The following is a 53,386-nucleotide window of genomic DNA, read 5'->3' as shown; positions in this document are numbered from 1 at the left end:
TGCAGGCGTTTTTTTGCTATCTTCACACATGGCTGATCCTCCTTGTATGGACGGTGACTTCAGACACCACCATCTTAACAACGCGAGGCTCTCAGCCACCCTATTTCCTCGCACTCCTTGCGGCTTAAGGTAGTGCCATGACAGTCTGACCCATATTCCGATCAGAGGAAGATTCAGGATTACCAGCAGAAGATTGCCGATCCACATGCTGGCGATCATTCCCCAGAACAATTCCGGACGCTGCGTCATGACCTGCGGCCCGGGCGTGATGCCATGGATCGTCATGGCGCCGACCATCAAGGCCATGACGGCGTTGGAGGGAATACCGAGCGTGAGCAGGGGAATGAACGACGTTTGCGCACCCGCGTTATTGGCCGATTCCGGCGCGGCGACGCCTTCGATTGCCCCTTTGCCGAAGCGAGACGGGTCCTTCGCGATCTTCTTTTCCAGGGTGTAAGCGGCGAAGGACCCGAGCACCGCGCCGCCCCCCGGCAGGATACCGAGCAACGCGCCGATTCCGGTACCGCGCAGCACCGCCTTGCACGAAGCTGCAAAATCCTCGCGCGTCGGCATCAGGCTGCTGATCTCCGCCATCACGACTTCGCGTTTTGCGCGCCGCTCCAGATTGGCGATGATCTCCGAAAAACCGAACACGCCCATGGCCACCACCACGAATCCGATGCCGTCGGCGAGTTGCGGCAGACCGAAGGTAAAACGGAACAGCCCGGTATTCGTGTCCGCGCCGACGAGGCCGAGCAGCAGGCCGAGGATGATCATGGCGATGGCCTTGATCAACGATCCCCGTGCCAGCACGATGGCCGCGATCAGACCCAGAACCATCAGCGAAAAATATTCGGCCGGACCGAATTGGAATGCAATCTCGGCCAGTGGCGGGGCAAACATGGCCAGCATCAGCGTGCTGACCGTGCCCGCGAAAAACGAACCCAGCGCGGCGATTGCAAGCGCCGGACCCGCGCGTCCTTGTCGCGCCATCGCATAACCGTCGAGACAGGTGACGACCGACGATGATTCGCCGGGAATGTTGACCAGAATGGCGGTCGTTGAACCGCCGTATTGCGCAGCGTAGTAGATGCCCGCCAGCATGATCAGGGCCGAGACCGGCGGCAGCGTATAAGTTGCCGGCAAGAGCATGGCGATGGTCGCGACCGGGCCGATGCCAGGAAGCACGCCAATGAGCGTGCCGAGCAATACCCCGATGAAGCAGTACAAAATATTCTGCAGCGTCAGGGCGACGCCAAAACCGAGTTGCAGATCGGCGAGCAGTTCCATCAGAAGGGCAATAGCGTGAAGGGCAGGCCGAGGCCGTAGGCGAACACGCCCACCGACAAGCCCAGCAGCGCAATGGTGAGAACAACTACTTCGCGCCAGCGGCTTTCCGGGCTGGCGGCGGCGCCAATGACAGTCATCAGGACCGTGGCGGCTACCAGCCCGATGGTATCCACCGACGCTGCGAACGCTCCGATCGCAAGGAGCACCAGCAGCAGCGGGCGCAGGCCGATGGATTCAATCCCGTCCCCGGCGATCACCAGGCTCTTGATGCAGATCGCCGCACCGAGTATCAGCAGCAGCGTGCCCAGAACGAAGGGGAAATAGCCGGAGCCCATGTGCAGCGCCGTGCCCATCGGGTAGTCGCGGCCCACCAGGACTGCACACAAACCGAACAACAGAAATATCGTCCCGGCGAAAAAGTCACGGGGGTTGCGAATGCGGGCGTTCAATCTCCTCCCCGTTATGCTTTTATAGTGTTGCGATTCAGGGTGGAGCTATTCTTTCACATGCTTTCCCCTATTCGCAAACCGCAGGGCGCAATCGGGGCTAGGGCCGGGTACACAGCGACGCATGCAAGGCCTGCAGGATTTCTCCGCTGCGAGCGTCCTGCACAAACGCGGCAAGCGAGAGATCGGATCGTTTCCAGTCCGGGGGCAGTACCATGGCCGACTTCCAGTGCAAACTGCCGGCTGCGGCCATCGGCAGCGGTCCAGCGAGTTCACGCACCACAAAGTCGTGGTGGAGCAGTTTCCCCCGATTTTCTCCAGCCTTTATCGCGCTCTGGAGCCGGTTTTCGGTGATTGCGATGTATGTTTGCGCAGCACTCGTCAGCGCCGGCTGCGCGAGCCGCATGTCCAGTTCCAGTTCGACACCCGAAGATACCGGTCGCTGCCGCAGAAACAAGGTGGCGGCGGCCGGCAGCCGGTTGAGCTCGTTGATGCGTTCGTCGAAGCGGCTATCCGAAAACGATGTCCGATAGTCGGCGCCGTTCAGAAGTAGTTGCGGGGTATAGACGACACTCGCACGATTACGCTCCGCCTGCATGCGCTGGCGGGCACTGAATTGCGCTTTCGCCATGCGATCCGGCCAGCCGAGCTGATCCCAATAATCGACATGGAAGGCGAGCGGGATCACACGATCGGGCGTGAACCCTCTGGCGGGCAGGGCGCTTAGCCATCTATCCGCCGGCGGACAACTGTTGCAGCCTTCGGAAGTATAAAGTTCGAGCACGGTCACTCGCGTCGTCGAGCTGCGTGTTTCGCATGTTTCGCTGGCCGCCCAGGATTGCAGCGAGACCAACACGAGGACGACCGCCGGCAGGAAATGCAAATTGGAGGCGGATAGTGTTGCCATAAGCGGTTTCATGGTGTAGAGATCCCCGGCGGCAAAGGTTCTTTCAAATGGGTGGTTTTGCTATGATGCGACTTCATTCCCCCGGCGGCGCACTCCTTGAGCATCGATTTACACACCCACTCCACGTATTCCGATGGAGTGCTGACGCCTGCGGCCCTGGTCCGGCGGGCGGCATCCCGAGGCGTAAGCCTGCTCGCCCTGACTGACCACGACGAAACCGGCGGTCTTGAAGAGGCAGAGCAGGCAGCCTTCGAGGTCAATATCCTGCTGGTCCCCGGCGTCGAGATCTCGGTCGCATGGAACGGGCATACCCTCCACCTGCTTGGCCTCGACATCGATCCGCATGCACCGGAACTTGCGGACGGATTGGCCTCGATCCGCCACTCGCGCGGCGAGCGTGCGGTACGAATCGCGGCACAACTCGATGCCGTAGGCGTACCCGGCAGCCTGCCGGGCGCGGCACGACATGCCGGAAATTCCGCCGCGATCGGTCGCAGCCACTTCGCCCGCTTCCTGGTGGAACAGAAGCACGTGCGCAATACGAGCGACGCATTCCGCCGCTATCTCGGCGCAGGTCGGTGCGGCTATGTGCCGCCTTCCTGGCCTGAACTTGCTCAGGCGATCGACTGGATCCATTGCGCCGGGGGCCAGGCGGTGCTGGCGCATCCCGATCGCTATCGACTGGCGCCTCGCGTAATGCAGTCCTTGTTCGAGGTCTTTGGGCAAAGTGGCGGCGATGGGATCGAAATCAGCAGCGACGGCCGCTTCAAGGCTTCAGCACAGATACGTCCGGCGCGACAGTTTGGATTCGCGCTGTCGTCCGGGTCGGACTTCCATGCGCCGGGAAAGTACGTCGCGGATCTTGGCGATGTAACGGAAATTCCCACCGGCGTGCCGGCTCTGTGGCAGCGTCTGCGGGCAATGAGATGACGCTGGTCGCATGGCCCAGTATTTCGCGGTACATCCCGAAGATCCCCAGCAGCGACTTATTCGCCGCGCGGTCGAAATTGTGCGCAACGGCGGACTGATGGTCTATCCGACCGACTCCTGCTACGCGCTTGGCTGCCATATCGGCGACAAGGGCGCCATGGAGCGCGTGCGCCGCATCCGTCAGGTGGATGAGCATCATCACTTCACGCTGGTCTGCCGCGACCTCTCGGAGCTCGGGCAGTACGCGATCGTGGACAACATACAATACCGGTCGCTCAAGGCGTCGACGCCGGGCAGCTATACATTCATTCTCAAAGCGAGCCGGGAAGTGCCGAAACGCCTGCTGAATCCGAAGCGCAACACCATCGGCGTGCGTGTGCCCGATCATAACGTGGTGCGAGCATTGCTGGAGGAAATGGGTGAACCGATATTGAGCTCGACACTGATGCTTCCTGGCGATGAATTGCCGTTGAACGACATGAACGACATTCGAAGCCGGCTGCAACATGATGTGGACGTAGTGCTCGACGGCGGATCGTGCGGCGTGGAAATGACCACTGTCGTGGATCTGACCGGCGATATGCCGGCTATCGTCAGGCGGGGCAAGGGCAGCACCGCGCCGTTTGGAGTGCCTGCATGATGGAACTGGAGCACACCGTCCGCCTCATCGCGCTATACGCGATTCCAGGAATATTCGCGATCACCCTGCACGAAGCGGCGCACGGGTACGCGGCCAGGCATTTCGGCGATCTGACCGCGTATCAGGCCGGACGCATCACGCTCAATCCGATCCGTCACATCGATCCGATGGGCACGATCGTCATTCCGGTATTGATATTGATTGCCAGCCAGGGGAAATACGCGTTCGGATGGGCAAAACCGGTGCCGGTCAACTTCGGCCGGTTGCGAAATCCAAAACACGACATGCTGTGGGTGGCCGCCGCCGGGCCGGGAGCGAATCTGCTGATGGCGATCCTCTGGGCTTTCGTGATCAAGGCGATGCAGGGTGTTCCACCGAATTACTTCACCGAGCCGGTTCTGCTGATGGCGCGCGGCGGCATCATCGTCAACGCGGTTCTGATGGTGCTCAACTTGCTGCCATTGCCGCCGCTCGACGGCGGACGGATTGCGGTAAGTCTACTGCCACACAAACTGGCGGTCCGGTTTGCCAGGGTCGAGCCCTTCGGATTGATCATCCTGCTGGTGCTAATGCTGCTGGGTGTGCTCGGGAGGGTAATGTGGCCCTTCATCGCCGGTTTCATCGGATTGCTGGCCTCACTGTTCAACATCGGCGGGTTATTCGGCCTTAACTGAGGACTTCAATGTTCGTCGATCGCGTACTCTCCGGAATGCGACCCACCGGCAGCCTGCATCTCGGGCACTATCATGGCGTGCTGAAAAACTGGGTGAAATTGCAGCACGAATTCCAGTGCCTTTTCTTCGTGGCCGACTGGCACGCGCTGACCACGCATTACGACACGCCGGAAATCATCGGACAGAATGTGTGGGACATGCTAGTCGACTGGCTGGCCGCAGGCGTGGATCCGTCGCAGGCCACGCTGTTCATCCAGTCACAGGTACCCGAACACGCCGAATTGCACCTGCTGCTTTCCATGATCACGCCGCTCGGCTGGCTGGAACGGGTTCCGAGCTACAAGGACCAGCAGGAAAAACTCACCGACAGGGACCTCTCCACCTACGGCTTTCTCGGCTATCCCTTGCTGCAGAGCGCGGACATCCTGATCTATCGCGCCAATCGCGTACCGGTCGGCGAAGACCAGGTTCCCCATATCGAGTTCACCCGCGAAATTGCGCGTCGCTTCAATCACGTCTACGGAAGGGAGGCGGGCTTCGAGCAGAAAGCCGAAACCGCGGTGAAAAAACTGGGCGTCAAACGCGGCAAGCTTTACCGGGAATTGCGCACGCGTTACCAGGAGCAGGGAGACCAGGAAGCGCTGGCCGCGGCGAAGGCCTTGCTCGAGGAAGCGGCCAATCTGTCGATGGGAGACCGCGAGCGGCTGTTCGGTTTTCTCGAAGGCGGCGGCAAGATGATTCTCTCGGAACCGCAGGCGCTTCTCACCGAAGCTTCGAAAATGCCAGGCCTTGACGGGCAGAAGATGTCCAAGTCCTACAACAACGCCATCACGTTGCGTGAAGATGCCGACAGCGTCACCAAGAAAATCCGTACCATGCCCACGGACCCGGCGCGCGTGCGGCGATCCGATCCCGGTGATCCGGAGAAGTGCCCGGTGTGGGAATTTCACAAAGTCTACTCTGGCGATGAAACGCGGGCCTGGGTGCAAAAAGGATGCAGGAGCGCCGGCATCGGCTGTCTGGAATGCAAGCAACCGGTAATCGACGCCGTACTTAAGGAACAGGAACCGATGCGCGAGAGAGCCCAAGTTTACCTGGACGATCCGACACTGGTGCGCAACATCATTGCCGACGGATGTGATCGTGTCCACAAGCTTGCTGCGGAGACGATGCGCGACGTGCGCAACGCGATGGGGCTGAATTATTCCTGAGGATTTCAGGCCCTTTGGCGCAGCAATCTCTGCTGCTCACGCTTCCAGTCTTTTTCCTTTTCGGCCTCTCTTTTGTCATGCTGTTTCTTGCCTTTGGCGAGACCGACCTCCAGTTTGACCCGTCCGCGGGTGTAATGCAGATCGAGCGGGACGAGGGTATAGCCGGCACGCTCAACCCTGCCGATCAGTTTGCGGATTTCTTCGGCGTGCAGCAGCAGCTTGCGGGTGCGGGTGGGATCGGCGTGGATGTGGGTTGATGCCGCCGTCAACGGCGTCACATGGCAGCCGATCAGATAGATCTCGGCGTTTTTGACGACGACGTACGCTTCCTTGAGCTGAACGTGCCCTGCGCGGATCGACTTGACCTCCCAGCCTTCCAGCACCATGCCCGCCTCGAAACGTTCTTCGACGAAATAGTCATGGAAGGCCTTCCTGTTCTGAACGATGCTCATAACGGCGTGAGTTTTTGCTGCGGGTCGTGTATTTTACCAACGCTTCCGCGACTACTCAGAAATATCTAATGGCGCTGGTGGAAAAATCCGTGTTGATAGAGTACTCCGCCGCGCAGATGTACGCGCTGGTGGAGAATGTGGCGGCCTATCCCGAGTTCCTGCCGTGGTGTGGCGGCACCGAGATCCTCAAGCGCGAAGGCGACATCATCCGCGCCGCCATCACCATCGATTTTCGCGGAATCAAACAGCGCTTCTCGACCGAAAATCACGCCCACCCGCCGCAGCTGATAGAAATGAGCCTGGTCGACGGGCCATTTCGCCAACTCGACGGCAGTTGGCGCTTCAAGGCGCTGGGTGACGAGGCCTGCAAGATCGAATTTCGCCTGCACTACGAATTTTCCAGCAAGCTTCTGGAAAAAATCGTCGGACCGCTGTTCCATTTCATCGCCAGCACGTTCGTCGAAGCATTCGTCAAACGCGCACAACAACTTTATGGAAACCGATGAAGATACGGGTCGCGGTGGTTTATGCGCTCCCGGAGGCACAGGCGATCGTCGAGCTGGAGTTGCGGCAAGGAGCTACAGTCGCGGATGCGCTCGCTGCCTCGCGATTACAGGACATTCTGCCCGGCAACTCGTTCGCTGGCCTTCGCATCGGTGTCTGGGGCGCGTCCGTGTTGCCGGATACTGAACTGCGCGACCGCGACCGCGTGGAAATCTACCGGGGGCTAGTGGCGGACCCGAAGCAAGCGAGGCGCAAGCGGGCAAGACAGCAACGCGTGTCGAGAATGCGCCGCTAAAGCGTATTGCGGTATTATTTGCACCAGCTTTCGACTGATTTTTTTCCGCGCTCGATTTCCTGCTCAATCTGGGCATCGTTCAAATACTCGCGCTCGCCCTGAGCGTTGGTGCGCGTTGTCCTTCCGCCAGACTGGAGATTTTTCAACTGTGAACGGGCCTGCTCGCAATTCTGCGTCTTCTCTGCCGCTTCATCGGCCTTTTTCTTGTCTGCGGCTTCGCGCTCGGCCGCCTCGACCTGACGCTTCTTGAAGTCCGCCTCCTGCTCGATATAAGTCTTGGCCTTGGTCGCCGGTGCGCCCTTTTCAGTCGGTGCCGACGCAGCGGGCGTCGACGCCGATGGCTTGCGCGGCTTTACCGTTACCTGCTCCTTGGCATTTGCGGGAGGGGGCTGGTCGGAATAATGGACCTTCCCCTCTGCGTCGATCCACTTGTAGGTTTGCGCGGCGGCTGGCAGGGCGACGAGCCCGGTGCCAATGATCATCGCAAGCAGCAGGCCGCCAATAAGGTGATGTCGCATATTCTAAAGTTCTCCTTCTCGATCAACGGAACGGTGGATAGCTTTTTTGAGCAATCCCAAGTTCGGACTGTTTCTGCGCGATGCGCGCCTGCTCGACTGCCATCGTCGTGTCGCCTTCCTGCAGAGCGCGGCGCGCCTTGCGCAGCGCGTCCTCGGCGCTGGTCCAAAGTGCGCGCTGGGCTTCCGCCTGCCTGGCAGCCGCCTCCGCCTCGGCAATTGCGGCTTCGGCGCCAGAGGCATCCGGAGCAACCGGCGCTGCATTTGCAATGGCAGCACCGATGATCGACAGAGCGATCGAAAATACAAGCACCCAACGTTTGAAGCCGCGCATCTGTTTACCGCAGGGGAGTTGTGAGCCTGGCCGCTAACCATAGCCGCTCGCGACTCCACGGTCAACGGACAATGCCCGCGGGTTGCTGGATTTACCACTCGAAACCCGGTCTGTATAATGGCGTCTTTGTGAAGGATCAAAAGCATGAGAGTCCTGCAAAAGGCGCTCACCTTCGATGACGTTCTGCTGGTTCCTGCCCATTCGACTGTTCTGCCCCGCGACGTCAACCTGACGACGCGTCTGACCAAAAGCATCGTCCTGAACATACCGCTGATTTCCGCGGCGATGGATACGGTCACGGAGGCGCCTCTCGCCATAGCCATGGCGCAAGAAGGGGGCATAGGCATCGTCCACAAGAATATGCTGCCCAAGGTTCAGGCCGCCGAAGTCGCCAAGGTCAAGCGATTCGAAAGCGGTGTCGTAAAGGACCCGATCACGATTTCGCAGGACATGACGGTGCGTAACGTGCTTAATCTCATCCGTCAGCACCGCATTTCGGGCCTGCCCGTGGTGGACGATTCGAAGGTGGTCGGCATCGTCACCAACCGCGATCTGCGGTTCGAAAACAACCTCGATCAGCCTGTGAAGAACATCATGACGCCTCGCGCGAGACTGGTAACCGTTAAGGAAGGGGTCAGCATCGAGGAAGCGATGCGTCTGTTGCATCAGCACCGGCTCGAGCGTGTGCTGGTCGTCAACGAAAACTTCGAGCTGCGCGGGCTGATCACCGTCAAGGACATTCTGAAATCCTCCGAACACCCGTATGCCAGCAAGGATCAGCTCGGGCGCCTGCGCGTGGGTGCGGCGGTCGGGGTCGGCGAAGGCACGGAGGAGCGCGTCGGTTTCCTGGTCGAAGCCGGCGTGGATGTCATTATCGTCGATACGGCACATGGACATTCGCAAGGGGTGCTCGATCGTGTGCGCTGGATCAAGCGCACGTATCCCGCCGCGCAGGTGATTGGAGGAAACATTGCCACGGCAGGCGCGGCGAAGTCTCTGCTCGATCAGGGCGCGGATGGCGTCAAGGTCGGGATCGGACCCGGCTCGATCTGCACGACCCGCATCGTTGCAGGTGTGGGTGTTCCACAGATCACGGCGATCAGCGAAGTCGCCACGGCACTCAAGGGAACCGGCGTACCGATGATCGCCGACGGCGGCATTCGTTACTCCGGAGACATTGCCAAGGCCATCTCCGCGGGCGCTGATTCGGTGATGCTGGGTGGCCTGTTCGCCGGCACGGAGGAAGCGCCCGGTGAAATCGAATTGTTCCAAGGCCGTTCGTACAAGTCATACCGGGGCATGGGCTCGCTCGGAGCCATGCAGCAAGGTTCGAGCGACCGCTATTTCCAGGACGATGAAGACAGTGCGGACAAGCTGGTGCCGGAAGGCGTGGAGGGTCGCGTGCCCTATAAGGGCAGCGTGGTCCAGGTCATGCACCAGTTGATGGGTGGCCTGCGTTCGGCAATGGGCTATCTGGGCTGCCCCACGATCGAAGCCGTGAAGGAACGTGCCGAATTTGTGCAGATCACGGCGGCGGGCGTGCGCGAATCGCACGTGCATGACGTCCAGATCGTCAAGGAAGCGCCGAACTACCACGTGGACTGATCTGCGGGCGCAGCCAGGCAACCGCAGGTTGCCCGTCCCAGGTGTTCCCGATCATTGACCTGTTTTCCGTATAGCCTTCACTTGCGATGCACGATAAGGTTCTGATCCTCGACTTCGGCGCCCAGTACAGCCAGTTGATTGCGCGACGCGTGCGCGAAGCCGGCGTGTACTGCGAGTTGCATCCCTACGACGTCAGCGATGATTTCCTGCGCAGCTTTGCGCCGAAGGGAATCATCCTTTCCGGCGGGCCTGCCTCGGTCACCGAGGGCGGCACGCCGCGCGCCCCGCAACTGGTGTTCGAGTTTGGCGTCCCGGTTCTGGGTATTTGCTACGGCATGCAAACCATGGCGGCGCAACTCGGCGGTGCGGTGGAAAACGGACAGGTGCGCGAATTCGGTTACGCAGAAGTTCGGGCACGAGGTTATTCGAAACTGCTCGAAGGCATCGAAGACCGCCGCAATGCAGAAGGGCACGGACTGCTCGATGTCTGGATGAGCCACGGCGACAAGGTCGACGCGTTACCGCCCGGGTTCAAGGTCATCGCCGGCAACGCCGCGACGCCGATCGCCGGCATGGCTGATGAATCGCGCGGATTCTATGGCGTGCAATTCCATCCTGAAGTCACCCATACGCTGCAAGGCAAGGCGCTGATCGGGCAATTCCTGCATCGCATCTGCGGCCTCGGTTCGGACTGGAACATGCCGGACTATCTCGAAGAGGCGGTCGGACGCATCCGCTCCGATGTCGGCCAGGAAGAGGTCATCCTCGGACTCTCCGGCGGCGTCGACTCCTCGGTGGCCGCCGCGCTCATCCATCGCGCTATAGGCGCACAACTGACCTGCGTGTTCGTCGACACCGGTCTGCTGCGTCTGAACGAAGCGGCACAGGTCATGCAGACCTTTGCCAGCAATCTCGGGGTCAGGGTCATTCACGTGGATGCTTCAACGCAGTTCATGTCGGCGCTCAAAGGCGTCAGCGATCCGGAGGGAAAGCGCAAGGTCATCGGCCGCGAGTTCGTCGAGGTATTTCAGCGCGAAGCCGCCAGGCTGCCGCATGCGAAATGGCTGGCCCAAGGCACGATCTATCCGGACGTCATCGAATCGGCCGGCGCCAAGACCAAGAAGGCCCACACCATCAAATCCCACCACAACGTAGGCGGGTTGCCGGACACGCTGCATCTGAATCTGCTGGAGCCCTTGCGGGAGCTGTTCAAGGACGAAGTACGCGAACTCGGGCTGGCGCTGGGGCTGCCGCACGACATGGTGTTTCGCCATCCCTTTCCGGGGCCGGGCCTGGGTGTTCGCATCCTCGGGGAAGTGAAAAGCGAGTTCGCCGACCTGTTGCGGCGGGCCGATGCGATTTTCATCGACGAGTTGCGCGCCGCCGGCTGGTATGACAAAACGGCGCAGGCGTTCGCCGTATTCCTGCCGGTCAAGTCGGTTGGCGTGATGGGTGACGGGCGCACTTACGAGTATGTCGTGGCCCTCAGGGCGGTGCAGACCCAGGATTTCATGACCGCCCATTGGGCGGAACTGCCGTACACGCTGCTGTCCAAAGTCTCCAACCGCATCATCAACGAAGTACGGGGCGTCAATCGCGTGGTTTACGACATTTCCGGCAAGCCGCCCGCGACTATCGAGTGGGAGTGAAGACGCCTGTTTTTCACATAAGATATGATTCTTAAGTATCTGAATTAATATATGTCGGATACGGAATTTATGTCCGAAGCGCTGGCCTTGGCAATGTCGGCCAGGCAGGCAGGGGAAGTCCCGGTCGGCGCAATCGTTGTTTGTGACGGGCAGATCGTCGGCAGAGGATACAACGCGCCGATCAGTTCGCATGACCCGTCGGCGCATGCCGAAATCCAGGCTTTGCGTGCCGCCGCCCTAGCCTTGGGGAATTACCGGCTAGCGGGATGCACGTTGTATGTCACGTTGGAGCCCTGCGCGATGTGCGCGGGCGCCATCCAGCATGCCCGCATCGCGCGGGTCGTGTTCGGCGCAGCCGACCCGAAAACCGGCGCCTGCGGCAGCGTGGTAAACCTGTTTGCCGAACCGCTGTTGAACCACCACACCCGGATCGAAGGCGGCGTGCTGGCGCAGCAGTGCGGCGAACTGCTGACGAATTTCTTCCGCGAACGCCGGGCCACAGCGCAATAATCAGCGCAATGAAATCGATCCGCATCAGTATTCCGGACCAGACGTTGGAACTGAACGAAGACGGCAAATCACTCAGACGCTATCTGATTTCCACCTCGAAAAATGGCGTCGGCGAAAAAAATGGCAGCCTCTGCACGCCGCGCGGCCGTCATATCGTTCGTGCCAAAGTCGGGGCGGGCGCGCCCGTCAATGCCGTTTTCGTCAAGCGTCGTCCGACCGGGGAGATCTACGATGCCGAGCTCGGCAGCCGGTTTCCGGAGAGGGACTGGATGCTGACGCGGTTGCTGTGGCTATCGGGGTGCGAGCCCGGATTCAACCGACTGGGCGATGTCGATACCATGCGGCGCTACATCTATATCCACGGCAGTCCGGATTCCGCAGTCATGGGCAAGCCCGGTTCGATAGGCTGCATCCGCATGCGCAATCGCGACCTTCTGGAATTGTTCGATCTCGTCGAACCCGGAACTCCGGTCGAGATTACGGAATCCGTCCCTTAACACCCCCCAATCCCCTCGGTTGTGCATCGCAGCGCAATTGGGTACAGTGCCGCCGGCCCATTCGGGCATAACTAAGGAGAATTTACCGATGAGGCTGAAGGGCAAGGTGGCGATTATCACGGGATCGGCGCGTGGAATCGGACATGCCACCGCGCTGAAGTTCGCGGCAGAAGGCGCCAAAGTCGTGGTCTGTGATCTCGACCGCAAAGAGGTCGACCAGGTCGTCGCGGAAATCGTGGCCGATGGGGGTCAGGCAGTCGGTTTCACGGTGAATGTCACCGACAAAGCGAGCATCGCCGTAATGGTAAAAGGTGTGACGGACAAGTACGGCCGCATCGATGTGCTGGTCAACAACGCCGGCGTCGTCGACGACGCGATGTTCCGCAAGATGTCCGACGAACAATTCGAGCGTGTCATCGACATCAACCTCAAGGGAACCTACAACTGCGCCCGTGCCGTAGTGGACATCATGATCGCGCAGAACGCCGGCGTGATCCTGAATGCTTCCTCGGTGGTCGGCCTCTACGGTAATTTCGGCCAGACCAATTACTCCGCGAGCAAGTTCGGCGTCATCGGCATGGCCAAGACCTGGGCGCGAGAACTCGGGCGCAAGGGCATACGCGCCAACGCGGTCTGCCCGGGTTTCGTCGAAACCATGATCCTGAAATCCATTCCGGAGAAAGTCATGCAGGCGATGATCGATCGCGTGCCACTTGGACGCCTGGCGAGGCCGGAGGAGATCGCCAACACCTACGCCTTCCTCGCCTCAGACGAAGCCAGCTACATCAATGGGGCGGTTATCGAGGTCAGCGGCGGCGCTACCGTTTAACACTGCCACCGGGCTTAAAAGGCCAGAGCGGCAGATTCCGCGCGAATGAAGCCGTCAACGAAAGTATCCGTCCGCCCCGCCGACTGGTCCGTCGATCGGGAAATCCTCAAGGCACTTCGCGAAAAAGTTTTCATCCGCGAACAATTCGTGCCGGCCGACATGGAGTGGGATGAGTTCGACCCGCAGTCGCGCCACGTCGTGGCATCAGTGGACGGCATTCTGATCGGCACCGGACGACTCCTTCCCGACGGCCACATCGGACGCATGGCGGTACTGCGGGAGTGGCGCGGCCAAGGCGCCGGCAGCGCGCTGCTCACAGGCCTGATGGACATCGCGCGTACGCTCGGCATGCGGCGCGTGCTGCTGAATGCGCAAGTTCAGGCGTTGCCTTTTTATCTACGCCATGGCTTCCAGGCAGAAGGCGAAGAGTTCCTGGACGCGGGAATTCCACATCGCCGGATGTGGCGCGATCTTTAGTTCGCTGTTGAAATCGGATCCTGAGCAAGAGCGAACCGGTAACGCCTGTCTTCGATCAATTCACCCCGCTCGCCGAACGAGCGCTCGCGGAAATGAACCTCGCCGTCATGTTCTATCAGCAGGACGGTGGAGGCGCGCGTGCCATAGCCCGGCGCGCCAATGAACGCTGCGGAAAGCAGCTTTTCCCAATCCCGGCTTATTCCAGTATTCGGCAGCGCGCGCTCTTCGGCGATGCTGCGGTCCGAAAGCGCTGCCAGCATCGTCTCGATCAATCTGTCCGGCCTGGCGGCTCCGGCAATAGCTTCACGCAGGGCAAGTTTGCCGCGTTCGACTTTTGGCCAGGGTGAGTCGAGAAGATGATTGCTCAATCCGTAAACCCCTGCCGCCAGCATCATGGATCGGTCATCTTTGTTCGAGAGGTAGTGTACGCCGGCAGCGTCGCCTGCCAACAGATTGAAGCCATGGTATTCGCGGGCGTTATGTTCCATCGACGCGATGTAGGCCTGCGCCCCAGTGGAGCCGGAGAGGTAGCTGGCGACCAGCCCTCCACGCGATCGCGTACCAGGTTCGGGTGACGTGCCATCGCGGAAATTGGTGACGGCCGCCCAGCGTCCATCAGTGGCAACCCCCAACCATGTTCCGCCTTTCTCCAGGTCGCGCCCACCGAGAACGCGCGGCGCATCGGACCAGTAATCGGCCGCCGCCGTCGGACGCCGGAAAAACTCATCGCGGTTGGCAGCGACCACCAGGCGATAACGCGGATCAGCGCGATGCGCAATCAGGATCAGGCACATGAGCCTTCGAAACACTCCACGTGGCGCACGCCGCCGGTTACCAGGACGGCGGCGAAATCTGTCCCATGTACGGCCGCGGCGAGGCATTGCTCGAAGGCATCGACATCCCCCACGCCTTCGTAGACTTCCATCCAGGTCGAGGGATCATTGCGCTTCCTGAGCAGGCGGCCATCAATGCCGGTTTTGTCTTTCAATGCCGCCTGGATGTGTCGCACCAGCGTCTGCGCCTGCGCCGGTTGTGCGACGCGATAGTAGATGTAATAGGAGAGCGACAACAGCTTCAGCCTGGAACGGCCGCCCCCGGCGGCGCTGACAAATCGACTGGCTCGCCGCTTGCAATCTGCACCGCTTGGGCAGCGGCTTGTTCGGATACCACCGCTAGCAGAGCCCATCCATCGCCGGGAATCGACGCCGTATTGAGTACAGTCCCGCATTGCTGGCCCGCCGCCAGGAGCGCATCACCGGCACGAACGCCTCCGCGCGTGCGGCCGAGGCACAGCTTGCGTTTCACTTCGCCGAGATAATGGGTACGCGCAACGATTTCCTGCCCGGTGTAGCAACCTTTGTCGAAACTCACGCCGCCGATCGCATCCAGGCCGATCATCTGCGGCAGGAACTGATCCTGGGTTGCCGCCGTGATCCAAGGCACGCCGGTCTCGATCTGCACCCAGTTCCAGCATTCCGCACCAGCGGGGACGGCATGTTTTGCCAGAGCCTCCCAAAGTGCGGCCATTCCGTTCGAAGCGGCGACCACAAGAAAGTTATCACCGGGCAGTCGCACCGCAGATGCGTGCGCATGACGTCCCATCGCAAGCCGTCCTTGCGGCGGTACTCCCAGTTCCTGCTGCAACACATCTGGTGCGGCGGGGCCGGCCAGGCCCAGAGCGCGCAGGCCGCTTTCGCGCTCGATTTTCACATCAGAACGCAGTATGAACTTGCGTAACCGGTTGGCCACGGAGGCGGCGACGTCGGCCGGTGTGTACATCAGGTAACCTTGCGGCATCGACAAGAGCATGAAATTGGCCAGGAGTCGCCCCTTGGGCGTGCAATAGCCTCCGAACTGCGCCTGATCCGGAGTCACCTGGTCGAGATCGCAGGTCAGTTGTCCCTGCAGAAAGGCTTTGGCGTCGCTGCCATGAATTCGCAACAGGTCAAAATGCGTAACGGGGGTGACTGCGGCACCCAAGCGCGCGGCGGCGAATTCGCGCCGTGGATCCCCTAAGTGGGGAAGTGCCGCAGCGCCGAGGCTGACAATATTGTTCCAGTCGATCAGATCGCCCATGACGTCCTCACTCCTTTGTCACCGATTATAAGTCGGCCAACCCCATGCGCGCGTCGCCTTTGCGCCTGCGGATAGCGGCTTCGCCCCTGCTGGCCAGCGCGCTCTTGTTGGCGCATGGCGCGGCGATCGCCTGCGCCATCCTGTTTCTGCCGGGGTGGTGGATGCCCGCGCTGGCATCCGCTGCTATCGCCGGTAGTCTTGTTTTTCATATTCGCCGGGATGCGTTACAGCTTTCCGGCTATGCCGTGACCGAACTTCTTCTGAGAGACGGTGCGCGCTGCGAATTCACCTTGAGAAATGGAGAAAAGCTGGCCGGAAACATAGAAGGCTCGACCTTCGTCGCCCCGCTGTTGATCGTCATCAATGTCAGTTCGGAACAGTGGGGCAGGCGCCGGACGGCGATCCTGATGCCGGACAGCGCTCCGGCCGAGGACCTCAGGCGCATCAGGGTATGGCTCAGACATCGCGTCCGGCCGGATTCGCCCGCCTCAGGGCCCTTTTAGGACCGTGTCGCGCGGCTCCGCAAGCAGGCTCGGATAGTCCCGGCTGAAATGTAGGCCCCGGCTTTCGTGCCTCGACATTGCACTACGCACGATCAAGTCGGCCGTTGTTACGAGGTTGCGCAAGTCGAGCAGGTCGGCGGTCACCCTGAAGTTCGAGTAGTACTCTTGGATCTCCTCGGTCAGCAGACTTATCCGGTGGTGTGCCCGCTCGAGGCGCTTGTTGGTGCGGACGATGCCTACGTAGTCCCACATGAAGCGGCGCAACTCGTGCCAGTTGTGGGAGATCACGATTTCCTCGTCGGCATCGGTGACTCGGCTTTCGTCCCACTGCGGCAATGACGGGGACTGGGATTTCGGCTGCCCGAGAATGTGGGTCGCCGCGGCTTTGCCGAATACCAGGCATTCCAGCAGCGAATTGCTGGCCAGCCGGTTGGCGCCATGCAAGCCGGTATGCGTCGTTTCCCCGACCGCGTAGAGGCCGGCGAGGTCGGTGAGCCCGTCGCGATCGACCTGGATGCCCCCGCAGGTGTAATGCGCCGCCGGTACGACCGGAATGGACTGGCGGGAAATGTCGATGCCGAACTCAAGGCAGCGGGCGTAGATGTTCGGGAAATGCTCCCGCAGGAATTCCACCGGCTGATGGCTGATGTCGAGATATACGCAATCCAGGCCGCGTTTTTTCATCTCGAAGTCAATCGCCCGTGCCACCACGTCGCGCGGCGCCAGCTCCGCGCGCTGATCGTATCCGGGCATGAAGCGCGTGCCATCGGGCAGTCGCAGTATTCCGCCTTCGCCGCGCACGGCTTCCGAAATCAGGAAAGACTTGGCGTGCGGGTGATACAGGCAGGTGGGATGGAACTGGATGAATTCCATGTTCGACACCCGGCATCCGGCACGCCATCCCATGGCGATGCCATCCCCGGTGGCCGTGTCCGGATTGGTGGTATAGAGATACACCTTTCCGGCGCCGCCGGTGGCGAGTACCACTTGGTCCGCGGCGACGGTTTCCACGCGCCCGCTTTTCTCGTTAAGGCAATAGACGCCAAAGCACCGATTTTCCGGAAGACCGAGCTTGCCTGCGGTGATCAGGTCCACCGCCATGTAGTGTTCCAGAACCACGATGTTCGGATGGGCCTTGATTTTGGCTTCGAGCGTGGTCTGCACCGCGTGGCCGGTCGCATCCGCGGCATGGATTACGCGCCGGTGGCTGTGTCCGCCTTCCCGGGTCAGGTGATAACCGACGTCGCTGGTTGCGTCGCGAGTAAAGGGAACCCCCTGGCCGATCAGCCATTCGATCGCCTGGCGGCCACGCTCGACCACGTAACGGGTGACCTCGGGACTGCAGAGTCCGGCGCCGGCGATCTCCGTGTCGTGGACGTGGTCGGCGGGGCTGTCGTCCTTGGCGAGCACGGCTGCGATCCCACCCTGCGCCCAGTTTGATGCGCCGTCGAGAAGCTCGCGCTTCGTAAAAATTCCCACCTTCCGGTGATCCGCCAGGTGCAGCGCAACCGTCAGGCCGGCCAGACCGCTGCCGATGATCGCGACGTCGAAGCGCTTCATTGATTTCTCGCTGGTTGGGAGCGCGGCAGTTTACCCCAATGCTGCTGCCGTAAATCGTCATCCTGGCCGCATTTTGTCGGAGTGAACTAATGATTGGCGGCTTTGTCTCTGAGTTAGCGAATCGCGCTGCGTTTCCCGGATAGGTCTCTGCAGGTATACTTACGCGCCTTTTGAGACGTACTGCGATCAATAATCAGAATATTCGGGAAATTTGGCTAGATGGGCGACCGTGAAGTTGACCAGGCGCTGGTCGAGCGGGCGCAACGCGGAGACAAGCACGCCTTCGAGTTGCTCGTTGCGAAGTACCAGCGCAAGCTTGGACGTCTGCTTTCCCGGTTCATCCGCGATCCTGCCGAGGTGGAGGACGTTGCCCAGGAAGCATTCATCAAGGCTTACAGGGCGCTGCCTTCGTTCCGCGGAGACAGCGCCTTTTATACTTGGCTGTACAGAATCGGTATCAACACCGCCAAGAATTATCTGGTGGCGATGGGGCGCCGAGCGCCGACCACCACGGAGTTCAATAGCGAAGAGGCGGAAAATTTCGAGGACGGGGATCAGCTCCGCGATCTGAACACGCCTGAAGCGGAGCTGATGACCAAGCAAATTGCGTCCACAGTGAACCAGACGATGGAAGAGTTGCCTGAGGAATTACGGACCGCGATTACACTGCGGGAAATCGAGGGCATGAGTTACGAGGATATTGCGAGTGTGATGAATTGCCCGATCGGAACAGTCAGGTCGCGCATTTTCAGGGCACGGGAGACCATTGCGGAAAGGCTGCGCCCGTTGTTGGACACCAGCAAGGAAAAGAGGTGGTAGGCATGGAACGAATTTCTGCATTCATGGATGGCGAAGTCGAGGAGTCCGAAGTCACCGACCAGGTTAGGCGGATGAAAGAAGACCCCGGGCTCCGGGCTGTCTGGGGCACATATCACCTTATCGGCGATGCCCTGCGCGGCGAAAAGATCGGACTTTCGCAGGATTTCAACGCGAAACTGAGCGCCAAGCTGGCTGAAGAGCCAACCATCCTGGCTCCACGTAGCCGGACGCCTCTGCAAACGAGCGCTCGCCGGTTCGCCCTGCCGGTCGCTGCTTCGCTGGGCGGTGTCGCGTTGGTCGCCTGGCTGGCCGTGTTCAACAATCCCTTTGCCCCGCAGAAAGAAAGCCTGGCTCTCCAGCCGCCGGCCCCCCTGGTCGCGCAGACCCAGCTTGCCGCCAATCCGGCAAGCGGCGAGGTCAATGACTATCTTCTGGCGCACCAGCAATTTTCTTCGAGCGCGACCATGCAGGGCGTAGCTTCGTATGTGCGCACGGTTTCCGGACAAGGCATGGAAGAAAAACGCTGACCATGATGCGTCAGGCGTTATGGTTGCCGGCGCTGTTCGCGCTGGGTCTGTCAGGAGGAGTCGCCGCCGCCGATCCGTTGCAGCAATCCGAAGCGCTCGCGCTGTTGCAGAAAATAGCCGACGCGGCTCGTGAACTGAATTACACCGGCACCTCCGTCTATCAGCGCGGCGACCAGGTCGAAACCTCCCGCATCGTCCACTTCGTCGACGGGGAAAACGAATACACAAAAGTGGAAACGCTGGACGGTCCGCGCCGCGAAGTCATTTGCAATAATGATGAAGTTCTCCGCTATTACCCCGATGCGAAGATCGTCCGCAGCGACAAGCGCGATGCGCGCCGGACTTTCCCGGCATTGCTTCCTGAGCAGCTGTCGTCCCTGACCGAATACTACGAAATTCGCAAAGGAGAATCGGAGCGCATCGCTGGCCTCGATTCGCAGGCCCTAGTCCTCGATCCAAAGGACGGCATGCGTTATGGACACAAATTCTGGGCTGACATCAACTCCGGTTTGCTGCTGAAGGCCCGCATGCTGAGCGAGCGGCACAATGTCGTCGAGCAAATCCGTTTCACGCAAGTTGTCATCGGCAGCGGCGTTACACGCGAGATGGTGCAGCCGTCGTTCAATATACGTTTCCCGGAATGGCGGCTCGACCGGTTCGCCAATAGCACGATCAGCGAAGTGGAGTCGGGCTGGACGGTAAAGAATTCTCCGGCAGGCTTCCGCAAGATCCTGGAAATGCGGCGTACCAAGCAGGGTAACTCGGTGCTCGTCACCCACATGGTCTACTCGGATGGCCTGGCCGCGGTATCGGTTTTCATCGAGCCAGCCGCGACGCGCCACAGGATCAACGAGGGGCTGTCCCAGCAGGGGGCCACCAATATCTATACCCGCATCGTAGATGACCAAGTCGTGACTGTGCTCGGCGAAGCGCCCGCCGCGACCGTCATTCAAATAGCAGACTCCGTCTCGCCACGGGGCAAGTAGTTTCCGGCGCCGCGGTTTTACCGCATCATTGCCTGTGTATTGTTCCATTACCGAAGGAAGCCACTGATGTTCAGAAGACTATGTTTGTCCCTGTTGCTGTGGGTGCCGCTGCTGGGCTTGGCCCAGGTTCAGGGCCTGCCGGATTTCACCGACCTGGTCGACAAACAGGGACCCGCGGTCGTAAATGTCAGCACGACTTCGACGGCCCATGGAGGCGGGGGACAGTCGCCGGTTCCCGAAGACGATCCCTTCTATGATTTTTTCCGACGTTTCGGACCGCCCCAGCAACGCGACTACGAGACGCGCTCACTCGGTTCCGGTTTCATCGTCAGCGCCGACGGCTACATTCTGACCAACGCCCATGTCGTGGACATGGCCGATGAGGTCACGGTGAAACTCAACGATAAACGCGAGTTCAAGGCCAAAGTCATTGGTGCCGACAAACGCACCGACGTGGCAGTCATCAAGATCGAAGCAACCGGGCTGCCGGCGGTGAAAATAGGCGATCCGGAAAAACTCCGGGTAGGCGAATGGGTGCTGGCAATCGGGTCTCCGTTCGGCTTCGAAAGCACGGTCACGGCTGGCATCGTGAGCGCGAAAGGCCGCTCATTGCCGCAGGAAAATTACGTCCCGTTCATCCAGACCGATGTCGCCATCAACCCGGGCAACTCCGGCGGACCCCTGTTCAATCTCAAAGGCGAAGTTGTCGGCATCAATTCCCAGATCTACAGCCGCACGGGCGGCTTCATGGGTTTGTCCTTCGCCATACCGATCGACGTGGCAATGGATATTTCCAATCAACTCAGGACGGCCGGACGTGTCAGCCGCGGCCGCATCGGCGTCGTGATCCAGGAGGTCACCAAGGAACTGGCGGAATCGTTTGGACTGCCCAAGGCTTCGGGAGCCCTGGTCAATTCGGTGGAGAAGGGCGGACCGGCCGAGAAAGCCGGTATCGAAGCGTCGGATGTCATTCTGAAATTCGACGGCAAGAACGTCACATCGTCGGCCGATCTGCCGCGCATCGTGGCGCAAAGCCGACCCGGCTCGAAAGTGACCGCGCAGATCTGGCGCAAGGGCGCCTCTCGCGACGTCGCCATCACAGTGGGCGAAATGCCCGAGGAAAAAATGGCCCAGCGGCCCGGTCGCAAGGAGTCCAAACCAGGCAATGTCGTCGCGCGACTCGGCCTGACGCTGGGCGAACTGACTGCGGATCAACGCAAGGAACTGGGGCTGAGCGGCGGCGGGCTGCTGGTCGAGGATACCCAGGGCGCTGCGGCCAAGGCCGGCATTCGTCGCGGCGATGTCCTCATGGCGATCAACAATCAGGATGTGAAGTCGGTCGAGCAGTTGAACCAGTTGCTCGGCCAGTTTGAGAAAGCGCGTAGCGTCGCGTTGTTGATCAGGCGCGGCGATGGCGCGCTTTACGTACCGCTGCGGCTGGATGGCAACTGATCCGGGCGGGCGGATACAGCCTGCCTGCAAAACGCGAAAGCCGCTCGTGGCAGGGTAAAATCCGTTACAATTTCCGGCTTTGGAATCCCTTTGAAAGGGCACGTTCGTGCCCTTTTTTCTAATGCAGCATATCCGCAACTTTTCGATCATTGCCCATATAGATCACGGCAAATCCACTCTTGCGGACCGTTTCATCCAGCTTTGCGGAGGTCTTTCCGATCGCGAGATGGAAGAACAGGTGCTCGATTCCATGGACCTCGAGCGCGAACGCGGGATTACCATCAAGGCACAGACCGCCGCGTTGCGTTATAAGGCGCGCGACGGGCAGTTCTACCAGCTGAACCTGATCGATACGCCGGGGCACGTCGATTTTTCCTATGAAGTAAGCCGATCGCTGGCCGCCTGCGAAGGAGCGCTGCTGGTCGTGGATGCCTCCCAGGGCGTGGAAGCCCAGACCGTTGCCAATTGTTATACCGCCATCGAGCAGGGCGTCGAGGTCGTGCCGGTACTCAACAAGATCGATCTGCCCTCGGCGGATCCGGAGCGCGTCATTGCTGAAATCGAGGACATCATCGGCATCGTGGCCGACGATGCCGTGCGAGCCAGCGCCAAGACCGGCGAAGGGGTGGAGGATATTCTCGATGCGGTCATAGCGCGCATCCCGTCCCCGCGCGGCAATCCAGATGGACCGCTCAAGGCGCTGATCATCGACTCCTGGTTCGACAACTACGTCGGTGTGGTCATGCTGGTGCGCGTGGTGGATGGGGCGCTTCGCCCCAAGGACCGGATCCTGCTGATGTCCAGCAAGGCGAACTATCTGTGCGAGCAGGTAGGCGTGTTCACCCCGAAATCGCAGGCACGCAGTGAACTGCTCGCCGGAGAAGTGGGTTTCATCATCGCCGGGATCAAGGAACTCAAGGCCGCGCAGGTCGGCGACACGGTCACGCTGGCGGACAATCCGGCAGTCGAGCCTCTACCCGGCTTCAAGGAAATCAAGCCCCAGGTTTTCGCCGGGCTGTATCCGGTGGAAGCCAACCAGTACGAGGCCTTGCGCGACGCACTCGAAAAACTGCATCTCAACGATTCGTCGCTGCGTTACGAACCGGAAACCTCGCAGGCGCTCGGATTCGGCTTCCGCTGCGGCTTCCTTGGCCTTTTGCACATGGACATCGTGCAGGAACGCCTGGAGCGCGAATACGACATGGACCTCATCACCACGGCGCCGACGGTGGTGTACCAGATCCAGATGCGCGACGGTACCGTGGTGGAGATCGAGAATCCCTCGAAGCTGCCGGATCCATCCAAGATCGAGGAGATCCGTGAGCCGATCATCACGGCAACCATATTGATGCCGCAGGATTACGTCGGACCGGTCATGACCTTGTGCAACAACAAGCGCGGCGCCCAGCGCAACATGCAGTACATGGGCCGCCAGGTCATGCTCACCTATGAATTGCCGCTGAACGAAGTCGTAATGGATTTTTTCGATAAATTGAAATCCGTCAGCCGGGGTTATGCGTCGCTCGACTACGATTTCAAGGAATTTCGCGCGGCCGATCTGGTCAAGCTGGACATCCTGATCAACGGCGAGCGCGTTGACGCGTTATCGCTGATCGTGCATCGCTCCAACAGCCAGTATCGCGGCCGGGAGCTTGCTACTCGCATGCGTGAGTTGATTCCGCGCCAGATGTTCGACGTGGCAGTGCAGGCGGCCATCGGCTCGCACATCATCGCGCGCGAATCCGTGAAAGCGTTGCGCAAGAACGTGCTCGCGAAATGCTACGGCGGCGATATTTCCCGAAAAAGGAAGCTGCTCGAAAAGCAGAAGGCCGGCAAGAAGCGCATGAAGCAGATCGGCACGGTGGAAATCCCGCAAGAGGCATTCCTCGCCATTCTGCGGGTGGAAAACAAATAGGCGGCAGTCGTGGCCGCACACAAGGTGGATGACCGATGAATTTTGCCCTACTGATGCTGATCCTGTTGCTGGCAACCGGGGCTATCTGGTTGCTGGACCATTTGGTGTTTCGCGGGCGGCGCGACCGCGATGCGAAGGAACCCTGGTGGATAGAGTATCCGAAGAGCTTCTTCCCGATCATCCTGATCGTATTTCTGCTGCGTTCCTTCCTGGTGGAACCTTTCAAGATCCCGTCGGGTTCGATGATTCCGACGTTGCTGGTCGGCGACTTCATCCTGGTGAACAAATTCACCTACGGCATCAGGCTACCGGTCGTGAACAAGAAAATCATGGAAATCAGCCTGCCCCGGCGCGGCGAAGTGATGGTATTCCGCTATCCGGAGAATCCGACGCTCGACTACATCAAGCGGGTGGTCGGCCTGCCCGGCGATCGCGTGGAGTATCGCAACAAGCGCCTGACCATCAACGGCCAGCTGATTACGGTCGACACGGTGGACGACTACCAGTATGTAGATGGCGGTCTAAGCTTTGTCAACGCTGCGCGCTTCTGGGAAACACTGGGCACGCACCGGCATTCGATCATCATCAATGCGGAAGCGCCGGCCCTGCAGTTGGCGGGTGTCAAGCAGTTTCCGCAGCGCGAGAACTGCGTTTACAATGAACAGGAATTCAGTTGTTTGGTGCCGCCGGGACATTATTTCATGATGGGTGACAATCGCGATTCGAGCTCTGACAGCCGCTACTGGGGATTCGTGCCCGAGCAGAACATAGTCGGCAAGGCATTCCTGGTATGGTGGAATTTCAGCGAATTGAAGCGCATTGGCAACCGTATCAACTAGCGGGAGTGAATATGAGGCGTCAACGGGGCGTAACTTTCATCGGAATGGTATTCATCGCCGGTCTGATTGTTTTTGCAGCCATTATCGGACTCAAGCTGATACCGGCGTACATCGAGTACGCCACGGTCGTGAACATCCTGCGCGACGTAGCCCATTCGCCGGAAGCTCGAAGCGGCAATCCCAAAGATATTCAGGTCAGTTTCAGAAAGCATGCCCAAATCGATGCGATCGAAACGATCAAACCCGAGGATCTCGAAATCGAGAAAGAGGGCGACCAGGTGGTGTTGAAGGCCAACTACTCGGTCAAGATAAAACTGTTCGGGAATCTGAGTGCCTTGATCGATTTTTCTCCCAGCAGCGGGAATTGACGCCCACCCAAAAACTTTTCATCCATGCCTGACGGGCCGATCGAGCGCCGGCTGGGTTACCAGTTCGGTAATGCATCGCTGCTTCAGCAGGCGCTGACTCATCGCAGTCACGGCGCGCCGCATAACGAGCGCCTCGAATTCCTCGGCGACGGGCTGTTGAATTTCGTCATCGCCCGCATCCTGTTCCAGCATTTCACCGCGTTGCCCGAGGGTGACCTCTCCCGCTTGCGCGCCGGACTGGTGAATCAGCAAGCACTGTCCGAGTTGGCGGTTTCGCTGTCGCTGGGCGAGCATTTGCGGCTAGGCGAGGGCGAACTCAAGAGCGGAGGGTTCCGCAGACCCTCCATACTTGCGGATGCGTTCGAGGCATTGATCGGCGCCGTCTACCTGGACGGCGGATTCCCGCCGGCAGAAAAGGTTCTGATAGAACTCTATCGGCCGCTATTGGCGGCTATCGATCCCACGGTATCGGGCAAGGATCCCAAGACGCGCCTTCAGGAATATTTGCAGGGTAAACGACTTGGGTTGCCGCAGTATTCGATTGTATCCGTTGACGGCGAGGCGCATGAACAGCACTTCCGCGTGGAGTGCGCCATCCCGGAACTCTCCATCCACTCGCAGGGCGAAGGGTCGACCCGCAGGGCCGCAGAGCAGGAGGCGGCCCGAAGCGCCTACGAACTCGCCGCCGCACACAAATGAAAGGCATCGTTCATCGCACGGGACGCATTGCCATCGTCGGCCGGCCGAACGTCGGCAAGTCGACGCTGCTCAATCGCATGGTCGGCATGAAGATCAGCATTACGTCGAACCGGCCGCAGACCACGCGCCATCGCATGAATGCCATCGTGACCGAAGCGGATGCGCAGATGGTGCTGGTCGATACACCGGGCTTCCAGACCGAGCATGGCGGCGAGTTGAACCGCCTGATGAACCGCACGGTAGCGCAGAGCCTGGACGGCGTGGACGTTGTTCTGTTCGTGATCGAAGCCATGAAGTTCGGCCGCGAAGACCGCAAGCTGCTTCCGCTGCTGCCGAAGAACATCCCCGTGGTCCTGATCGTCAACAAGGTCGACAAGCTCGCCGACAAGGCCGTTCTGCTGCCATTCATGGCCGAAACGAGCAAGGCATTCGCGTTCGCCGAGATCGTGCCGGTCAGCGCGGCAAAGGGTACGCAGGTTGCGCACCTGAGGAAGCTGCTCAAGCCTTATCTTCCGGAAGGTCCGCCGCAGCATGAAGAGGATGAAGTCACGGACCGTCCGGAGCGGTTTCTCGCCGCAGAACTGGTTCGGGAAAAACTGTTCCGCCTGCTCGGCGAGGAACTGCCTTATGCGGCGACAGTGATGGTCGAAAAATTCGAGATGCGCGGACAGTTGCGGCACATTCACATTGCGATTGTCGTCGACAAATCCAATCACAAGGCCATGGTGATCGGCAAGGGCGGCGAAAAACTCAAACAGATCGGCACCCAGGCCCGTATCGACATGGAGAAATTGTTCGGCGGAAAAGTGTTCCTCGAGCTCTGGGTGCAGGTCAAGAGCGGCTGGGCGGACAGCCTCAAGACGCTGAAGAACCTTGGCTACGAATAACGCCGGCGCGGCCGTCGCCGCGGGCGAAAGGCAGAGGCGGGATGCGCAACCCGCATTCGTATTGCATACCTACCCGTTTCGGGAAACCAGCCTTGTCGTGGAAACGTTTACGCGGAACTACGGACGGGTGGGGCTGGTCGCGCGCGGCGCTCGTCGACCGAAATCCACCTTGCGAGGCCTGATGATGGCGTTTCAGCCGCTGCTGCTGTCCTGGGCCGGCAAGTCCGAGTTGCGCACACTGCACAAGGCCGAGTGGCAAGGCGGCATTCCGCAGTTGCGGGGACTGGGATTGATGTGCGGTTTCTACCTGAATGAATTGCTGCTGAAGTTCCTGGCCAGGGAAGATCCGCACGACACGCTGTTCGACCTTTACCAGGATGCGATTGCGGCGCTCGCCCACGAGCCCGAACCGGCGACCGTGCTGAGGCGTTTCGAAAAGCACTTGCTGAAGGAACTGGGCTATGCGCTCATTCTCGATCGCGAAGCCGATTCCGGCAGGCCAATCGATCCCGGCAAACGTTACACTTATGTCATCGAGCGCGGTCCTGTAGCGCTCGATCGCGGCGCGGACGCGCAGGTGGAAATTTCCGGTCAGGCGCTCATCGAACTCGAGAGTGATAGCTTCGTCGATGCGGCAACCCTGGCGCAGAGCAAACTACTCATGCGCTTCCTGGTGAATCACTATCTTGGCAATCAGGAACTGCACACCCGCCAGTTGCTTCGGGAAATGCAACAGATATGACCAGACTCAGCGTCAACGTCAATAAAGTTGCGCTATTGCGCAATTCACGCCCGCTCGACATTCCCAGCGTAGAGCGCTTCGCCCGCCTTGCGTTGGACGCCGGCGCTCAAGGTATCACGGTGCATCCGCGGCCGGATGCACGCCACATCCGCAGTAGCGACGTCGGCGTGTTGCTGAAACTGGTTCGAAGCCAGCGGGTCGAATTCAATATCGAAGGCAACCCCTTTCATCAGCTCATGGACGTGGTGCGCGCCGCGCGGCCCGACCAGTGCACGCTGGTTCCCGATGATCCGGGTGCGGCCACTTCGGATCACGGCTGGGATCTGGGGCGCGACCGCAATCGGCTCCTACCCGTCATCGCCGAACTCAAGGGCTTGGGCGTGCGGGTCAGCCTGTTCATGGATGCGGACGAGAATGCCATGGCAGCCGCGCGCGCGGTCGGTGCAGATCGCGTCGAGCTGTATACCGAACCCTACGCACGTGCGTTCGGTACATCCACCCAAGATGCCGCGCTGCGCCGTTTCAAAGCAGCGGCCACTGCCGCAATCCGCAGCGGACTGGGTGTGAATGCCGGCCATGATCTCAACCGCAAAAATCTGCCGCTATTCCTGCGCAGCGTGCCGGATGTGCTGGAGGTATCGATTGGTCATGCCTTGGTGGCCGACGCTCTCGAGTTCGGCATGTCGCAGTCAGTCAGACTTTATCTTGACGCCATTCGCGCCGGAACGTGCGCATGATAGTCGGCGTAGGCGTGGATATCGTGGACATGAGCCGGATCGAACGCCTGCTGCGCGAGTACGGCGACCAGTTCGCCCGGCGCATCCTGGCGAATACGGAGCGACCGGCTTTCGAGGCGAGCTCGCGGCCGGTCTGGTTCCTTGCCAACCGATTTGCGGCGAAGGAAGCCTTGTCCAAAGCGCTTGGCACCGGCCTGCGTTATCCGGTGACGCTGCACGCGATCAGCGTATCCAGCGATGGCATCGGCAAGCCGGCATTGGGTTTCCATGGGCCGTTGCCGGACTATCTGGCAAGCCGTGGGGTCGCCCGTCATCATCTGAGTTTGTCTCACGACAAAGGAATGGCATGCGCAGTCGTAATCCTGGAGCAATGAAGCGATGAACGCACCCGCGTCGCTCGGGCTGGTAATGCTCGATGTCGAAGGCAAGGAACTCAACGAAGCTGATCGCAGACGGCTGTGCCACCCGCTGACCGGCGGCGTGATCCTGTTTTCGCGAAACTATGAATCCCCGCGCCAGCTCGAGGAGTTGACCGCCGAAATCCATCGGTTGCGCCACCCGCCGTTGCTGATCGCGGTAGACCATGAAGGCGGCCGGGTGCAGCGTTTTCGCGAAGGCTTCACGCGGTTGCCGCCCATGCGTGCACTGGGTGCGGTATGGGACGCGCATCCGCAGCGGGCAAGACATCTGGCGCGGGATGCGGGCTACGTGCTGGCGGCCGAGTTGCGCGCACACGGCATCGATCTGAGTTTCACACCGGTGCTCGACCTCGACTTCGGCAACAGCGCCGTGATCGGCGACCGTGCCTTCCACTCGCAGCCACAGGCTGTGATCGAACTCGCGGGCGCGCTGATCGAAGGGCTGACGCTTGCGGGCATGGCCGCTTGCGGCAAGCATTTCCCGGGGCACGGTTTCATCGCAGCGGATTCGCATACGGATATACCGGTCGACACGCGCAGTCTTGCACAAATCGAAGCGGCTGACCTGCTTCCTTTTCGCGAACTGGTGGCACATGGGTTGTCCGCGGTAATGCCTGCGCATGTGATTTATCCAGACGTGGATGATCATCCGGCGGGCTTCTCGAAAATATGGCTTTCGCAAATCCTGCGCACGCGGATGGAATTTCAGGGTGTGATATTCAGCGACGACCTGAGCATGGAAGGGGCCCGGGTTGCCGGGGACATCGTCGCCCGCGCGGACGCCGCGCTCGATGCCGGTTGCGACATGGCGCTGGTCTGCAATCGTCCTGATGCTGCGGATGAACTACTGAGCCGTTTGCAGCGCGAGATCCCCCCGGCGTCTCTGGCCCGACTGGCGCGCCTTCACGGTCGCGCTTCCGCCCCGACCCTCACAGCGCTCAAGGCGACCGAGGCCTACAGCAGGGCGGTACACAACATCGGCGCAGTCGGTTTGGAAAGTGGCGACCTGTTGGCCGGTTCCCTGCAGATTGGCGAACGTGGCTGACAGCGCGCGCCGCCATCATGATCATCGCCATCTGCCCGGAACGAGGCGGACGTTGATCATCGCATTGGCGGTCACGCTTGGCTACGCGTTGGTGGAATTTATCGCGGGAGCCGCGTTCCATTCACTCGCGTTGATGAGCGACGCCGGACATATGTTGTCGGATGCGTTGGCACTTGGACTTGCGGCATTCGCCTCATGGGTCGGTAGTCATCCTGCGGGCAGCCGGCACTCCTATGGTTTCGCGCGGGCGGAGGTCGTCGCGGCATTCGTGAATGGTTTGGCAATGCTGCTGATCGTCGTGGTGATTGCCGTGGAATCAATAGGGCGGCTGCTCGATCCACAATCCGTCACCGGTCTCGGTGTGATGATCGTCGCGTTCGTCGGTCTGCTGGCAAATCTGTTCGTCGCCTTCCTCATAGGCCGGGGAGAGCGCAATCTCAACACGCGGGCGGCCCTGATTCACGTCGTCGGAGACCTCATCGGATCGGTCGCCGCGATCACGGCGGGAGCGGTGATTTACTACACCGGCTGGCAACCCATCGACGCTCTGCTGTCCCTCGTCATCGCGGTCCTGATTCTGGGTTCGACGATGCGGCTGGTGTTCGACGCGCTACATGTGCTGATGGAAGGCGTGCCCGCAGGGCTACGGATAGAAGAGATCGGAAGCGCGATCGGCGCGTTTGCCGGTGTACGCGCCGTGCATGACTTGCATGTCTGGAACATTTCTTCCGGGCAGGTGGCACTTTCCGCCCACGTAGAACTGGACAACCTCGATAACTGGGCGGCATTGCTGGAGTCGGCACGGCAGATGCTGCAGACCCGTTTCGGAATTGCGCATGTGACCCTGCAACCCGAACCTGCCGGCGGCATCAATCCCGGATATCGCGCGCGGGTAAAAATCATCCCGCAGCACGACGATCATGGCCCCGAGTACGGTCACGGTCGCCATCACGATCATGAGCACTAGCCGGCAGGATGAGCGGTTTCTCCATTAATTGCCGGCGTTGCAGCCGGCTGGCGGGCTTCCTCGACGACGTCCGCGCCGAGCATCCGGACTATCACGCCCGGCCTGTTCCACCCTTCGGGGATGCTTCGCCACGGTTGCTGATCGTGGGACTCGCGCCGGGAATGCACGGAGCCAATCGCTCCGGAAGGCCATTTACCGGTGACTATGCCGGCGTGCTGCTCTATCAGACGCTGCACAAATTCGGTTTTGCCGACAAACCGGTGTCGAGGTCGGCCGATGACGGGCTCAGGTTGACGGGCTGCCGGATCACCAATGCAGTGAAATGCCTGCCGCCGGAGAACAAGCCGACCGGCGACGAAGTCAAACGCTGCAACGGGTTTCTGGCAAACGAGATCTCGACATTGCCGAAGGATTCGATTTTGCTGGCCCTCGGGGGCATTGCCCACAAGGCGGTATTGATGGCAACCTCGGAAAAATTCGCCTCCTACAAGTTTGCCCACGGCGCGAGGCATCGCCTGGAGAGCGGGCTCACGCTTTTCGATAGCTACCACTGCAGCCGATACAATACCCAGACGCGACGGCTGACCGCGGCCATGTTCGAGCAGGTCTTCGCCGACATCAGAGGTTTCCTTGAGGATCCAATCGCCGGATAGTGCTCGATGAAGAAGAGTGATCCGGATCCGCCGCCTGCGGGCCACAGCGCGTTCGACCCCGCCGAAATCGTCGCCAACCTGCCGCACTTGCCTGGAGTCTACCGCATGCTCAATGGGGCAGGCGACGTGTTGTACGTCGGCAAGGCGCGCGATCTGAAGAAGCGCGTCGCTTCCTATTTCCAGAAAACGGCTTCGCTGGCGCCCCGGATCCAGTTGATGGTTGGCCAGGTCCAGGGTCTGGAGACGACGGTGGCGCGTTCGGAAGCCGAAGCGTTACTACTCGAAAATAATTTCATAAAGAGTTTAAGCCCACGCTATAACATACTGTATCGGGATGATAAATCCTATCCCCATCTCGTTTTGACTGGCGAGCGTTTTCCCCGCCTCGGATTTCACCGGGGTGGCCTGGACAAGGCCAACCATTACTTCGGGCCGTTTTCGAATGCGGGTGCAGTTCGTGAAAGCATCCGCCTGATGCAGAAAATTTTCCGACTCCGTACCTGCGAAGAGACGGTCTTCTCCAACCGCTCGCGCCCCTGTTTGCTATACCAGATCAAGCGCTGCACCGGCCCGTGCGTCGGCCTGATAGACGAATCGACTTACGCGGAAGACGTCAGGAGCGCCGAATTGTTCCTGCAGGGCAGGGAAGACGAGGCCGTCAGCCGGCTGGAAGAACGCATGCATCGGGCGGCCGAGCAGCAGGCCTACGAGCAGGCAGCAGCCTATCGCGACCAGATCCGTTCGCTTTCGAAAGTCAGGGAGACCCAGTTTGTTTCCAGCAGTCGCGGTGTGGATGCGGACATTGTTGCGCTGGCGAGTTCGGGTGGACTGATATGCGTAAATCTGGTGGTCGTGCGCGGCGGCCAGCATCGGGGCGACAAGAGTTTTTTCCCGCAGAATGCACGCGACCAGGACGAGCAGTCGGCTCTCGAAGCCTTTCTGGGGCAGCATTATGTCGATCGCGACGTGCCGCCCTCGATCATTCTCAATCGCCCGGTCGAGTCCGCTGCGCTCGAGGAATTGCTGTCGCAGCAAGCCGGAATCAAAGTGCAGTTCAACATCAATCCGGCTGGCGAGCGCAGAGTATGGCTGCGCATGGCGGAAAAGAATGCCGAACTGGCGATTGCGCAACGCCTTGCGGCACATGCCACACAGGAAGCCAGGCTGACGGCATTGCAGCAGGCTTTGAATCTGGGCGACAACATCCAGCGTATCGAATGTTTCGACGTCAGCCATACCATGGGCGAGGCGACTGTGGCTTCCTGTGTGGTTTACGACCATGCTTCGATGCAGCCAGGCGAATACCGGACTTACAACATCGCCGGCATCGAACCGGGTGACGACTATGCGGCCATGCGCCAGGTACTCGACCGGCGCTATCGCAAAATCGTGGAAGGCGAGGGTCGACTGCCGGACCTGATCCTGATCGACGGCGGCAAGGGTCAGGTCGGCGCCGCGTACCAGGTGCTCGGCGAACTCGGATTGAGCGATCTGCCGATGATCGGCGTCGCCAAGGGTGAAGAACGCAAGGCCGGTTTGGAGCAGATGATTTTTCCGGAACGCGCCGAACCGCTGCGGCTGCCCGCCGATAACCCGGGACTGCATCTGATCCAGCAGATACGCGACGAAGCGCACCGTTTCGCGATTTCCGGCCATCGCAACCGCCGCGCAAAAACCCGTAATCGCTCTACGCTGGAAGAGATTGCAGGCGTGGGCAGCAAACGCAGGCAGCGCCTTTTGTCGCGATTCGGCGGACTGAAGGGCGTGGCTTCCGCCAGCATCGAGGAACTTAAGCAGGTGGAAGGAATCAGCAGGGAATTAGCCGAAAAAATCTACCAGCAACTACACTGACGCATCATGCCGTTCAATTTACCGAATCTCATTACCTGGCTGCGCATCCTGATGATCCCGCTGCTGGTCGGCGTGTTTTACATGCCGCACGGTTGGATCGCCGATCACGACAAGAACCTGGTAGCCACCTTTATCTTCAGTCTTGCGGCGATTACCGACTGGCTCGACGGTTACCTTGCGCGGACGCTGAACCAGACATCGTCTTTCGGCGCATTCCTGGATCCGGTCGCCGACAAGCTCATGGTTGCCACCGCACTGATCGTGCTGGTCTGGCTCGGCCGGGTGGAGGGTTTCATTGCGGTCATCATCATCGGCAGGGAAATTGCGATCTCCGCACTGCGCGAATGGATGGCGCGCATCGGCCGCAGCAAAAGTGTGGCGGTTTCATTTCTGGGAAAAATAAAAACCGTGTCACAGATGGCGGCAATAATTCTGTTGCTTTATCACGATCCGCTATTCGTACTGAGCGGCTATACGCTCGGCAATTTCCTGATCTATGTCGCGGCTATCCTGACACTGTGGTCGATGGCTTATTATCTGAAAATGGCGCTTCCGGAGCTGACGAAGGAAGAGTAGTGCGCGGCCGTTACCTTGACAAAAAGACCCGGCGTCCTATAATGCCGGTTCGTTTTTTTGTGCGGGAATAGCTCAGTTGGTAGAGCGCAACCTTGCCAAGGTTGAGGTCGCGAGTTCGAGCCTCGTTTCCCGCTCCAGATTGCCTAAGGGAAAACGCGCATCAGCCGTTTTCCCTTTTGATTTTTCAGCGAACCAAGATCATGTCCCGGTTTGCAGTGCGCAGCTGATTCCGGCCGCGCCCACCCTGGCGGGGTGGCAGAGTGGTTATGCAGCGGCCTGCAAAGCCGTGTACGCCGGTTCGATTCCGACCCCCGCCTCCAAAAATATTTCAATGGCCCAGGCTCATCCTGCGACCCTCCGACGTCGCTTGGCGTGGCCTCCGGCTGAGGGAAATAGTCCTGATCGCGGTTCTGCGTGCCCGGTGCGCGCTATCGGAATCGCCACACCACAACCTTCGCGACGTCGTCGTTGGTCCTGGGGATGCTGCGGCAGCAAGAAATCTCGCACGGAGCTCCCGGGCGTGTCGATACCAAGGATCAAGGTGCTCCAGGCCTGCGTCCAGGTTGATCAGGCCGAAGGCTTCGGCAAAGCCCCCCAGGCTTGTTTTTTGGTTTTCGTAAGCTATGGTTAGTTTGTGGAGTCGCAAGTAGTGGTAGAGGACCCATGTTGTCCGGCGGGGCGTTCGTCATTCCGAAGTCGTTTACGCGGCGGAGTCCTGCCTGGCGGCACGCAAGAAGGAGCCGGAATATGAAGCTGGTGACCGCAATTATCAAGCCACACAAACTCGACGACGTACGCGAAGCACTCTCCGCCACCGGGGTCCAGGGGCTCACGGTGAGTGAGGTGAAGGGCTTCGGCCGACAGAAGGGCCACACCGAACTCTACCGGGGCGCGGAGTACCAGATCGATTTTCTGCCCAAGGTGAAGATCGAAGTGGCGATCATGGACGACCTGCTCGACAAGGTGATCGAGGCGATATCAAAAGCGGCGAATACGGGCAAGATCGGTGACGGCAAGATTTTCGTGGTCGATCTTGAGCAGGTGGTTCGTGTGCGAACCGGCGAAACGGGCGACGCTGCGCTTTAGGGAGGGTGCGATGAAACCATTACTGCCTTTGCTAGTCCTGTGTGCACTCTTTGCGTTTGTGACGTCAAGCTTTTCCGAGGAGCCGGCGAAATCGCCTGCCGCCGCCGAAGGCAGTCCAGCGGGGACCACAACCGCGGCTGCACCAGCTATACCCCCACCCCCGGCTCCGACCGCACCGACGATGGTGGAAGTCGCCAAGATCAATTCCGGCGATACCGCGTGGATGCTTGCGTCGACTGCACTGGTCTTGCTGATGACAATCCCGGGTCTGGCACTGTTCTACGGCGGCATGGTGCGCAAGAAAAACGTGCTCGCCACGGTAATGCAGAGCTTTGCCATTACCTGCCTGGTCACGGTGCTGTGGATGATCATCGGATACAGCCTGGCGTTCACTCCAGGAGGCACTGCATTTCTCGGCGGTCTCGATCGCTTTTTGTTAGGCGGCATGGCTTTCGTCAACGGCTCCAGGGTGAGTGTGTCGCACCTCGCGCTCACGATTCCGGAGTCGGTATACATGTGCTTCCAGATGACCTTCGCGATCATCACCCCGGCGCTGATTGCCGGAGCCTTCGCCGACCGCATGAAATTTTCGGCGATGCTGTGGTTTATGGGGCTATGGTCGATTCTGGTCTATGCGCCGATCGCGCACTGGGTATGGGAGCCAAGTGGCTGGCTAGCCAGTCGCGGCGTGCTCGATTTTGCCGGCGGCACGGTTGTGCACATCAATGCGGGAATTGCCGGTCTGGCCGCAGCGCTGGTGATGGGTAAACGCATGGGTTATGGCAAAGAGGCAATGCAGCCGCACAACCTGGTGCTGACGCTGGCGGGGGCCTCGCTGCTCTGGGTCGGATGGTTCGGTTTCAATGCGGGGTCTGCTGTGGCCGCGGATGGACGGGCGGGGATGGCGATGGCAGTGACACAAATCGCGACCGCCGCAGCAGCGCTCGCGTGGATGTTTGTCGAATGGCTGGTTAAGGGCAAACCGAGCGTGCTTGGGATCGCCTCAGGTGCGGTTGCCGGACTGGTGGCGATCACGCCGGCATCCGGGTTTGTAGCACCGGTCGGTGCATTGGTGATCGGAGTTGCCGCAGGTATCCTGTGCTTCTGGGGCTCGACGTCCTTGAAGAAGATGATGGGCTACGACGACTCGCTGGACGCCTTCGGCGTGCACGGGGTCGGTGGCATTACCGGTGCGCTGTTAACGGGCGTGTTTGCGATCAAGGACATTGGGGGTACGGCGGGATTGCTGGAAGGCAATGGCTATCAGGTAATAGTTCAGCTCATCGGAGTGGTCTCGACCCTGGTGTACGGGTTCGTGGTGAGCTTCTTGATCCTGAAGGGGCTCGATCTTGCGATCGGGCTGCGGGTTGCGGAAGAGGAGGAGCAGCAAGGCTTGGATGTCAGCCTGCATGGAGAAAGCGTGGTCTAACAATCGCCGACAAGACCAAGTGTATCGATGCGGCCAGAAAGAAATACGGCCAGATGTAATCACGACGCTCAGGTATGCGTTCGGATCGACGGGCACCGATCGGTGCCCGTCTTTTTTGATGGCGGGGTATTGCCGGGCCCGTCGGATTGTCCTGGTCCACAGCACGCAGACCTATGTCGCCTGCCGCGACAAGGCCGTGGTGGGCTGTTACAACCTGGCGGTCGCGGCGCGGTCGCCCACGCCGCGGCGACTGAGCGGGTGAGGAAGGCGATGCCGCGCTATCCGATTTCTGTGATGATCCTGGCCCGTCTCGCGGTGGACGAGCGCCAGGCGGGGCAGGGCCTCGGGAAAGCTTCCTCCTTAAGGATGCGCTCTTGCGGACTGCCCAGGCCGCGGACATTGCCGGCATCCGCCCATCCTGGTCCACGCAAAGGATAACGAAGCGAAAGCCTTCTACGAGCACTCGGGAAAAATTAATCACGGAACTGCGTGGCGACCCGGAGCTGACCGCGGCATAGCCTCCAATATTTCAATAGCCTAGGCTCATCCTGCGACCCTCCGGCGTGGCCTCCGGCTGAGAGAATAGTCCTGATCGCGGTTCTGCGTGCCCGGTGCGCGCTATCGGAATCGCCACTTCGTGGTGGGCGATGCGCTAAACCCCATTTTTGCAGACCAGAGCATTGCAGCGCCCATCGGCAAACGTGTACATAACCGCCATTTTGACTCATTTCTCATCGGGTAAGACGCGACACATCTTCAAATTGCCAGACAGCGACAATGGACGTATATTCATCGAGAAGAAGTGGCATTGGCCGGGGTGCTTCACGCGCCAGATTGGTGGACCGCGTGAAACAGCAAATCACACGCTGGCAGTCAACATACGACTTGCGCTCTGGAATTTTGGAGGGGGAGTCCCTATGGACGTGAACCGTCGGCAGTTTTTCAAGGCCTGCGCGGCCGGACTCGGTGGCTCGAGCCTTGCGCTGCTCGGCTTTTCTCCACAACCGGTGCTGGCTGAAACGCGTAACTTCAAGCTGGCCCGCACCACCGAGACACGCAACACGTGCCCTTACTGCGCCGTTGGCTGCGGCATCATCATGTACAGCCTCGGCGATAAGGCAAAGAACGCCAAGTCGGAAATCATTCACATCGAAGGCGACCCGGATCATCCGGTAAACCGCGGCACCCTCTGTCCCAAAGGCGCCGGGCTTCTCGATTTCGTTCACAGCCCGAATCGCCTCCAATATCCCGAGTATCGCGCCGCCGGCTCGAACGACTGGAAACGTATGTCGTGGGACGAGGCGCTCGACAAAATCGCCGGGCTGATGAAGGCCGACCGCGATGCGAACTTCGTCGCCAAGACGGACGACGGTCTCATCGTCAATCGCTGGCTCACCACCGGCATGTTGGCGGCATCGGCCTCCAGCAACGAATCCGGCTACCTCACTCAAAAGGTGATGCGTAGCATGGGAGCACTCGTATTCGATAATCAAGCTCGCGTCTGACACGGCCCGACGGTGGCCAGTCTGGCCCCGACGTTTGGCCGCGGTGCGATGACCAACCACTGGGTTGACATCAAAAACGCCGACATCGTGCTGATCATGGGTGGCAACGCCGCGGAGGCCCACCCGTGCGGATTCAAGTGGGTCACCGAAGCCAAGGCGCATAACAAGGCCAAGCTGATCGTCGTCGATCCACGCTTCACCCGCTCGGCCGCGATGGCCGATTACTACGCGCCGATTCGCGTGGGAACCGACATCGCATTTCTCGGCGGCGTCATCAACTATCTGCTCTCCAGCGACAAGATACAGAAGGAGTACGTCAAGGCGTACACCAACGCGTCGTTTGTCTTGAATGAGAAATACGGCTTCGCAGACGGACTCTTCAGCGGCTACAGCGACGTCAAGCGAAGCTACGATCCTGCGACGTGGGTTTACGATAAGGACAAGGCCGGCTTCGCGGTCGTCGACGAAACTCTGCAAAATCCACGCTGCGTGTTCCAGGTAATGAAAGCACACTACTCGCGCTACACGCCCGAGATGGTGTCGAAGATCTGCGGCACCCCGAAGGAAGCGTTCCTCAAGATCTGCGAAATGATCGGCTCGACCGCGGCGCCGGACCGGGCGATGACCATCCTGTACGCGCTGGGCTGGACGCAGCACTCGACGGGCTCGCAGATGATCCGCACCGCGGCGATAATGCAACTGCTGCTCGGCAACATCGGCATATCGGGCGGTGGTATGAACGCCCTGCGCGGCCACAGCAACATCCAGGGGCTCACGGATTTGGGGTTGCTCTCCAGCGCGCTGCCGGGTTACTTCGGCCTGCCCAGGCAGAGGGAGCAGTCCTTCGAGGATTATGTGAAGGCGCGGGCGCTCAAGCCGCTGCGGCCGAACCAGATGAGCTACTGGCAGAACTTCCCCAAGTTCTATGTAAGCCTCATGAAGGCCTGGTACGGCAATGCCGCGACCAAGGACAACAACTGGGCGTTCGAGTATCTGCCGAAGCTCGACAGGGAATACGACATCCTGCAAGCGTTCGAGTTGATGGGACAGGGCAAGATCCACGGCTATATCTGCCAGGGCTTCAACCCAGTCGGCTCGTTCCCGAACAAGGCGAAGATCGTCGGCGCGCTATCGAAGCTCAAGTTCCTGGTGATTATTGATCCATTGGCAACCGAGACCTCGGAATTCTGGAAGAACTACGGGCCTTATAACGACGTCGATCCGGCCAAAATTCCGACCGAAGTGTTCCGTCTGCCGTCTACGTGCTTCGCCGAGGAGGAGGGCTCGCTGACCAATTCCGGTCGCTGGCTGCAATGGCATTGGAAGGGCGCCGATCCTCCGGGCGAGGCCAGGGGTGACCCCGAAATCATCGCCGGGCTGTTCACGCGGATCCGCGCCATGTATGCCAAGGACGGGGGCGCCTTTCCGGACCCGATCGTCAACCTGACCTGGGCCTACAAGATTCCTGCGGTGCCCGCACCGGAGGAGATCGCCATGGAGTACAACGGCAAGGCGCTCGCCGACCTGACTGATCCGAAGGACGCGACCAAGGTGCTGGTCAAGGCTGGCGATCAGATTCCGAGCTTCGCGTTTCTGCGCGATGACGGGACGACCTCCTGCGGCTGCTGGATCTACTCCGGCGCGTGGACGCAAGCCGGCAACCAGATGGCGCGCCGTGACAACAGTGATCCCTACGGTATCGGCCAGACGCTGAACTGGGCTTGGGCGTGGCCCGTCAATCGGCGAATCTTGTACAACCGCGCTTCCAGCGACCCGTCGGGCAAGCCATGGGACCTCAAACGCAAATTGGTATTCTGGAACGGCAAGGCTTGGGGCGGTGCCGACACGCCGGATATGCGTCCCGATGCCGCACCGGACGAAAACGTCGGGCCGTTCATCATGACCGCCGAAGGTGTCGCCAAGCTGTTCACACCGGTCGGCCTGGTGGACGGGCCGCTCCCCGAGCACTACGAGCCATTCGAATCGCCCATCTCGGTGAACCCGATGCATCCGCAAAGCCCGAACGTTCGGGCGAATCCGGCGGCACGGGTGTTCAAGAACGACCTGGAGGCTTTCGGCACGCCGAAGGAATTCCCCTACGCGGCCACGACGTATCGTCTCACTGAGCACTTTCACTACTGGACCAAGCACGTCGAATCGAATGCCATCACGCAACCGCAACAGTTTGTGGAGATCGGCGAAGACTTGGCCAAGGAAAAAGGCATCAAGGACGGCGACAAGGTCAAGGTGCGATCGAACCGCGGGCAGATCGAGACCGTTGCCGTGGTGACCAAGCGGATCAAGGCGCTGGAGTGCAACGGACAGAAGGTGCACACCGTCGGCATTCCGAACCACTGGGGCTTCAAGGGCGTGGCGAAGATGGGCTATCTCGCCAACACCCTGACGCCGTTTGTGGGCGACGCGAACACGCAGACGCCCGAATTCAAGGCGTTCATCGTGACCATCGACAAAGCGTAGCGGAGGCCGCCATGTCATCCCTGCAATCGCTTGACCTCAAGCAGCGCTCCGCCACGACAACACCTTCGCCTTCGGTCCGCAGCACCGTCGAAGTCGCCAAGCTGATCGACATCTCGAAATGCATCGGCTGCAAGGCGTGCCAGGTGGCATGCGGCGAGTGGAACGATGTCCGCGACGCGGTCGGCCATAACGTCGGCGTCTACGACAACCCCGCCGACTTGTCGGCCGATACGTGGACCGTGATGCGCTTTACCGAGTATGAGGAGGAAAATGGCAAGCTGGAGTGGTTGATCCGCAAAGACGGCTGCATGCACTGCGCCGACCCGGGGTGCCTCAAGGCCTGCCCGGCCCCCGGTGCAATCGTGCAGTATTCGAACGGCATCGTCGACTTTATCGAGGAACATTGCATCGGCTGCGGCTCTTGCGTGACCGGCTGCCCGTTCAATATCCCGCGAATCTCCAAGCAGGACAACAAGGCGTACAAGTGCACGTTGTGCTCCGACCGCGTCGGCGTGGGCCTCGAGCCGGCGTGCGTCAAGACCTGCCCGACCGGCGCGATCACCTTCGGCAGCAAGGAGGACATGATCGAGCAAGCCGATGAGCGGATTGTCGATCTGAAAGAGCGCGGCTACCAGAATGCGGGCCTGTATGACCCGCAAGGCGTGGGGGGCACGCACGTCATGTACGTGTTGAAGCACGCCGACAAGCCCGAGATCTACCACGGGCTTCCCGCAGACCCGCACATCAGTCCGATGGTCGGCCTCTGGAAGGGCGCACTGAAGCCGCTTGCGCTACTGGTCATGGGCGTCACGGCGCTCGCCGGGTTCTTCCACTACGTCAAGGTCGGACCGAACGACGCGGACGCGGAGGACGAGAGCGCCGAAACGCCGGCTAAGCATTAGGAGCCCGAGATGAATCCTAAGACACAAGTCCAACGGTACTCCGACAGTGAAAGAGTCAATCATTGGATCGTCGCCATCGCCTTCATCCTGGCGGGACTGTCCGGGCTGTCGATGTTTCACCCGGCACTGTTCTGGCTCAGCAATCTGTTCGGCGGAGGCCCGTGGACGCGCATCCTGCACCCGTTCATCGGCGTGGTGATGTTCGCCGCATTCCTCTCAATGATGTTGCGCTTCTGGAACTACAACAAGATCGAGGACCGCGACTGGCGGTGGTTGAAACAATGGCGCGACGTCGTCAATAACCGGGAGGACAAGCTGCCCGAAGTCGGGCGCTACAACGCCGGCCAGAAGGTGTTGTTCTGGCTGATGGTGATCTGCACGGTCACGTTGTTCGTCACCGGCGTGCTGTTCTGGCGGCCGTGGTTCGCCGACTATTTCCCGATCACGCTTGTGCGCCTGGCGACGCTGCTGCACTCGGCTGCGGCAACGGTGCTGATCATCGGCATCATCGTCCATATCTATGCCGCGATCTGGATCAAGGGTTCGATTCGCGCCATGATGCGCGGTACCGTGTCCGCCAAGTGGGCGGCGAAGCACCACCGGGCGTGGTTGCGGGAGAAGACCAAGCAGGGCTAGCTCATAATGCAAGACCCCGGGGGCGAGCATGCTCGTCCCGGTTTCGTTCATTGTTGCGCGTGCCGCACAAGACCATCATGCAACAGAAGCTGTTGACGCCGGAAGAGATCGCCGCGCAGGGGGGATCGACGATTCCCTACCTGCGCCTGCCCGAGCGCGCTGCCGCGTTCGCGGAGCGCGCCGCACGGCTGCGTGCGCTCGCCAAGGGACACGCGATGGAAGGATACCTGGAGTTCATCGCGCTCCTTGCCGACGAACAACAGTCATTGCTCGAGCACATGCCGCCAGTGCGGCTGCCGTCGCCCACCGCCATCGCGCAGTGCAACGAGCATGGCATTCCGCCGCTCAATTTTCAAACGCACGCCCGCGATCAGCAGTGGTGCAACGGACTGCGGTACCTGCTGCGCTCGCTCGCCGAGCGCACGACGGGCCGTCTCAACCAGGTCGTCGTCACGCTGGAGGGTAGCCGCGACGAGCTCTATGAGGCGCAAGCGAGCAAGCTGTTGGCCGGCATCGCGTTCGGTCTCGACATCGCGACCGCGCCGCTGATCGGCGCCGGCCTGCAGGTCTATTTCACGCATCTGGCGATCGCGCTGGGTGACCAAGTGTTCCCGCGGCCTGACGTGGCGACCATCTGCCCATGCTGCGGCTGTCGACCGACCGCGAGCGTGGCGCGCATCGGTGCCAAGGAGGCGGGCTATCGCTTCCTGCACTGCGCGCTGTGCAACGCCGAATGGCACATGGTGCGCATCAAATGCACCAACTGCGAGAGCACCAAAGGCGTCAGTTATCTCGCGCTCGACGACAGTGCGCCCGTCGACAAGAAAGCGGTGAAGGCCGAAGTCTGCGAGGAGTGCGGTACGTATCTCAAAATCTGCTACATGGATCGCGACCCGCATGTTGAGCCGGTCGCCGACGATCTCGCGTCGCTGCCACTCGATCTGCTCGTTGCCGACACCGGCAAGCGCCCCTCCGGCATCAATTTCATGCTGATTCACGGCGATCCGGGACCAGAATGAGCGCCTCGCCGCTCGAATCCACGGTCCGTGGCTCGAAGGCGCAGTTGAAGCAGTTGCCTTCTGTCGATCGGGTACTCAAACTTCCGGCGGTCTCGGTGCTGATCGACGCGCACGGTCGGGCCTTTGTCACCGGCGAGGTCCGTGCGCTGCTGCGCGACTGGCGCGAAGCGCGGCTCCTGGGCAAACCCGTCCACGCGGTCGATGAGGCCGGTATCGCGGCGGCGCTGTCCGCGCGGATCGACTCGCGGCTCACCCCGGCATTGAAGCCGGTCTTCAACCTGACCGGCACCGTGCTGCACACCAACCTGGGCCGCGCGCTGCTACCCGAAGAAGCGATCGTTGCCGTGGCGCAGGCGATGCACGCGCCGACGAATCTGGAATTCGATCTCGACAGCGGAGCGCGCGGCGACCGCGATGCGCTGGTCGAGGATCTCGTCTGCGAGCTCACCGGCGCGCAAGCCGCGACTGTCGTCAACAACAATGCGTCGGCGGTGTTGCTGACCATCGCGGCGCTCGCTGCCAAACGTGAAGTCATCGTGTCGCGCGGGGAGCTGGTCGAGATCGGCGGGTCGTTTCGGATGCCCGACGTCATGAAATGTGCCGGCGCCAAAATGATCGAAGTGGGCACGACCAACCGAACGCACGCGCGCGACTATGTCGGCGCGGTCACGGCCAAGAGCGCGCTGATAATGAAGGTCCACGCGAGCAACTACGTCGTAAGGGGCTTTACCGCGGCAGTCGACGAAGATCAACTAGCGGACATCGCGCACCGCGCGGGTCTCCCCCTCGCCGTCGATCTGGGCAGTGGCAGCCTGGTCGACCTCGCGCAATACGGGCTGCCGCATGAACCGATGCCGCAGGAGGCGCTGGCCAACGGTGCGGATATCGTCACCTTCAGCGGCGACAAGCTTCTCGGGGGACCGCAGGCGGGGCTGATCATCGGCAAGCGCGAATGGATCAGCAAGATCAAGAAGCACCCGCTCAAGCGCGCGTTGCGGGTCTCCAAGCTGACCATGGCCGCGCTGGAAGCCACGCTCGCCTTGTATCGCCATCCGGAGCAGTTGACGAGGCGCCTGCCGACGCTGCGTCTACTGACACGGCCCCTGGCAGAAATCGACGCGCTCGCCAAGAGCGTCGCGCCTGCGCTGGCACGGGCGGTCGGAGCGCAGTTTGACGTCGTCTGCGGCGCGGTCCACAGCCAAATCGGGAGCGGATCGCTGCCAATCGACCTCCTACCGAGTGCGGGCCTCTTCGTTCGCTGCCGTAAGGAAGGCAAAGGCACGGGACGGCGACTCAACGCCCTGGCCGCCGCGCTGCGCGCACTGCCGGTGCCGGTTATCGGCCGCATCGCGGACAATGCGCTGATTCTCGACCTGCGCACGCTCGAAGACGAAGCGGCATTCGTCGCCCAGTTGCCAAGACTCAACGTTCGTCCAATCGCGTCATGATTGTCGGTACTGCGGGGCACATCGATCACGGCAAGACGACGCTGGTGCGTGCGCTGACCGGCGTGGACACCGATCGCCTGCCCGAGGAGAAGGCGCGCGGCATCTCGATCGAGCTGGGTTACGCGTACCGTCCACTGGACAACGGCGAGGTCCTTGGCTTCGTCGATGTTCCCGGCCACGAACGCTTCGTTCACACCATGCTGTCCGGTGCAACGGGGATCGATTTCGCGCTGCTGGTCGTGGCCGCGGACGATGGCGTAATGCCGCAGACGCGTGAGCACCTCAATATTCTCTTGCTCCTCGGTATCGCTGCGGGTGCCATCGCGCTGACCAAGATCGACATGGTCGACGAAGCGCGCGTCGTCACAGTCGAACATGAACTGCGCGCGTTGCTAGCGGGTACTGCGTTTGCGGACGCGCCGATCTTTCCTGTTTCCGGGCGGACCGGCGCGGGGCTCGAAGCGCTGCAGCGCTTCCTGAGCGAATTTGTGCAGCAGCGCGACCGACACGTGGAGGATGCGTATTTCCGGCTCGCGGTCGATCGGTCGTTCACGCTGCCTGGCGTCGGCACTGTGGTCACAGGAACTGTGCACTCGGGACAAGTGCAAGTCGGCGCCAGCATGGTGATCGCGCCTTCCGGCCGCGGAGTCCGCGTGCGGAGCATCCACGCCCAAAATCGGCCCGCCGAGTTCGGCACGACCGGCCAGCGCTGCGCGCTCAATCTGGCCGGCTTCGCGCGCGAAGACGTCGTACGTGGCGACTGGGTCGTCGCGCCATCGATTTGGCTTGCAAGCGGACGCTTTGACGCGCGGCTCGCGCTGCTCGCCGACGAGCCGAAGGCCTTGCGCTCCGGCACGAATGTGCATGTCCATTGTGGAGCAGCGCATGTTCCCGCGCGGCTGGTCGTGCTGGATGAAGACGTCAGTGCAGAGCTCCATCGCGACGAATTGGCGCCAGGTGCGAACCGGCTCGTGCAACTAATTCTGCAACACTCGATCGCGGCGTGGCATGGCGATCGCTTCATTGTCCGCGATGCGTCGGCGACGCGGACCATCGGCGGCGGGCGAGTGCTCGACCCGTTCGCGCCCGCGCGCTATCGCAAATCACCTGAGCGCTTGGCCGTGCTGGCCGCGCTGGAAGCCGCGACGCCGGGCGCCCAGCTTGCCGCGCTGGTCGAACAGGCGCCATTCGGCGTCGATCTGAAACGCTTTGCGTGCGCCGGCAACGTGCGCAACCTCGACGCGCACCTCGGCCTCCTCGCCGCGCGCCGTATCACAACCACCGACATCGATTTCACCATCGGCAACGATCATTGGCGCGTGCTGCAGCAGCATGCCGTTGAAGCGCTCGCCGCGTTCCACTGCGCGCACCCTGACGAGCCCGGTCCTGATCGAGCACGGCTCAAGCGCATCGCTTTTCCGCGGCTCGACGCAGCATTGGTCGGCGCGCTGGTCGCGGACCTCATCGCGGCCGGCAAAATCCGGCGAGATGGACCGTGGCTGCATCTTCCGGAACACGACAACGCACCCACTGCGCAGGAACGCGCGCTGGTGGAGAAGATCCTGCCGCGGCTCCTCGATGCGCCATTCGACCCACCATGGGTACGCGATCTGGCGAAGGGCGCCGCGCAGCCGGAAGCGCTGGTGCGCGCGGCGATGATCCGCGCCTCCAAGCGCGGGGAGATGTTTCAGATCGTGTGCGACCTCTTCTACCACCCGGCGGCGATTCGCGACTTGGCAGCGACCGCCAACAGCTTGCACATGGTTGATGGTGAAGTGCGCGCGGCGGCGTTTCGCGACGCCACCGGCCTCGGACGAAAGCGCGCGATCCAGATCCTCGAATTCTTCGATCGCGTCGGTTTCACGCGGCGCGTGCATGACAAGCATCTCGTGCGTGCCGACAATCTGCTTGCGCTCGACATTTCCCATGCCCGGCCGAATAACGTGGTCGTCGTACGGTCGGCCAAGGAGTAGCTCGCAACATGAGGAAGAGAATCGTCCCTGGTGGGGCGGCCGGGCCTCAAACCCGGTTGGGAGCGCTATGCGCTTCCGGGTGGGTTCGACTCCCATTCTCTTCCGCCACGACTACGCTTGCGTCGGCCGCGCCAAGCGCGCCCGGCCTAGCTTGAAGCCGTTGTGTCGCCGGTCCGGCGCAGACTCATGAAAGAGGGACCAAATTTTCAGTATCGCATTGGATTCCGACCTCCGCCTCCATATTCAGAAGAGATTTTCCGCGGCCCACTGCTGCCAGCGCCAGGTATCGGCGCACATGGCGTCGATGCCAAGCCGCGCCTGCCAGCCGAGCGCTTCACGGGCGAGGGCAGGGTCGGCATAGCACTGACCGATGTCTCCCGGCCGGCGAGCAACAATGCGATAGGGCACCGCCTTGCCGCTGGCAGCGGAAAATGCCTTCACCATCTCCAGTACGCTGTAACCCCGTCCCGTGCCGAGATTTGCAGTCACAACGCCAGTGCGCTCGCGCAAGGCGTTCATCGCCGCGAGATGGCCGCGTGCGAGATCGACGACGTGAATATAGTCGCGCACACCGGTACCGTCAGGTGTCGGATAGTCATTTCCATATATCGACAACTCCTTCAGCTTACCCGCTGCAACCTGAGCGACATAAGGAATCAGGTTATTGGGTATGCCGCTCGGATCCTCGCCAATCAAACCGGAAACATGAGCCCCTACCGGATTGAAATAACGCAGGAGTCCGATGCGCCATGCGGAATCGGTTTTCGCCACGTCTCGCAGGATATCCTCGATCATCAGCTTCGTGCGGCCGTAGGGATTGGTGGCCGACAATGGAAAATCTTCGCGAATCGGCACCGTCCTGGGCTCGCCGTACACAGTTGCAGAGGATGAAAACACGATCGTCTTCAGCCCGGCCTCCAGCATGCACTCGACGAGCGCCACGCTGCCCGAGACGTTGTTATCGTAATACGCAAGTGGCTGGGCGGCAGACTCACCGACTGCCTTCAGGCCGGCGAAATGGATTACCGCGTCAAAGTGGTGGTCGGCGAACAGTTGCCGCAGGGCAGGGCGGTCGCGAACGTCGATTTGCGCGAAACCCGGCCGCCGGCCGGCAATGCGCTCGATGCGGTCAAGCACCGAGGCCTTGCTGTTGTGCAGGTTGTCGATGATGAACACATCGTGGCCAGCTGTCATGAGCTCGACAACGGTGTGGGAGCCGATATAGCCGGTGCCGCCGGTGACGAAAATTGTCATTCAAGCCCTGACGATATTGTTTGAAGCGACCTGGTAGACACCACGGGTATCAACGATGAGTTGCGAATTTCTGCGTATCATCTCGTAGTCAAACACATCATGATTTGTAGCAATCAGCACAAGATCGTAACCGGCGAGGTTCTCGGCATTTATCGTTACGCTCGTAAGGTCAAAGTGATACTTGCGCATCCTTGGGAACGCCGGAACGTGTGGGTCGGAATAATCAACGCGCGCTCCTTTGGCAATAAGCAGTTCCATCAGCTCGACTGAAGGAGATTCACGCATATCGTCAACATTTTTCTTATAAGCTATGCCGAGCACGAGGATCCGGCTTCCCTTGACGGGTTTTCGCTGTTCATTGAGCGCGTCGACTACTTTGCTTACTACCCAGGACGGCATGGCGCTGTTAATCTCGCCGGCCAATTCAATGAAACGTGTATGCACTCCATATTGACGGGCCTTCCATGTCAGGTAGAAGGGATCTATCGGGATGCAATGCCCGCCGAGACCTGGTCCTGGAAAATAAGGTACGAAGCCAAATGGCTTGGTCGCGGCCGCGCGAATTACCTCGTGGATGTCAATGCCCATCCGATCCGCGATGATCTTCATCTCGTTGACAAGGCCGATATTAACGGCTCTGTGTATGTTCTCTAGCAATTTGGTCAGCTCGGCAGCCTGAGTCGAGCTCACGGGTACCACCGTGTCAACTGCCTGGCGGTATAGTTCCAGCCCCACTTCGAGACATGATGGGGTAGATCCACCACACACTTTCGCAATGGTCCGCGTGGTGAAATGCGGATTGCCCGGGTCTTCCCGCTCGGGAGAGAAACACAGAAAAACATCCTCCCCAACTTTGAATCCGCGTCGCTCGAGTCTCGGCTTCAGCTCCTCTTCCGTGGTGCCGGGGTAGGTCGTGCTCTCCAAAGAGATCAGTTGTCCAGAGCGCAGATGCGGGAGTACCGATTCTGTGGTGTTTATCACGAATGAAAGATCGGGTTCTCTGGAAGGATTTAGCGGTGTAGGAACACAGATTATCAAGGCATCAGCTTCACCTGTACGCGAGAAGTCGGTCGTTGCCTCAAACCCGTGGGATTTGGCCGATGCAACCGCAGTACTTGGAATATGAATGAAGTAGCTCCGCCCCGAGTTGATTGCTGCTGCTTTAGCATCATCGATATCGAACCCGATTACTCGAAATCCGACTTCCGAAAAGCGTAATGCAAGAGGCAGCCCTACGTAACCAAGACCGATAATTCCCACAATCGAAGTTCGCTTGCGAAACCGTTCAATCAACGCAACTGCGGACGCACTTCTTGCACTCATTTCTAAGTCTCCTTCACTTGATTCAAAACAAATCTATATCGAACTATGGTCTTGCTGTTCGGATCGGTTTCAACAATGGAAAATTGTCAGATTCTCGATTCGCCATTCATGGTTCTTCGCGATTTACGATTATCCATTCACGATCAACCTTGCCGACGGCGACGTAGGCAGCGGCATTGACAATCACTGGGCCGAACTGCATCGGCCAGTGCGCCGTGTATCGCAGTAAGCGTAATTCGCATCAGAACACCGGGTTCCGCCAGGAAACCCGGAAGATACTGCCCGTAGGCGTTTTTGACCAGTGGCAACGCCAACCGCCCGAGCCATATCCTGACGTTTCTCGACAATTGAGCCAGGCGGCGAGGCCTCGATCATCGATTCGTGGGTGCCAGCATTCGACTGGGCGTGGTCACGTGCCAGTGCCTGAATCCAGTTGGGAGACCGAAGCGCAGAGTGGAGATGTCGAGTAGCGGGGTCGCGGATGATAGAATTGCCATTGACGTTTGGAACGCATCGAATCATATGAATATCGAATCAACATTGAGTATGCCCAATGCGCTGACTGTTGATGTGGAAGACTACTTTCACGTCGCGGCGTTGGCGCCGAACATACATCGCGATAGCTGGAACTCGCGTGAATCGCGCGTGGTCGGAAACACCCAGAAATTGCTCGCCATATTCGAGCAGTTCGATGTCCAGGGGACTTTCTTCGTGCTGGGATGGGTGGCCGAGCGGTATCCACAATTGGTCAAAGATATTGCCGCAGGCGGCCACGAGATCGCCTGCCATGGGTTTTCACACCGGCTCGTATACGAGCAGTCGCCCAAAGAGTTTCACGAAGAAACGCTTCGATCCAAGAGTCTGCTCGAGGATATTACCGGGTCCGCGGTACTTGGATACCGCGCAGCAAGCTATTCCATCGTACGCGAGTCCCTTTGGGCCCTAGACATTCTGGTGGAACTCGGATTCGTCTACGACTCGAGTATTTTTCCTGTGCATCATGATCGCTATGGCATCCCGGACGCCGAGCGGGCCCCGAATCGTATGTCCACTCCGAATGGAAAATCCATCGTGGAGTGGCCGTTAGCAACGGCAACGATTCTTGGTTGCAGGCTTCCCGTGGCAGGGGGCGGATACTTCAGATTGTTGCCGTATTGGTTGTCGCGTTGGGGGCTGGCATCAATTAATCAACGCGAAGGGCGACCCTTCATCTTCTACCTGCACCCATGGGAAATCGATCCAGCGCAACCGCGCGTGCAGACCAGCTGGTTATCACGGTTTCGCCACTATACGAACCTCGAGAAGTGCGAGGAGCGGTTGCGGCGCCTGCTCGGCGAGTTCGATTTCGGAACTGCAAGAGACTGCCTGATGCAGCTCGGCTTACTTCCTCGGCCAACGAAGGCACGCTAAGCTCTTGCGGAAATGGAGCAGGCGAAATCGCGGCATTTCATACTTGCTTGCGTTAGTCGAGAACCGCATCGGTCCATGCGTGGACCTGCACGTGGGCCCGGCGCTCCAGACCGAGATCGAGGCAGACACTTGGTTCACGCTATTGCTTTTCCAGCACTAGAACCCAGTCGGTAAAGCCGGTGCCGTTGTTTCCAGGCGGCGTAAATGATGTGGAGGTGCCGGTAGTGGGAAACGTACCAATCGACATGAATGCGGCGCTGGCGGGGTTGAACCAGCGCGCCCGCACCGGGCCGCTCATTCCCGTCATGTCGATGGTGATCGATCCCGGCGGGTAATCAGGTGGCACGTAGGCAACCAGCAGCGTGCCGTCGGGCGTCGCCGCCGCGGCGACATACGCGATCGAGTCCGGCAACGAGTTATCGACGACGAGCGTATTCATCCCGGCGAGGCCGGAGGGGACCAGGTTGTACCAGGCGATCGAGCGAACGAAGGCGTTGAGCCGCGCCATGTCCCGCGCGCCTTGCGTGTTCAGGTGCAACCGCCAGTCGTCGCTGGGTGGCAAGGAATTGAACGGCCAGACGTAGCCGTTGCCCGAGATATAGCCGCCGATGCCGGAGAGCCAGCCCCACCACTGGAAGCGGCGTACCGGCTGAATCGCCGAGCTATTGACGTTATTCCCATCCGGGCCTTCCTCATCATACGGTTCTTCGAGCAGGAAGGTCGGCATCACGGATGGGTATGCATATCCGCTGCGGGCGTAGGTATTGACGTTTCCACGGAAACTATAGGCGCCTTGCAGCGTGCCGGCCTGTTGCAGTATCGGATCGATTTCATCGGTATAGATCGAGTCGCTGTTCCATTCAGCGGAGAAGTTGCGGCTCGTCTGCCCGCCGATGCTCTTCATCCCGGCGAGCATGGCCTGCTCGACGGCGAGTTCTGGATCTGTGAAGGCGGTTCCGAAGTCGCCGCCCAACATCCAGACGATGTTCCCGCGGGTCTTGTATCTGGCAGCGAGAAAGGCGCCGTAGGTCTGCATTTTGATCGAGCCGTTGGCGACCATCTCGCGCATCCAGCCCTCAGCGCCCCCTCCGGCCCCGGCGTAAGCGGGGAACATGAAGCAGAGCACGCCCTTGGATTCTGCATAAGCGAGCAGTGCATCGACGTGCGTCCAGTACGGCTCATTCGGTTGCGAGAAGTCGGGGGCCTCGGCGTTGATGTCTGTGGTGTAGGAAAGCGAGCCGGCCCAGGCCGTCATGTCTAGCCGCTTGGTGAAGGGCAGCACGCCGTTGCCGCCCAAAGTCGGGTTGTTGCCGAAAGGCGGGTTGTTGCCGCGCACGTCGTGGTTGACGACGTGAAACTCGATCGCGTTGTAGCCCTTGGCTACCGTGTCGTCGATAAACGTCTTGTAGTCCGTCTCCGCGAGCGACGTGATGAACCAGGCCGTGCGCCCAAGAATGGGGAAGGGGGCGCCGTTCTGGTCCTGCAAATATCTTCCGCTGCCCGAGGCGACCAGGGGGAAGGCAGAGACGGCCGAGCCGGCGGGAGGGGCAGAAGATGATGATCCTCCGCCACATCCCAAAAAAGCGCAGACAAGCAGACACAGGATCAGGGTAACGCCCCGCGGCCTGTTACGCGCGACGTTAAGCGGTTTCAACAACCCTCCCTTGAAGGGATAGGAAATCCATCCTCCCTGATCCTGATAGTCACCGGCGTCCTGCGCCGACGCAATGCTCCGTTACTGAAGTTGCAGCGTCGCGGCTACCGAGGGGACGCCGTTCGTATCGAGAATGAACAGCATGTAGTAGCCGGGAGGCGCCAGGTTGGCGTTGGCCGGTGCCTGCACGTTCAGCGTGCCGCCTGCTGCTGCAAACGGCAACTGCAGGAAGCGCTGGTCCTGGTTGATGGAATGGGTGACCGATCCGAGCTTGACGAGCGAGACCGATGCGATGCGCGCGGCATCGGGCGTCTGCACGGCGATGTTTCCTCCATAGGTGGCGGAGGCGGGGGCCGAGCTGATCGCGGGCCGTGCGCCCTTGAAAAGATAGGGAGGCGAGTAGAACTCCGAGCTCAACTGGTCAGTGGGTTCATTCACACCGTTGAACCGTCCGCCGCCCATGACCAGCACGCGCGCGTCAGGCAGCAACAGCGCCGTCGAGTGATACAAGCGGGGCTTCTGCATGCTCGGCAGCGTCGTCCAGGTCTCGGTGGCCGGCGACCAAAGCTCCGCACTGAGGACCGCACTGCCCACACCGATCGCATCCGTTGTCGGGCCGCCTCCGGTCGCGAGGACCGTGCCATCGGGCAGCAGTGTCAGCGTATGGAAGGTGCGCGCGAACATCATAGGCGAGGTCTGCCGCCACTGCGGTGAGGCTTGCGTCATGTCGAGTACATAAGTCGTCGCCACGGACGGAATCACTACCTGATCCGGATCGACGGAGCGTCCCGACTTCATCACTTTCCCGGAGGAGTACATGACGGAGCTGCCGCCGTCGACCGGGTTGGGGTCGACGACCGACCAGGTCTGCGTGCCGATATTGAGTACTCGCGTAACGATCATGTCTTCCGTTGTGGCCGCCGCCAGCACCCGTCCGTCGGGGAGGACGAACATGTGCGGATAATACGGGAGACCGAGGCTCGCGCCGGTCAGCTGCGTCCAGACATTGGTCTGCGGGTTGTAAATCTCGGGGATTGGAGCGAAGCACCCGTTGCAGTTGATCTCACCCGACGTCACGAGAATGCGCCCGTCCGGGAGCGTCGTCGTCGTCGGATACCAGCGCCCGACGGCCATCGGTGCGACTCTCGCCCAAGTGCGCGTCGCCGGATTGAAGAGATTGGTGTCGCTGAGACCGACGTGCGCCGCTATGTGTCCGCCAGCCACGAGAAGCCTCCCATCGGCCAGCTGGCAGTGGCCCGCGCAGAATATATTGGTGAGGTTGTTCGGAACCGACGTGAAGACACCCGTCGTGGGATTCCACAGGCGCGCATCGTTGCCGTTGTTCTGTCCGTCCCACGCGAGGATTTCCCCGGTCGACAGCAGGTTGGCGTGCACCGCGACGATTGGCCAGGCAACAGGCGCGGCCCACTGACCTGCCAGCCCTGGAGTCGCCGCGGCCACCGTCACCGAAACGGGAGCGCTCAGAGTCGTATTGTTGCTGAAATCGCGGGCGCGGGCCGTAAGGACATGGCTACCCGGAGCAACGCTTGACGGATCCCAGTTGACCGAGTAGGGCTCGACCGTCGCCTCGGCGCCGAGGGCTTGACCGTCAACAAAGAATTGAACCCCCGCAATGCCGACGTTATCCGTCGCCGTCGCCGCCACCCTGACCAGGCTAAACACGGTCGAGCCGCCGGCCGGCTCGGTGAGCGCGACGCTCGGCGGTATGGTATCCGGCGGCGCGCCGACCGCCGTATTCATATCGGTCTGGATCTCGGCTGCGCTGAGCGCGCGGTTGTAGATGCGCACCTCGTCGATGCGACCGGCAAAAAACTCATCCGGGTAACTGTCCCCGCCGATTTGCAGCGTCCCGGTCGTGGTCG

At 60.5% G+C, this 53,386-nt stretch carries 53 protein-coding genes and 3 tRNA genes; 42 read left to right on the top strand and 14 right to left on the bottom strand.

The window, feature by feature from the left end:
* The 3 genes from HY067_11425 to HY067_11415 all read right to left on the bottom strand — a co-directional run.
* The coding region (locus tag HY067_11425) for a tripartite tricarboxylate transporter permease (GenBank protein MBI3528565.1) at nt 1-1,290 on the bottom strand (1,290 nt) is incomplete at its 3' end.
* The gene (locus HY067_11420; GenBank protein ID MBI3528564.1) at nt 1,290-1,739 is read right to left on the bottom strand and encodes a tripartite tricarboxylate transporter TctB family protein; all 450 of its coding nucleotides are present in this window, start codon (nt 1,737-1,739) and stop codon (nt 1,290-1,292) included. The genes HY067_11425 and HY067_11420, both read right to left, overlap by 1 nt.
* A 97-nt stretch (nt 1,740-1,836) precedes the next feature.
* Entirely contained in the window at nt 1,837-2,643 is an 807-nt protein-coding gene (locus tag HY067_11415; GenBank protein ID MBI3528563.1) for a DUF1223 domain-containing protein, read from the bottom strand.
* Between the two features lie 75 nt (nt 2,644-2,718).
* Here HY067_11415 and HY067_11410 point away from each other — a divergent pair, with 75 nt between their 5' ends.
* The 4 genes from HY067_11410 to HY067_11395 are packed head-to-tail and all read left to right on the top strand — an operon-like array spanning nt 2,719 to nt 6,098.
* The gene (locus HY067_11410) at nt 2,719-3,573 is read left to right on the top strand and encodes a PHP domain-containing protein (GenBank protein ID MBI3528562.1); all 855 of its coding nucleotides are present in this window, start codon (nt 2,719-2,721) and stop codon (nt 3,571-3,573) included.
* 10 nt (nt 3,574-3,583) lie between these two features.
* On the top strand, nt 3,584-4,213 hold the full coding sequence (locus HY067_11405; GenBank protein MBI3528561.1) for a threonylcarbamoyl-AMP synthase: 630 nt from the start codon (nt 3,584-3,586) through the stop codon (nt 4,211-4,213).
* Nucleotides 4,214-4,218: 5 nt separating this feature from the next.
* On the top strand, nt 4,219-4,887 hold the full coding sequence (locus HY067_11400) for a site-2 protease family protein (protein MBI3528560.1): 669 nt from the start codon (nt 4,219-4,221) through the stop codon (nt 4,885-4,887).
* An 8-nt stretch (nt 4,888-4,895) separates the two neighbouring features.
* Nucleotides 4,896-6,098 carry a tryptophan--tRNA ligase gene (locus HY067_11395; protein MBI3528559.1) on the top strand — a complete coding sequence of 401 codons (1,203 nt, stop codon included), beginning with the start codon at nt 4,896-4,898 and terminating at the stop codon, nt 6,096-6,098.
* Between the two features lie 5 nt (nt 6,099-6,103).
* Here HY067_11395 and smpB read toward each other — a convergent pair whose 3' ends face one another.
* A complete protein-coding gene (gene smpB / locus HY067_11390; protein MBI3528558.1) occupies nt 6,104-6,550 on the bottom strand; it encodes an SsrA-binding protein SmpB in 447 nt (148 codons plus the stop codon).
* A gap of 68 nt (nt 6,551-6,618) precedes the next feature.
* Here smpB and HY067_11385 point away from each other — a divergent pair, with 68 nt between their 5' ends.
* Nucleotides 6,619-7,056: a type II toxin-antitoxin system RatA family toxin gene (locus HY067_11385; GenBank protein ID MBI3528557.1), complete on the top strand. Its 438-nt coding sequence runs from the start codon at nt 6,619-6,621 to the stop codon at nt 7,054-7,056.
* On the top strand, nt 7,053-7,349 hold the full coding sequence (locus tag HY067_11380) for an RnfH family protein (GenBank protein ID MBI3528556.1): 297 nt from the start codon (nt 7,053-7,055) through the stop codon (nt 7,347-7,349). Before HY067_11385 ends, HY067_11380 begins: the two co-directional genes overlap by 4 nt.
* A gap of 14 nt (nt 7,350-7,363) precedes the next feature.
* On the opposite strand, the gene HY067_11375 is transcribed toward HY067_11380, so the two are convergent.
* Together HY067_11375 and HY067_11370 are read right to left on the bottom strand one after the other, a co-directional pair.
* Nucleotides 7,364-7,831, bottom strand: coding sequence for a DUF4124 domain-containing protein (locus HY067_11375; GenBank protein ID MBI3528555.1), 468 nt, complete (start codon nt 7,829-7,831; stop codon nt 7,364-7,366).
* Nucleotides 7,832-7,889: 58 nt separating this feature from the next.
* Complete coding sequence (locus tag HY067_11370) at nt 7,890-8,198, bottom strand: hypothetical protein (protein ID MBI3528554.1); 309 nt, start codon at nt 8,196-8,198, stop codon at nt 7,890-7,892.
* A 144-nt stretch (nt 8,199-8,342) separates the two neighbouring features.
* Between HY067_11370 and guaB the strand changes: the two genes are divergently transcribed.
* From guaB to HY067_11340, 6 genes are all read left to right on the top strand, one after another.
* Entirely contained in the window at nt 8,343-9,803 is a 1,461-nt protein-coding gene (gene guaB, locus HY067_11365) for an IMP dehydrogenase (GenBank protein MBI3528553.1), read from the top strand.
* Nucleotides 9,804-9,889: 86 nt separating this feature from the next.
* Nucleotides 9,890-11,452 carry a glutamine-hydrolyzing GMP synthase gene (guaA, locus tag HY067_11360; protein MBI3528552.1) on the top strand — a complete coding sequence of 521 codons (1,563 nt, stop codon included), beginning with the start codon at nt 9,890-9,892 and terminating at the stop codon, nt 11,450-11,452.
* Nucleotides 11,453-11,503: 51 nt separating this feature from the next.
* The gene (gene tadA, locus HY067_11355; GenBank protein MBI3528551.1) at nt 11,504-11,962 is read left to right on the top strand and encodes a tRNA adenosine(34) deaminase TadA; all 459 of its coding nucleotides are present in this window, start codon (nt 11,504-11,506) and stop codon (nt 11,960-11,962) included.
* Between the two features lie 8 nt (nt 11,963-11,970).
* Nucleotides 11,971-12,459, top strand: a complete 489-nt coding sequence (locus HY067_11350; protein MBI3528550.1) for a L,D-transpeptidase — start codon at nt 11,971-11,973, stop codon at nt 12,457-12,459.
* Between the two features lie 88 nt (nt 12,460-12,547).
* Nucleotides 12,548-13,288 (top strand): 3-oxoacyl-ACP reductase FabG, encoded by a 741-nt coding sequence (gene fabG / locus HY067_11345; GenBank protein MBI3528549.1) that lies wholly within the window; start codon nt 12,548-12,550, stop codon nt 13,286-13,288.
* Nucleotides 13,289-13,333: 45 nt separating this feature from the next.
* On the top strand, nt 13,334-13,765 hold the full coding sequence (locus HY067_11340) for a GNAT family N-acetyltransferase (protein ID MBI3528548.1): 432 nt from the start codon (nt 13,334-13,336) through the stop codon (nt 13,763-13,765).
* Here the strand turns inward: HY067_11340 and HY067_11335 are convergent.
* Genes HY067_11335 through HY067_11325 form a run of 3 tightly spaced genes read right to left on the bottom strand, consistent with a single transcriptional unit; the run spans nt 13,762 to nt 15,841 of the window.
* The gene (locus HY067_11335) at nt 13,762-14,559 is read right to left on the bottom strand and encodes an NRDE family protein (GenBank protein ID MBI3528547.1); all 798 of its coding nucleotides are present in this window, start codon (nt 14,557-14,559) and stop codon (nt 13,762-13,764) included. The two genes, HY067_11340 and HY067_11335, sit on opposite strands and share 4 nt — an antisense overlap.
* Nucleotides 14,550-14,834: a DUF4936 family protein gene (locus HY067_11330; protein ID MBI3528546.1), complete on the bottom strand. Its 285-nt coding sequence runs from the start codon at nt 14,832-14,834 to the stop codon at nt 14,550-14,552. Before HY067_11330 ends, HY067_11335 begins: the two co-directional genes overlap by 10 nt.
* Before the next feature lie 5 nt (nt 14,835-14,839).
* A complete protein-coding gene (locus HY067_11325; GenBank protein MBI3528545.1) occupies nt 14,840-15,841 on the bottom strand; it encodes a folate-binding protein YgfZ in 1,002 nt (333 codons plus the stop codon).
* 44 nt (nt 15,842-15,885) lie between these two features.
* Between HY067_11325 and HY067_11320 the strand changes: the two genes are divergently transcribed.
* Nucleotides 15,886-16,344: a hypothetical protein gene (locus HY067_11320; protein MBI3528544.1), complete on the top strand. Its 459-nt coding sequence runs from the start codon at nt 15,886-15,888 to the stop codon at nt 16,342-16,344.
* Here HY067_11320 and nadB read toward each other — a convergent pair.
* The gene (nadB, locus tag HY067_11315) at nt 16,330-17,904 is read right to left on the bottom strand and encodes an L-aspartate oxidase (GenBank protein MBI3528543.1); all 1,575 of its coding nucleotides are present in this window, start codon (nt 17,902-17,904) and stop codon (nt 16,330-16,332) included. The genes HY067_11320 and nadB overlap by 15 nt on opposite strands.
* A 219-nt stretch (nt 17,905-18,123) precedes the next feature.
* On the opposite strand from nadB, the gene rpoE reads away from it, so the two are divergent.
* From rpoE to HY067_11175, 28 genes are all read left to right on the top strand, one after another.
* Nucleotides 18,124-18,723: an RNA polymerase sigma factor RpoE gene (gene rpoE, locus HY067_11310; GenBank protein ID MBI3528542.1), complete on the top strand. Its 600-nt coding sequence runs from the start codon at nt 18,124-18,126 to the stop codon at nt 18,721-18,723.
* Nucleotides 18,724-18,746: 23 nt separating this feature from the next.
* Complete coding sequence (locus HY067_11305) at nt 18,747-19,250, top strand: sigma-E factor negative regulatory protein (GenBank protein MBI3528541.1); 504 nt, start codon at nt 18,747-18,749, stop codon at nt 19,248-19,250.
* A 2-nt stretch (nt 19,251-19,252) separates the two neighbouring features.
* Entirely contained in the window at nt 19,253-20,236 is a 984-nt protein-coding gene (locus tag HY067_11300) for a MucB/RseB C-terminal domain-containing protein (protein ID MBI3528540.1), read from the top strand.
* A 66-nt stretch (nt 20,237-20,302) separates the two neighbouring features.
* Complete coding sequence (locus HY067_11295) at nt 20,303-21,688, top strand: DegQ family serine endoprotease (GenBank protein ID MBI3528539.1); 1,386 nt, start codon at nt 20,303-20,305, stop codon at nt 21,686-21,688.
* Between the two features lie 121 nt (nt 21,689-21,809).
* On the top strand, nt 21,810-23,603 hold the full coding sequence (gene lepA / locus HY067_11290) for an elongation factor 4 (protein ID MBI3528538.1): 1,794 nt from the start codon (nt 21,810-21,812) through the stop codon (nt 23,601-23,603).
* A gap of 35 nt (nt 23,604-23,638) precedes the next feature.
* Nucleotides 23,639-24,442, top strand: a complete 804-nt coding sequence (lepB, locus tag HY067_11285; GenBank protein ID MBI3528537.1) for a signal peptidase I — start codon at nt 23,639-23,641, stop codon at nt 24,440-24,442.
* Between the two features lie 11 nt (nt 24,443-24,453).
* Nucleotides 24,454-24,810: a DUF4845 domain-containing protein gene (locus HY067_11280; protein MBI3528536.1), complete on the top strand. Its 357-nt coding sequence runs from the start codon at nt 24,454-24,456 to the stop codon at nt 24,808-24,810.
* 24 nt (nt 24,811-24,834) lie between these two features.
* Nucleotides 24,835-25,509, top strand: coding sequence for a ribonuclease III (gene rnc, locus HY067_11275; GenBank protein MBI3528535.1), 675 nt, complete (start codon nt 24,835-24,837; stop codon nt 25,507-25,509).
* Nucleotides 25,506-26,396: a GTPase Era gene (gene era / locus HY067_11270; protein MBI3528534.1), complete on the top strand. Its 891-nt coding sequence runs from the start codon at nt 25,506-25,508 to the stop codon at nt 26,394-26,396. The genes rnc and era overlap by 4 nt, the downstream gene beginning before the upstream one ends.
* The gene (gene recO, locus HY067_11265) at nt 26,383-27,138 is read left to right on the top strand and encodes a DNA repair protein RecO (GenBank protein ID MBI3528533.1); all 756 of its coding nucleotides are present in this window, start codon (nt 26,383-26,385) and stop codon (nt 27,136-27,138) included. The genes era and recO overlap by 14 nt, the downstream gene beginning before the upstream one ends.
* Nucleotides 27,135-27,875 (top strand): pyridoxine 5'-phosphate synthase, encoded by a 741-nt coding sequence (locus HY067_11260; GenBank protein MBI3528532.1) that lies wholly within the window; start codon nt 27,135-27,137, stop codon nt 27,873-27,875. Before recO ends, HY067_11260 begins: the two co-directional genes overlap by 4 nt.
* Nucleotides 27,872-28,249: a holo-ACP synthase gene (locus tag HY067_11255; GenBank protein MBI3528531.1), complete on the top strand. Its 378-nt coding sequence runs from the start codon at nt 27,872-27,874 to the stop codon at nt 28,247-28,249. Before HY067_11260 ends, HY067_11255 begins: the two co-directional genes overlap by 4 nt.
* 4 nt (nt 28,250-28,253) lie before the next feature.
* Nucleotides 28,254-29,339 (top strand): beta-N-acetylhexosaminidase, encoded by a 1,086-nt coding sequence (gene nagZ, locus HY067_11250; protein ID MBI3528530.1) that lies wholly within the window; start codon nt 28,254-28,256, stop codon nt 29,337-29,339.
* Entirely contained in the window at nt 29,323-30,306 is a 984-nt protein-coding gene (locus HY067_11245) for a cation transporter (GenBank protein ID MBI3528529.1), read from the top strand. The genes nagZ and HY067_11245 overlap by 17 nt, the downstream gene beginning before the upstream one ends.
* Before the next feature lie 8 nt (nt 30,307-30,314).
* Nucleotides 30,315-30,959: a uracil-DNA glycosylase gene (locus tag HY067_11240; protein ID MBI3528528.1), complete on the top strand. Its 645-nt coding sequence runs from the start codon at nt 30,315-30,317 to the stop codon at nt 30,957-30,959.
* 6 nt (nt 30,960-30,965) lie between these two features.
* The gene (gene uvrC / locus HY067_11235; GenBank protein ID MBI3528527.1) at nt 30,966-32,810 is read left to right on the top strand and encodes an excinuclease ABC subunit UvrC; all 1,845 of its coding nucleotides are present in this window, start codon (nt 30,966-30,968) and stop codon (nt 32,808-32,810) included.
* A gap of 6 nt (nt 32,811-32,816) precedes the next feature.
* Complete coding sequence (gene pgsA, locus HY067_11230; GenBank protein MBI3528526.1) at nt 32,817-33,386, top strand: CDP-diacylglycerol--glycerol-3-phosphate 3-phosphatidyltransferase; 570 nt, start codon at nt 32,817-32,819, stop codon at nt 33,384-33,386.
* A gap of 61 nt (nt 33,387-33,447) precedes the next feature.
* A tRNA-Gly gene (locus tag HY067_11225) sits at nt 33,448-33,523 on the top strand.
* 109 nt (nt 33,524-33,632) lie between these two features.
* Nucleotides 33,633-33,706 (top strand) — tRNA-Cys (locus tag HY067_11220).
* 427 nt (nt 33,707-34,133) lie between these two features.
* Nucleotides 34,134-34,472: a P-II family nitrogen regulator gene (gene glnK / locus HY067_11215; protein MBI3528525.1), complete on the top strand. Its 339-nt coding sequence runs from the start codon at nt 34,134-34,136 to the stop codon at nt 34,470-34,472.
* A gap of 10 nt (nt 34,473-34,482) precedes the next feature.
* Nucleotides 34,483-35,901, top strand: a complete 1,419-nt coding sequence (locus tag HY067_11210; GenBank protein MBI3528524.1) for an ammonium transporter — start codon at nt 34,483-34,485, stop codon at nt 35,899-35,901.
* 917 nt (nt 35,902-36,818) lie between these two features.
* Nucleotides 36,819-39,884, top strand: coding sequence for a formate dehydrogenase-N subunit alpha (gene fdnG, locus HY067_11205; GenBank protein MBI3528523.1), 3,066 nt, complete (start codon nt 36,819-36,821; stop codon nt 39,882-39,884).
* A gap of 20 nt (nt 39,885-39,904) precedes the next feature.
* Nucleotides 39,905-40,786, top strand: coding sequence for a formate dehydrogenase subunit beta (gene fdxH / locus HY067_11200; protein MBI3528522.1), 882 nt, complete (start codon nt 39,905-39,907; stop codon nt 40,784-40,786).
* 9 nt (nt 40,787-40,795) lie between these two features.
* Nucleotides 40,796-41,422: a formate dehydrogenase subunit gamma gene (locus HY067_11195; protein MBI3528521.1), complete on the top strand. Its 627-nt coding sequence runs from the start codon at nt 40,796-40,798 to the stop codon at nt 41,420-41,422.
* A gap of 77 nt (nt 41,423-41,499) precedes the next feature.
* Nucleotides 41,500-42,441: a formate dehydrogenase accessory protein FdhE gene (fdhE, locus tag HY067_11190; GenBank protein MBI3528520.1), complete on the top strand. Its 942-nt coding sequence runs from the start codon at nt 41,500-41,502 to the stop codon at nt 42,439-42,441.
* Entirely contained in the window at nt 42,438-43,889 is a 1,452-nt protein-coding gene (locus HY067_11185; protein ID MBI3528519.1) for an L-seryl-tRNA(Sec) selenium transferase, read from the top strand. The genes fdhE and HY067_11185 overlap by 4 nt, the downstream gene beginning before the upstream one ends.
* Nucleotides 43,886-45,862, top strand: coding sequence for a selenocysteine-specific translation elongation factor (selB, locus tag HY067_11180; GenBank protein MBI3528518.1), 1,977 nt, complete (start codon nt 43,886-43,888; stop codon nt 45,860-45,862). Before HY067_11185 ends, selB begins: the two co-directional genes overlap by 4 nt.
* Nucleotides 45,863-45,874: 12 nt before the next feature.
* Nucleotides 45,875-45,970, top strand: a tRNA-Sec gene (locus HY067_11175).
* Between the two features lie 135 nt (nt 45,971-46,105).
* Here HY067_11175 and galE read toward each other — a convergent pair.
* Both galE and HY067_11165 read right to left on the bottom strand, forming a co-directional pair.
* Nucleotides 46,106-47,116: a UDP-glucose 4-epimerase GalE gene (galE, locus tag HY067_11170; protein ID MBI3528517.1), complete on the bottom strand. Its 1,011-nt coding sequence runs from the start codon at nt 47,114-47,116 to the stop codon at nt 46,106-46,108.
* Nucleotides 47,117-48,439 carry a nucleotide sugar dehydrogenase gene (locus HY067_11165; protein ID MBI3528516.1) on the bottom strand — a complete coding sequence of 441 codons (1,323 nt, stop codon included), beginning with the start codon at nt 48,437-48,439 and terminating at the stop codon, nt 47,117-47,119.
* 546 nt (nt 48,440-48,985) lie between these two features.
* Here HY067_11165 and HY067_11160 point away from each other — a divergent pair.
* Complete coding sequence (locus HY067_11160; GenBank protein MBI3528515.1) at nt 48,986-49,849, top strand: DUF3473 domain-containing protein; 864 nt, start codon at nt 48,986-48,988, stop codon at nt 49,847-49,849.
* A gap of 139 nt (nt 49,850-49,988) precedes the next feature.
* Here the strand turns inward: HY067_11160 and HY067_11155 are convergent, their stop codons facing one another.
* Nucleotides 49,989-51,335, bottom strand: coding sequence for a DUF4038 domain-containing protein (locus tag HY067_11155; GenBank protein MBI3528514.1), 1,347 nt, complete (start codon nt 51,333-51,335; stop codon nt 49,989-49,991).
* Nucleotides 51,336-51,584: 249 nt separating this feature from the next.
* A partial coding sequence (locus tag HY067_11150) for a DUF1929 domain-containing protein (protein MBI3528513.1) occupies nt 51,585-53,386 on the bottom strand: 1,802 nt, incomplete at its 5' end.

The organism is Betaproteobacteria bacterium (assembly GCA_016194905.1).
Lineage (GTDB): Bacteria > Pseudomonadota > Gammaproteobacteria > Burkholderiales > JACQAP01 > JACQAP01.
The sequence above is the reverse complement of the archived record's forward strand: the minus strand, read 5'-3'. Positions and strand labels throughout refer to the sequence as shown.

What these genes read in the sequence shown, in the direction of transcription:
- HY067_11415 (MBI3528563.1), bottom strand. Translation starts at nt 2,643, where the DNA reads ATGGCAACACTATCCGCCTCCAATTTGCATTTCCTGCCGGCGGTCGTC.
- HY067_11405 (MBI3528561.1), top strand. Translation starts at nt 3,584, where the DNA reads ATGGCCCAGTATTTCGCGGTACATCCCGAAGATCCCCAGCAGCGACTT.
- HY067_11395 (MBI3528559.1), top strand. Translation starts at nt 4,896, where the DNA reads ATGTTCGTCGATCGCGTACTCTCCGGAATGCGACCCACCGGCAGCCTG.
- smpB (MBI3528558.1), bottom strand. Translation starts at nt 6,550, where the DNA reads ATGAGCATCGTTCAGAACAGGAAGGCCTTCCATGACTATTTCGTCGAA.
- HY067_11385 (MBI3528557.1), top strand. Translation starts at nt 6,619, where the DNA reads ATGGCGCTGGTGGAAAAATCCGTGTTGATAGAGTACTCCGCCGCGCAG.
- HY067_11380 (MBI3528556.1), top strand. Translation starts at nt 7,053, where the DNA reads ATGAAGATACGGGTCGCGGTGGTTTATGCGCTCCCGGAGGCACAGGCG.
- HY067_11375 (MBI3528555.1), bottom strand. Translation starts at nt 7,831, where the DNA reads ATGATCATTGGCACCGGGCTCGTCGCCCTGCCAGCCGCCGCGCAAACC.
- HY067_11370 (MBI3528554.1), bottom strand. Translation starts at nt 8,198, where the DNA reads ATGCGCGGCTTCAAACGTTGGGTGCTTGTATTTTCGATCGCTCTGTCG.
- guaB (MBI3528553.1), top strand. Translation starts at nt 8,343, where the DNA reads ATGAGAGTCCTGCAAAAGGCGCTCACCTTCGATGACGTTCTGCTGGTT.
- guaA (MBI3528552.1), top strand. Translation starts at nt 9,890, where the DNA reads ATGCACGATAAGGTTCTGATCCTCGACTTCGGCGCCCAGTACAGCCAG.
- tadA (MBI3528551.1), top strand. Translation starts at nt 11,504, where the DNA reads ATGTCGGATACGGAATTTATGTCCGAAGCGCTGGCCTTGGCAATGTCG.
- HY067_11350 (MBI3528550.1), top strand. Translation starts at nt 11,971, where the DNA reads ATGAAATCGATCCGCATCAGTATTCCGGACCAGACGTTGGAACTGAAC.
- fabG (MBI3528549.1), top strand. Translation starts at nt 12,548, where the DNA reads ATGAGGCTGAAGGGCAAGGTGGCGATTATCACGGGATCGGCGCGTGGA.
- HY067_11340 (MBI3528548.1), top strand. Translation starts at nt 13,334, where the DNA reads ATGAAGCCGTCAACGAAAGTATCCGTCCGCCCCGCCGACTGGTCCGTC.
- HY067_11335 (MBI3528547.1), bottom strand. Translation starts at nt 14,559, where the DNA reads ATGTGCCTGATCCTGATTGCGCATCGCGCTGATCCGCGTTATCGCCTG.
- HY067_11325 (MBI3528545.1), bottom strand. Translation starts at nt 15,841, where the DNA reads ATGGGCGATCTGATCGACTGGAACAATATTGTCAGCCTCGGCGCTGCG.
- HY067_11320 (MBI3528544.1), top strand. Translation starts at nt 15,886, where the DNA reads ATGCGCGCGTCGCCTTTGCGCCTGCGGATAGCGGCTTCGCCCCTGCTG.
- nadB (MBI3528543.1), bottom strand. Translation starts at nt 17,904, where the DNA reads ATGAAGCGCTTCGACGTCGCGATCATCGGCAGCGGTCTGGCCGGCCTG.
- rpoE (MBI3528542.1), top strand. Translation starts at nt 18,124, where the DNA reads ATGGGCGACCGTGAAGTTGACCAGGCGCTGGTCGAGCGGGCGCAACGC.
- HY067_11305 (MBI3528541.1), top strand. Translation starts at nt 18,747, where the DNA reads ATGGATGGCGAAGTCGAGGAGTCCGAAGTCACCGACCAGGTTAGGCGG.
- HY067_11300 (MBI3528540.1), top strand. Translation starts at nt 19,253, where the DNA reads ATGATGCGTCAGGCGTTATGGTTGCCGGCGCTGTTCGCGCTGGGTCTG.
- HY067_11295 (MBI3528539.1), top strand. Translation starts at nt 20,303, where the DNA reads ATGTTCAGAAGACTATGTTTGTCCCTGTTGCTGTGGGTGCCGCTGCTG.
- lepA (MBI3528538.1), top strand. Translation starts at nt 21,810, where the DNA reads ATGCAGCATATCCGCAACTTTTCGATCATTGCCCATATAGATCACGGC.
- lepB (MBI3528537.1), top strand. Translation starts at nt 23,639, where the DNA reads ATGAATTTTGCCCTACTGATGCTGATCCTGTTGCTGGCAACCGGGGCT.
- HY067_11280 (MBI3528536.1), top strand. Translation starts at nt 24,454, where the DNA reads ATGAGGCGTCAACGGGGCGTAACTTTCATCGGAATGGTATTCATCGCC.
- rnc (MBI3528535.1), top strand. Translation starts at nt 24,835, where the DNA reads ATGCCTGACGGGCCGATCGAGCGCCGGCTGGGTTACCAGTTCGGTAAT.
- era (MBI3528534.1), top strand. Translation starts at nt 25,506, where the DNA reads ATGAAAGGCATCGTTCATCGCACGGGACGCATTGCCATCGTCGGCCGG.
- HY067_11260 (MBI3528532.1), top strand. Translation starts at nt 27,135, where the DNA reads ATGACCAGACTCAGCGTCAACGTCAATAAAGTTGCGCTATTGCGCAAT.
- HY067_11255 (MBI3528531.1), top strand. Translation starts at nt 27,872, where the DNA reads ATGATAGTCGGCGTAGGCGTGGATATCGTGGACATGAGCCGGATCGAA.
- nagZ (MBI3528530.1), top strand. Translation starts at nt 28,254, where the DNA reads ATGAACGCACCCGCGTCGCTCGGGCTGGTAATGCTCGATGTCGAAGGC.
- HY067_11240 (MBI3528528.1), top strand. Translation starts at nt 30,315, where the DNA reads ATGAGCGGTTTCTCCATTAATTGCCGGCGTTGCAGCCGGCTGGCGGGC.
- uvrC (MBI3528527.1), top strand. Translation starts at nt 30,966, where the DNA reads ATGAAGAAGAGTGATCCGGATCCGCCGCCTGCGGGCCACAGCGCGTTC.
- pgsA (MBI3528526.1), top strand. Translation starts at nt 32,817, where the DNA reads ATGCCGTTCAATTTACCGAATCTCATTACCTGGCTGCGCATCCTGATG.
- glnK (MBI3528525.1), top strand. Translation starts at nt 34,134, where the DNA reads ATGAAGCTGGTGACCGCAATTATCAAGCCACACAAACTCGACGACGTA.
- HY067_11210 (MBI3528524.1), top strand. Translation starts at nt 34,483, where the DNA reads ATGAAACCATTACTGCCTTTGCTAGTCCTGTGTGCACTCTTTGCGTTT.
- HY067_11195 (MBI3528521.1), top strand. Translation starts at nt 40,796, where the DNA reads ATGAATCCTAAGACACAAGTCCAACGGTACTCCGACAGTGAAAGAGTC.
- fdhE (MBI3528520.1), top strand. Translation starts at nt 41,500, where the DNA reads ATGCAACAGAAGCTGTTGACGCCGGAAGAGATCGCCGCGCAGGGGGGA.
- HY067_11185 (MBI3528519.1), top strand. Translation starts at nt 42,438, where the DNA reads ATGAGCGCCTCGCCGCTCGAATCCACGGTCCGTGGCTCGAAGGCGCAG.
- selB (MBI3528518.1), top strand. Translation starts at nt 43,886, where the DNA reads ATGATTGTCGGTACTGCGGGGCACATCGATCACGGCAAGACGACGCTG.
- galE (MBI3528517.1), bottom strand. Translation starts at nt 47,116, where the DNA reads ATGACAATTTTCGTCACCGGCGGCACCGGCTATATCGGCTCCCACACC.
- HY067_11165 (MBI3528516.1), bottom strand. Translation starts at nt 48,439, where the DNA reads ATGAGTGCAAGAAGTGCGTCCGCAGTTGCGTTGATTGAACGGTTTCGC.
- HY067_11160 (MBI3528515.1), top strand. Translation starts at nt 48,986, where the DNA reads ATGCCCAATGCGCTGACTGTTGATGTGGAAGACTACTTTCACGTCGCG.